At 40.5% G+C, this 44,092-nt stretch carries 34 protein-coding genes, 1 tRNA gene and 1 pseudogene; 17 read left to right on the plus strand and 19 right to left on the minus strand.

Features of this window, described 5'->3' with window-relative positions; all coding sequences use genetic code 11:
* Positions 1 to 156: 156 nt before the first annotated feature.
* The 4 genes from hisC (at position 157) to lnt (ending at position 6,095) form a co-directional block, all read left to right on the plus strand.
* A complete protein-coding gene (gene hisC, locus AC5JMK_RS20500; RefSeq protein WP_096677717.1) occupies positions 157 to 1,215 on the plus strand; it encodes a histidinol-phosphate transaminase in 1,059 nt (352 codons plus the stop codon).
* Positions 1,216 to 1,330: 115 nt separating this feature from the next.
* A tRNA-Arg gene (locus AC5JMK_RS20505) sits at positions 1,331 to 1,403 on the plus strand.
* A 479-nt stretch (positions 1,404 to 1,882) separates the two neighbouring features.
* Positions 1,883 to 4,474, plus strand: a complete 2,592-nt coding sequence (gene gyrA / locus AC5JMK_RS20510; protein WP_096677718.1) for a DNA topoisomerase (ATP-hydrolyzing) subunit A — start codon at positions 1,883 to 1,885, stop codon at positions 4,472 to 4,474.
* The gene (lnt, locus tag AC5JMK_RS20515) at positions 4,455 to 6,095 is read left to right on the plus strand and encodes an apolipoprotein N-acyltransferase (protein WP_495910910.1); all 1,641 of its coding nucleotides are present in this window, start codon (positions 4,455 to 4,457) and stop codon (positions 6,093 to 6,095) included. Before gyrA ends, lnt begins: the two co-directional genes overlap by 20 nt.
* Here lnt and AC5JMK_RS20520 read toward each other — a convergent pair.
* The 9 genes from AC5JMK_RS20520 to AC5JMK_RS20560 all read right to left on the minus strand — a co-directional run bounded on the left by AC5JMK_RS20520 (position 6,049) and on the right by AC5JMK_RS20560 (position 15,912).
* Complete coding sequence (locus AC5JMK_RS20520) at positions 6,049 to 6,630, minus strand: hypothetical protein (RefSeq protein ID WP_495910911.1); 582 nt, start codon at positions 6,628 to 6,630, stop codon at positions 6,049 to 6,051. The two genes, lnt and AC5JMK_RS20520, sit on opposite strands and share 47 nt — an antisense overlap.
* Positions 6,631 to 6,708: 78 nt before the next feature.
* Positions 6,709 to 8,328: a TrbI/VirB10 family protein gene (locus AC5JMK_RS20525; protein ID WP_495910912.1), complete on the minus strand. Its 1,620-nt coding sequence runs from the start codon at positions 8,326 to 8,328 to the stop codon at positions 6,709 to 6,711.
* A gap of 18 nt (positions 8,329 to 8,346) precedes the next feature.
* Positions 8,347 to 9,024: a hypothetical protein gene (locus tag AC5JMK_RS20530; protein WP_096677722.1), complete on the minus strand. Its 678-nt coding sequence runs from the start codon at positions 9,022 to 9,024 to the stop codon at positions 8,347 to 8,349.
* Between the two features lie 206 nt (positions 9,025 to 9,230).
* Entirely contained in the window at positions 9,231 to 10,058 is an 828-nt protein-coding gene (locus AC5JMK_RS20535) for a hypothetical protein (RefSeq protein WP_495910913.1), read from the minus strand.
* Positions 10,058 to 11,122: a hypothetical protein gene (locus tag AC5JMK_RS20540; RefSeq protein ID WP_096677724.1), complete on the minus strand. Its 1,065-nt coding sequence runs from the start codon at positions 11,120 to 11,122 to the stop codon at positions 10,058 to 10,060. The genes AC5JMK_RS20535 and AC5JMK_RS20540 overlap by 1 nt, the downstream gene beginning before the upstream one ends.
* Positions 11,123 to 11,197: 75 nt before the next feature.
* Positions 11,198 to 11,992, minus strand: coding sequence for a hypothetical protein (locus AC5JMK_RS20545; protein WP_495910914.1), 795 nt, complete (start codon positions 11,990 to 11,992; stop codon positions 11,198 to 11,200).
* Positions 11,993 to 12,167: 175 nt separating this feature from the next.
* On the minus strand, positions 12,168 to 14,912 hold the full coding sequence (locus AC5JMK_RS20550) for a putative type IV secretion/conjugal transfer ATPase (protein WP_495910915.1): 2,745 nt from the start codon (positions 14,910 to 14,912) through the stop codon (positions 12,168 to 12,170).
* Positions 14,866 to 15,237 carry a hypothetical protein gene (locus AC5JMK_RS20555; RefSeq protein ID WP_096677727.1) on the minus strand — a complete coding sequence of 124 codons (372 nt, stop codon included), beginning with the start codon at positions 15,235 to 15,237 and terminating at the stop codon, positions 14,866 to 14,868. The genes AC5JMK_RS20550 and AC5JMK_RS20555 overlap by 47 nt, the downstream gene beginning before the upstream one ends.
* A gap of 45 nt (positions 15,238 to 15,282) precedes the next feature.
* On the minus strand, positions 15,283 to 15,912 hold the full coding sequence (locus tag AC5JMK_RS20560) for a hypothetical protein (RefSeq protein WP_096677728.1): 630 nt from the start codon (positions 15,910 to 15,912) through the stop codon (positions 15,283 to 15,285).
* Positions 15,913 to 16,616: 704 nt separating this feature from the next.
* Here AC5JMK_RS20560 and AC5JMK_RS20565 point away from each other — a divergent pair.
* The 5 genes from AC5JMK_RS20565 to AC5JMK_RS20585 all read left to right on the plus strand — a co-directional run bounded on the left by AC5JMK_RS20565 (position 16,617) and on the right by AC5JMK_RS20585 (position 22,098).
* Positions 16,617 to 18,056, plus strand: a complete 1,440-nt coding sequence (locus AC5JMK_RS20565) for an alkaline phosphatase PhoX (protein WP_495910916.1) — start codon at positions 16,617 to 16,619, stop codon at positions 18,054 to 18,056.
* 72 nt (positions 18,057 to 18,128) lie between these two features.
* Positions 18,129 to 19,706 carry an alkaline phosphatase D family protein gene (locus AC5JMK_RS20570; protein WP_495910917.1) on the plus strand — a complete coding sequence of 526 codons (1,578 nt, stop codon included), beginning with the start codon at positions 18,129 to 18,131 and terminating at the stop codon, positions 19,704 to 19,706.
* Between the two features lie 27 nt (positions 19,707 to 19,733).
* Positions 19,734 to 19,877: a hypothetical protein gene (locus tag AC5JMK_RS20575; RefSeq protein ID WP_495910918.1), complete on the plus strand. Its 144-nt coding sequence runs from the start codon at positions 19,734 to 19,736 to the stop codon at positions 19,875 to 19,877.
* Positions 19,878 to 19,942: 65 nt separating this feature from the next.
* Entirely contained in the window at positions 19,943 to 20,827 is an 885-nt protein-coding gene (locus tag AC5JMK_RS20580; protein ID WP_096677730.1) for a carbohydrate ABC transporter permease, read from the plus strand.
* A 188-nt stretch (positions 20,828 to 21,015) separates the two neighbouring features.
* Positions 21,016 to 22,098, plus strand: coding sequence for an ABC transporter ATP-binding protein (locus AC5JMK_RS20585; protein ID WP_096677731.1), 1,083 nt, complete (start codon positions 21,016 to 21,018; stop codon positions 22,096 to 22,098).
* 10 nt (positions 22,099 to 22,108) lie between these two features.
* Here AC5JMK_RS20585 and AC5JMK_RS20590 read toward each other — a convergent pair.
* Positions 22,109 to 22,318: pseudogene (locus AC5JMK_RS20590) on the minus strand (IS982 family transposase); the annotation flags it as partial.
* A 269-nt stretch (positions 22,319 to 22,587) separates the two neighbouring features.
* Here AC5JMK_RS20590 and AC5JMK_RS20595 point away from each other — a divergent pair.
* The 3 genes from AC5JMK_RS20595 to AC5JMK_RS20605 all read left to right on the plus strand — a co-directional run bounded on the left by AC5JMK_RS20595 (position 22,588) and on the right by AC5JMK_RS20605 (position 25,387).
* Positions 22,588 to 24,621, plus strand: coding sequence for an FAD-dependent oxidoreductase (locus tag AC5JMK_RS20595; protein WP_495910919.1), 2,034 nt, complete (start codon positions 22,588 to 22,590; stop codon positions 24,619 to 24,621).
* 110 nt (positions 24,622 to 24,731) lie between these two features.
* Complete coding sequence (gene clpS / locus AC5JMK_RS20600) at positions 24,732 to 25,058, plus strand: ATP-dependent Clp protease adapter ClpS (RefSeq protein ID WP_017313269.1); 327 nt, start codon at positions 24,732 to 24,734, stop codon at positions 25,056 to 25,058.
* A gap of 5 nt (positions 25,059 to 25,063) precedes the next feature.
* Positions 25,064 to 25,387: a DUF2103 domain-containing protein gene (locus tag AC5JMK_RS20605; RefSeq protein ID WP_096677734.1), complete on the plus strand. Its 324-nt coding sequence runs from the start codon at positions 25,064 to 25,066 to the stop codon at positions 25,385 to 25,387.
* Positions 25,388 to 25,917: 530 nt separating this feature from the next.
* Here AC5JMK_RS20605 and AC5JMK_RS20610 read toward each other — a convergent pair.
* Positions 25,918 to 26,637 carry a class I SAM-dependent methyltransferase gene (locus AC5JMK_RS20610; protein WP_495910920.1) on the minus strand — a complete coding sequence of 240 codons (720 nt, stop codon included), beginning with the start codon at positions 26,635 to 26,637 and terminating at the stop codon, positions 25,918 to 25,920.
* Positions 26,638 to 26,878: 241 nt separating this feature from the next.
* Entirely contained in the window at positions 26,879 to 29,602 is a 2,724-nt protein-coding gene (locus AC5JMK_RS20615) for an MGH1-like glycoside hydrolase domain-containing protein (RefSeq protein WP_096677736.1), read from the minus strand.
* 265 nt (positions 29,603 to 29,867) lie between these two features.
* Between AC5JMK_RS20615 and AC5JMK_RS20620 the strand changes: the two genes are divergently transcribed.
* On the plus strand, positions 29,868 to 30,596 hold the full coding sequence (locus AC5JMK_RS20620; protein ID WP_495910921.1) for a vanadium-dependent haloperoxidase: 729 nt from the start codon (positions 29,868 to 29,870) through the stop codon (positions 30,594 to 30,596).
* A 24-nt stretch (positions 30,597 to 30,620) separates the two neighbouring features.
* Here the strand turns inward: AC5JMK_RS20620 and AC5JMK_RS20625 are convergent, their stop codons facing one another.
* From AC5JMK_RS20625 to AC5JMK_RS20640, 4 genes are all read right to left on the minus strand, one after another.
* On the minus strand, positions 30,621 to 30,989 hold the full coding sequence (locus AC5JMK_RS20625) for a DUF1622 domain-containing protein (RefSeq protein ID WP_096677738.1): 369 nt from the start codon (positions 30,987 to 30,989) through the stop codon (positions 30,621 to 30,623).
* Positions 30,990 to 31,037: 48 nt separating this feature from the next.
* A complete protein-coding gene (locus AC5JMK_RS20630; RefSeq protein WP_096677739.1) occupies positions 31,038 to 31,721 on the minus strand; it encodes a DevA family ABC transporter ATP-binding protein in 684 nt (227 codons plus the stop codon).
* Positions 31,722 to 31,927: 206 nt separating this feature from the next.
* Positions 31,928 to 33,109 (minus strand): ABC transporter permease DevC, encoded by a 1,182-nt coding sequence (gene devC, locus AC5JMK_RS20635; protein ID WP_495910922.1) that lies wholly within the window; start codon positions 33,107 to 33,109, stop codon positions 31,928 to 31,930.
* A gap of 96 nt (positions 33,110 to 33,205) precedes the next feature.
* Entirely contained in the window at positions 33,206 to 34,540 is a 1,335-nt protein-coding gene (locus tag AC5JMK_RS20640) for an ABC exporter membrane fusion protein (RefSeq protein ID WP_495910923.1), read from the minus strand.
* Positions 34,541 to 35,081: 541 nt separating this feature from the next.
* Here AC5JMK_RS20640 and AC5JMK_RS20645 point away from each other — a divergent pair.
* The 3 genes from AC5JMK_RS20645 to AC5JMK_RS20655 all read left to right on the plus strand — a co-directional run bounded on the left by AC5JMK_RS20645 (position 35,082) and on the right by AC5JMK_RS20655 (position 37,993).
* A complete protein-coding gene (locus tag AC5JMK_RS20645) occupies positions 35,082 to 35,705 on the plus strand; it encodes a TetR/AcrR family transcriptional regulator (RefSeq protein WP_096677742.1) in 624 nt (207 codons plus the stop codon).
* Positions 35,706 to 35,892: 187 nt separating this feature from the next.
* Positions 35,893 to 37,464: an alkaline phosphatase D family protein gene (locus AC5JMK_RS20650; RefSeq protein ID WP_096677743.1), complete on the plus strand. Its 1,572-nt coding sequence runs from the start codon at positions 35,893 to 35,895 to the stop codon at positions 37,462 to 37,464.
* Between the two features lie 268 nt (positions 37,465 to 37,732).
* Complete coding sequence (locus AC5JMK_RS20655) at positions 37,733 to 37,993, plus strand: MoaD/ThiS family protein (RefSeq protein ID WP_096677744.1); 261 nt, start codon at positions 37,733 to 37,735, stop codon at positions 37,991 to 37,993.
* On the opposite strand, the gene AC5JMK_RS20660 is transcribed toward AC5JMK_RS20655, so the two are convergent.
* Positions 37,994 to 38,356: a phage holin family protein gene (locus AC5JMK_RS20660; RefSeq protein WP_096677745.1), complete on the minus strand. Its 363-nt coding sequence runs from the start codon at positions 38,354 to 38,356 to the stop codon at positions 37,994 to 37,996. It abuts the gene before it with no gap.
* Positions 38,357 to 39,051: 695 nt separating this feature from the next.
* Entirely contained in the window at positions 39,052 to 40,512 is a 1,461-nt protein-coding gene (locus AC5JMK_RS20665; protein WP_495910924.1) for a glycoside hydrolase family 13 protein, read from the minus strand.
* Positions 40,513 to 41,484: 972 nt separating this feature from the next.
* Here AC5JMK_RS20665 and AC5JMK_RS20670 point away from each other — a divergent pair.
* Positions 41,485 to 42,891: an AAA-like domain-containing protein gene (locus AC5JMK_RS20670; protein ID WP_495910925.1), complete on the plus strand. Its 1,407-nt coding sequence runs from the start codon at positions 41,485 to 41,487 to the stop codon at positions 42,889 to 42,891.
* Between the two features lie 238 nt (positions 42,892 to 43,129).
* Here the strand turns inward: AC5JMK_RS20670 and AC5JMK_RS20675 are convergent, their stop codons facing one another.
* On the minus strand, positions 43,130 to 43,855 hold the full coding sequence (locus tag AC5JMK_RS20675; RefSeq protein ID WP_096679224.1) for a DUF4079 domain-containing protein: 726 nt from the start codon (positions 43,853 to 43,855) through the stop codon (positions 43,130 to 43,132).
* Positions 43,856 to 44,092: the final 237 nt, after the last annotated feature.

Here is a 44,092-nt window from a genome sequence, read left to right on the forward strand (position 1 = left end):
AAAAATTGGTAAATATGACACTATACCATAAAACTTTTTTGCAAGAGGTCTAATAAAGCGATACTCTGTAGGAGTGGCTAGCGCGATCGCGTAGCGTTCTGTGGAAAATCGTATACACATGATAATCATGCTGGTAATCTGCAAACTTTTAACTTCATGAGTTACTTCCGTCCTGCTATTGATGCGATGACTGGTTACGTTCCCGGAGAACAGCCGAAACTGGGAACTAAAATTATTAAACTCAATACTAATGAAAATCCTTATCCGCCGTCACCAAATGCACTTAATATCCTCAGAACCTTAGATGGCGAATGGTTACGGCGTTATCCTGATCCTTTTGCGCGTGAATTTTGTGCAGCTGTAAGTGAAGCTTTGGATGTACCCGCCGATTGGATTATTGTCGGTAACGGTAGTGATGATGTGTTGAATGTGTTGATGCGTGCTTGTGCGGAAGGACGCGATCGCAAAGTTGTTTACCCTATGCCAACTTACGTTTTATATCGTACCCTAGCAGCCATGCAACCTGCGGAAGTTGTGGAAATTCCCTATCCCCAAGATTTTAGACTGCCGATTGATGATCTGGTTGCTGCTAAGGGCGCGATTACGTTTATTGCTTCTCCCAACAGTCCTTCTGGTCATTGTGTACCGTTGGATGATTTACGTACTTTAGCAGGGCAAGTTTCAGGAATTGTGGCGATCGATGAAGCGTATGTTGATTTCGCTGAATATTCTGCCTTACCGTTGGTGCAGGAATTTGAGAATGTGATTGTGTTGCGTACTTTATCCAAAGGCTACTCTTTGGCAGGTTTACGGATGGGTTTTGGTATTGCCAATCCCAATTTACTGACAGGGTTGTTTAAAGTCAAAGATAGTTACAACATTGATGCGATCGCTACTATGCTTGGTGCAGCAGCAATGCGTGATCAAGCTTATAAAAACAATTGTGCCGAGAAAGTTAAAATATCACGAGCAAAGCTGAGTGTTGAGTTGAAGAACTTGGGTTTCAATGTTCTTGATTCACAAGCAAACTTCGTCCTTGCTACACCAGAACAAAGCAATGCAGAACAACTTTATTTAGGATTGAAGGAACGAGGTATTTTAGTACGCTACTTCAAGCAACCAGGATTAGACAATAAACTGCGGATTTCAGTTGGTACAGATGAACAAAATCAAATATTAATTGAAGCTTTAGTTAGCTTGATCAATTCCCAGTGATTACCTGAAACAGTGCGATCGCATTATATGCTGAGTGTAAATTGCACTGAGCATTGTAATATAGCTTTTTTATGGTAGTATTAGTCTGTTGTATGTGCGTAATTGAGCAGTACAAGGGCGTGTAGCTCAGTGGATAGAGCGTCAGATTCCGGTTCTGTAGGTCGGGGGTTCGAATCCCTCCACGCTCGTTTGTGAAGTACCCTAACCTGCTTCGCCGAGATAGGGGCATTCCGCCAAATTAGGGTAAAATCTCAATCAACAAATGATGGCTCTGACCTTGATCAACAAAAATTGGTAAGAGCCTAGCTTTTTACAGCAGTTTTCAAGTAAATGAGGTACATCTCTGATTGAGTGAAAAACTTTCTTATAATTTATGACCGAATAGTCTGTACCTCATAAACCTGCAATACGCTGTATGTGATTAACTTTCTGAGCAATCAAAATTACCTGTGCTTTAACAACAGCCATAAATGACCAACTAACTACAAAATATTTGTCCTTGCTCCTTGAATCTTGAGCGACGCTAGGTCTTGCTTAACAGCCAGAAATAGACAATTTGTGCTAAAATTGTAACAAATTATGGCAATTATTCCAGCTTAGTTTGTAATAATTTTGCTTATTTTCGCTTTAATCGCTAAAACTAGCCATTATTGGAGTTTTTTAGGTTATGACAACCTCTCAGGAGAGGATTATCCCTACAGATCTGCGAAACGAAATGTCCAGGTCTTACCTGGAGTATGCCATGAGCGTCATTGTTGGACGGGCGCTACCAGATGCCAGGGATGGTCTGAAACCTGTCCATCGGCGTATCCTCTACGCTATGCATGAGTTGGGGTTGACCTCAGACCGTCCCTTCCGTAAATGTGCGCGTGTTGTGGGGGAAGTTTTGGGTAAATATCACCCCCACGGCGACACAGCAGTGTATGACGCCTTAGTGCGGATGGCACAGGATTTTTCCATGCGATCGCCTTTAATTGCAGGGCATGGTAATTTTGGCTCTGTAGATAACGACCCTCCGGCGGCCATGCGTTACACCGAATGCCGCTTGCAAGCTTTGACTAGCGATGCTCTGCTGCAAGATATCGAATCAGAAACCGTAGATTTTGCCGATAACTTCGACGGTTCCCAGCAAGAACCGACTGTGTTACCCGCACGATTACCACAGTTGTTATTGAATGGTTCTTCGGGGATCGCTGTTGGGATGGCAACCAACATCCCGCCTCATAATTTGGGTGAGTTGATTGATGGGTTAGTAGCAGTGATTCAGAACCCAGAAATAACTGATACCCAAGTAATGCAGTATATCCACGGACCTGACTTTCCGACAGGCGCTCACATTCTTGGTACTGCGGCGATCAAAGAAGCTTACACCACTGGACGCGGTTCTATAACCATGCGCGGTGTAGCAAATATTGAAACCATCGAAATGCGAGGACGCCCAGAAAGGGAAGCAATTATCGTCACCGAGTTACCCTATCAAACCAACAAAGCTGCATTAATTGAGAAAATTGCCGAGTTGGTAAACGACAAGCGCATCGAGGGAATTGCTGACATCCGAGATGAAAGCGATCGCGATGGGATGCGAATTGTCATCGAACTCAAGCGCGACGCCTATCCCCGTGTAGTTCTGAACAACCTCTACAAGCAAACGCCCCTGCAAGCTAATTTCGGGGCCAATATGTTGGCGTTGGTCAACGGTGAACCCCAAATCCTCACCATCAAGCAGTTTCTACAAGTATTTCTGGATTTTCGGATCGAAGCGATCACCAGACGCACCCAATACGAACTACGGAAAGCTGAAGAACGTGACCATATCTTGCAAGGGTTATTAATTGCCCTATCTCACCTCGATGCAATTATTGCCTTAATTCGCCACGCTGCTGATACACCAACAGCCAAAGGAGAGTTAATCACAACTTACGGACTATCAGAAGCGCAAGCAGATGCAATCTTACAAATGCAATTGCGGCGATTAACAGCCCTAGAAGCAGATAAAATCCGCCAAGAACATGAAGCATTACAAGCTCAAATTGCCGACTTGCAAGATATTTTGGCAAAGCGTGAACGGATACTGCAAATTATCGAAACCGAAATCCAGTATCTCAAAACTAAATTTGCTACACCTCGGCGGACGTTAATTACTCACGGCGAAGGCGACTTAGAAGACATAGACCTAATCGCCAACGAAAAAGCGATCATTTTAATTACCGAGCAAGGTTATATCAAACGGATGCCCGTTAACACCTTTGAAGCACAAAACCGTGCCACCAGAGGTAAAGCGGCTGCCAAAGTCAAAGAAGATGATGGCGTCGAGCATTTCTTGACCTGTTGTGACCACGATAGTCTGTTATTCTTTAGCGATCGCGGTGTGGTTTACTGCCTTAAAGCCTACCAAATTCCCGTAAGTTCCCGTACCAGTCGCGGTACAGCAATTGTGCAGATGTTGCCAATTCCCAAAGAAGAAAAAATTACCTCCATCGTACCCGTCAGCGAGTTTACCAGCGATGAGTATTTGGTCATGCTCACCAAAGGTGGCAACATCAAGAAAACCGTATTGGAAGCGTTTAGTCATATTCGTGCCAACGGCTTAATTGCCATTTCCCTAGAAGAAGGCGATCAACTACGCTGGGTACGACGGGCAAAAGTCGAAGACAGCGTGATCATTGGTTCCCGTCAAGGTATGGCCATTCACTTCCGTTGTAACCATGAACAACTGCGTCCTCTCGGTCGTGCTACTCGTGGTGTGAAATCCATGAAACTCAAGGCTAAAGATGAACTGGTAGGAATGGATATTCTACCCGCAGCCGTTCTAGATAATTTGACTCCTGTCTCAGAAGCAGAAATCGAAGCAATCGAAGAAATCGAAACCGAAGAAATCGAAACCGAAGAAACCCCAGAAGTACCAGGTAACGGTCATGACGGACCGTGGGTACTGATAATTACAATTGGAGGTTACGGTAAACGCGTACCCGTTGCCCAATTCCGCTTGCAAAATCGGGCTGGTCAAGGTTTAATGGCAACCAAATTCAAAAACCGTAAAATCAAAGACCAACTAGCCAACTTACACATTGTCAATAACGACGATGAAATTATGATGGTTACAAGTCGCGGTATTATCATCAGACAGGCAGTGAATGCAATTTCCGTCCAATCCCGTTCTGCCACAGGAGTACGCGTACAACGTCTAGACGAAGATGATGTGATTACAGGAGTAGCGATCGTTCCCCCCGATACTGGTGATGCGACAGAACCAGAGTAAGAAAGGACACGGGAACAAACAGACACGGGGACGAGGAGAAATATTTACTCTCAGCCTCCGTGGATCTGTGCTTCTGCGTTTCGCGATCGCCGCCTTTAGCGGTATTTTGATGGGGCTGACCGTCGCCCCCATCAATGCTTGGTTTTTAGCATGGTTCGCCTTAGCACCTCTATGGGTGTTAGTAGTTAATTCTGCAAAACCAAAAATCCCACTTCTGTCCATCTCTCTAGCTTGGGGTATTGGTTATCACGGTTTCGCCCTATCTTGGATCACAGGAATTCACCCCATGACTTGGATGGGGGTTCCTTGGCTAGCAAGTTTGGGAATAGCTGTTTTTTGTTGGGTATTCATCACTCTCTGGGGTGCTGCATCTGTGGCGGTGTGGGCAACAGGGATGAGAATTATTTGTTATTCTATCCCACAACCCTACGTTCGTGTTCTCATTGGTACTGCCTTATGGTGTGGTGTCGAGACAATATTGAGTTGGGGAGCATTATTTTGGAGTTCTATTTCTTACACACAAAGTCCGTATAATCTCGCAATTTTACATCTTGGTCAACTTTCCGGTCCCTATGCCGTAACAGCAGCGATAGTCGCTGTGAATGGTCTGATTGCAGAAGCTTTTATTAATTGCGATACACGCGAAGCGCCTTGGCGGTTCGTGAATAAATATCTAATTACTGCCACAGGATTATTAACCACCCTACACCTGATTGGTTTTGTCTTATACACCCGTCCCCTGATTCAACCACCAACCGCAGCCCTGAAGATCGGAATTATTCAAGGTAACATTCCTAACCAAATTAAGCTTTATCCAGAAGGCCTGCGTCGCGCTTTAGAAGGCTACACTACTGGGTATCTAACCTTAGCAAATCAAAAAGTAGACGCAGTACTAACGCCAGAAGGAGCCTTACCTTTCTTTGAGCAAAATATCATGCGTAGTTCCTTAGTGGCGGCGGTGCGATCGCAAGGAGTGGTAGCTTGGATTGGCGGTTTTGGACAAAAGGGAAAAAGTTATACAAATAGCTTACTAACTGTCACAAAAGATGGTAAACTCTTTAGCCATTACGACAAGGTGAAGTTAGTACCTATTGGTGAGTATGTCCCATTTGAAGAACTTTTAGGCAGTATTATTAGTCGTTTGTCACCACTGGATGAACACCAAGTTCCTGGTTCACCAAATCAAATCTTTAATACGCCTTTTGGTCGTGCGATCGCAAGTATTTGTTACGAATCTGCTTTTCCCGAAGTATTTCGCTATCAAGCTCAAGCAGGCGGACAGTTTATCCTCAGCTCATCTAATGATGCTCATTACAGTGCATCAATGCCAGCACAGCATCATGCCCAGGATATCATGCGGGCAATTGAAACTGATAGATGGGCAGTACGGGCGACGAATACAGGATATTCAGCTTTTGTAGATCCTCATGGGAGAACAAAATGGATATCTGGACATAATACTTACGAAATTCACGCTGAAACTATTTATCGCCGCCAGACACAGAGTTTATATGTGCGTTGGGGTGATTGGTTAACGCCGTTATTATTAGTATCAGCTGGGGGAATATGGCTGATTAATTTTTTGATTGTCCAACTCTCACGCAAGCAGGAGTTGAACTAGCAGTAGGGGGATCAGGGTAAATTGCTAAAGTATGATATTGGGGAGCGCCAGTATCATAAACAATTTCAAAGGTGTATAACTTATTTTTTCCACCTCCTTCAGTAACTACTGTTAGGAGTGTTTTATCGGCGTTAGGTAGACCAGGAATATTTATTTTTTCAATTCGTCTGAGTTGAATTACATGTGCTGCGGAGTTTTTACAATCTCCGGCGTTGTTATTACGATCTGGACCAAACTGCATACACATTGGCCCATCAAAATCCATTGTCACTTGGGATGGGTCGTTTAACCAAACTTTTTTAATTGTTTCTCCAGCTGGAATAAAACTTAAATTTGTCCCTTGCTGAAACCAGACGTTGACAGTAGGTGTTGCTCCCCCTAAACCTTGTGCTTGACAAGAAAACATGGAACGGAGAACAGCATTATTTGCCAAAGCACGACCTGCTACCACAATGATTGCAACAGAAAAAATTAGGGAAGCTAGATTATAAGAATTTTTTGGGGGTTTGAATTGCAGGTTAATGTGATGTTTCATCTCATGTCCACTTGAACACTCATACTATCCGTTGAGGTCGATAATTGATAATTGGTAATGACAAATGACAAATGACAATTAAAGCTGAATGGTTTGATTAATATATATTTCTATTTCTTTTCCTGCTGGTAAAAACCAAATATTAGTGCGTTGCATTGCTTGAGAAATCGCTTGTTGATTACGCTGAGTAATTTGGGGAACTACTGTTTTCACACCACCTTCGAGAATCCCAGCCAAGAGATTGCGTCGGGGATTATTGTTGCTAACAATAGTACCTGTAGTTGTGGTAGTAACTTGCGATTCTGTACGATTAAATAACTCTGCGGCTTTCCCAACGCCTCCCAATACAAATTGTTGAGCATCAATCATGGTGGTGGATGTTCCTTTTTTATATTGGTTAGCAATTAAAGGTTTTCCAGCCGAGGCACGAATTAAGATAGCGTTTTGTGGTAGATTTTGCTCTGTCAGGTTGCCATTGTTTTCTTTAACTAATTTGATTACATCTAACTGCACCAAACCCTGCTCAGAAATAGAACTAACTTGAGTCAACAACTCAGTTTTTTCTGGTAATACAACCTCACCATCTATAGATTTTAATGGTTCTTTTAAACGAACTACAAATACATTTTGAGGACTGTTATCTTTCTTATTATTATTGTTAGTCGCTCTACTAGTTTCTCCAAATACAGCAGTAGCTAATACGGCTTTGACACTAGTTCCTACTCTTACAGAGTTTGGACTATTTGGTTGTGCTTGACTAACAACAGAACTTGGTGGTTCTGGGGTATTATCCTGGGATTGAGAGTTGGTCGTTTGTGGCGGAACTTTGGTATTTTGTACAGGTACAGGAGTTGGACGATTTACATTGGTGTTATTAGGTGTAGCAACAGCTAATACTTGACCATAGCTACCCAATTTCGATAATCTGGACCATTCCTGCAATGGATCTGGTGTGGGTTGGGGAGTAAATTGAACTGTTGGTTGAGTTTCTGGTGTGGGAACTACAGGTAGCGGGGAAGTAGGGTTTGGTGGAGTTTGGGGTACTGTAACAATCCGCGTTACTACCTTTGGTGGCATGTACACTGTTTTTGTAGGTGTAGGTGTTTTTTGCAAAGCAATTTTGGGTCTGTTATTTCTGGAATTTTCCTCTTGAGAAGTTGGTTGTCGTGATGTGACTTTTTGAGTTCTTAGTTGTTGCTGTGCTAATTTTACAGCTTGCGCTTGTTCAGCTAAGGCTAATTTTGTTTTTAGAGTCTCTAATTCTCCTTCTAGTTGTTGCAAGCGCGTTTCAGTGCTTGTTTGCGGCGTTTTTGGTGAGACTATATTAGTTTTTCTAGGTTTTTGATTGCTAGTATTCATCATCTGTGATAAAAAAGCACCAGCCACTAAAACTAAAGCAAAAGTGGTAGTCCCTACCAAGGCTAATTTAGCAAAAGGATTTGATGAGAAGGGCTGCTTAGTGGAAATTTCTGGTGCTGGGGAAGGTGAAGGTGAAGATGATTGTGGTAAGTTGAGTGCATTTTCTTCTGCTTCTGTTTCTGTTTGTGTTTCAATGGTTGGAGACTCTTGTTCAAAGCCAACCAATTTCGCCATTTGCAGTTCCCAATCAGATAATCCTAATTCTGGTTGGTAATTCTCATTGATCGGAGTATCTATATTTTCTGGATGAGTTTCTGAAGGAATAGAATATCGAGTCATAATAAAGCTTTTGTTTAATCAGGAGCAGTTTTTATCTTTGATGTCACATATATTGTAGATTTCTAGTCTAGCTTCACCGATGCGGTAAGCTGCTATATGCCAGGAAAGTGGTAGATCCGGTAATGTCACTTTTTGATTATCTATGGCTTGGATTAAGATTTGTTTATTAAATGCGATCGCTTTCCCTAATCTATCAGAATTGCTAAATATTAATTGATTCCCTTGCAACTCTACTTTCCACTTGCCATTAGCAATTTTTACAGGTTGAGAAATTCTTTGAATAATCAAAACACTTTCAGCACCGCGATTTTCAAATTGGTTGACTGTATTTGTATTAAGAATCTCGGATTGAAATTTTTGCTTGACGTCATTCGTTAAAAGTTCTGAACTAATTTCCCATATACTTTCCGGTGGTTGCTGTTTAGACCAGGTTAGCATTAAGGTCATTGTTTCACCGACGAAACGCCGGATTGTGTCTGGATATCGTTCTAAATTTTGTGTGGGATCTGCTGTAATAGCACGACCATCAGCGAGTTGCACTAAACTTTGAGGAGTTAATTGCTTACTTAGCTGCTGCAACATAGAACCGTGGAACATTAGTACGAGCAATGCAAAAATATTTAAACCAAAAGTTCCAACAGCAAACAATGGTAATATACTACTTTTTCTTTTATTTTCTTGTTTAAGTAACTGCATGAGTTAATTCTATTAAATTACATTTAAGAAGATGTTTTAAAAATCTTCCTAGAGATTGTAAAACGTTTTATAATTCCCTAAATCCCCCTTACAAAAGAGGAATTTGATGGGGGTTTTGAGGATGAATAAGTGCCTAAGTTCACAGTCAATCACTTTTCAAACAACCTCTAACATGAATTAAATTCTGACCAAAGTCTAATTATTTTTTATTCCCTCACAAAGCTATCTGATTTTGTTTCAATTCCACACTGCTTTAATTGCTCCTGAGTTAAAGTATTATATTGATCCAACAGACATAAATTACGGATTTCATAAATTTCTAATTTTTCTGCTCGCGTACTATAAATTGCTTTTTGCAAAACGCTGGTAGTATCATCTAGCGGATAAGGAAAATAATCGACTGCTTGCACAAGTAAATCTTTATTGAAGGGGATAATTATTTTTCTTCCATCCGATTTTTTGGTTTGGATCAAGTCAGCGACTAAACCAACTCGCCACTTACCAGGTTTAATTTTTTGAGGAGGGTAAACCCGCTTAATAACTATTTGTGCGTTTATTGCTTGGCTAGAATTATTAGTGAAAACTTCTGGTGGGGTCATCGCTGCGATTTCACTTAAAAAACCTTTGCGAAAATCTTCTGAGATCGCAAAGCTAGCAATCCAACTACTAGTACTAACTTTTTTGCTATTCCCTTCAGATGTTGGTATAAGTATGCCTAAATCTGGTTTGGGTTTGGTTACTTCTTCAATATTTTGTGGTGGAAGTTTACCAGACCAATTAAAAATTGAGGTCATGGTTTTACTGACAAATTGGCGAATTGCTTCTGGATCTCTTTCCAAGTCATCAGTAACAGTTATCGCTTGACCATCTCTTAATTGTACGAAGGAGGCTGGTTTTCTCAGACTAAGTTGACGAATTTTTAAACCTTGGAATGCTAATAAAAATAAAGCCAACAACTGCAATCCGAAAGTTGCGATCGCAAATGTAGTCAAAAGATTAATTGTTCGCTGCTTTTTCTCTAATAGGCGTACCATTATATCCTCTCTTTTGCCAACGCAGCTGTATTACTAATTGCATTAAATACCGCAAATCCCCCCGCACCAGCTAAAAGCAAAGATACTATTGGTGCTAAAAGTCCCAAAAAAATCATGAACCACATTAAATCAGGATCAGCAGTTGCATCTTCACCAGGGCCATTAACAATCACTGTGGCAGTTAAAATTGCAATTATAGTGAAGGAAATTTTGGCAATTCCCAACGATAAAAATCCAGTCATCCAAGCAAAAATTGGTTTACCAGCAACAGGTAGCAAAGAACCTCCCACAGCTAATGGACCCAGGGTAGCTACCAGCAACATCGTAGCTTCGATTAAATTTTGAAAAGCATATTGCAAGGAAATGAGAAAGTTTTTGATACTAGTTTGGACTGTGGAACCTAACAGAGAATTAAATGCATTTTCCGATACGCTACTGCTGCTATATGCAATTTGATTAATTTTAGTTTCTAATCTACTAATCCAAACTTTATCACCATATAAATCTCTATATGTATCCCAAAGAATCTGAGTTTTGTCTTTGGCTCTCACAAAACATTGAATCTGTTGTTCACCTGTTAATGACTGGCAAGGACGCAGCATAGAACCAGCGACTTCTTCAGCAACACCCATATTCAATGCTTGCTGGTAATTTTTATTAGCATCTGCTGTGGTGATTACTTGCTGATTCACTGTATTAATAAAATTTCTCATTCCCAGTGTGAGATTTGATAATACACTACCACTTCCTGTATTGGTTAGCAGTATTACTACTATAAAAGGCCAAATCAAAGCAGAAATTGGACGGGAATATTCACTATAAATTACATCTCGAAGCCATTGTATCATGAAAAACAATAGGGTGCCGACGGCGAAAAATACACCCAGATTTGTTAATGCTCCATATAAATTTTCACTAGTATTATTTTGTAATAAATCTAGCCATTGATTATCCCAACTTTCCGAAATTGTTTTAGCAGTCGTGAAACCACTATTGAGAATATCGGGGATATCAGGGATATTAGATTGAGCAAGATAAAAGTGGGAGAAAATAACAATGTTCATTTTTTTACTTTTAATTCATCTCTATTAGATGAAATCAAAATTATTCTCTTACCAATAACAAATAACGCAATTCACTCATTGTTCAAACGCTCTTCCAAATAAATCTACTTGAGAAGTATTTCGTAAAAGTCTAGATGCTTCAGTGGAATTATCTACTCTGCGGGCGCGATTATTTTCTTCTACTTGCTGGGAGATGTTAGTTAGGTTTAAATTAGAGTATTGTAGAAATTGGTTAGTTTGTATTGTTTGTGATAAATTTTCACCTGATATTTTTAAGTCTTCGCGCTGAATTCTAATACCTTGCTGTTGTAAAATACCTTGATTGGCTCCAAGAATTGCTAATATTTTATTAATAGGATCTTTGGCATCTTCAGGAATTAAAGCTGTAGCTTGATCTAGTAAGTCCTGGCTTTCTTGATCAGTCTCTTCAGAAGATTTGGCAATTTCTTCCAAAGTTCTTTCAGTCTCTTCTAATTTTGTTTTTAATCTCAGTTGTCCATTTGTACCCAATAGTCCAGATGCTGCACCACGGGTAATTAAGCGATTAATTTCATTGCTAACTAAATTCGCTCTCACAGTGGAATTATTATCAAATTTATCGCCGGAAGTATAATACCAAATTGTGCCATCACGAATGATTTCTCCGGCGGCGTTGGGGTTGGGTATGTTTAATTCTCCAGTGGAACTATCAATAGCACTTTGAGTCTCAGATTCTAATGGTTGTAATGTTTCGGTGAGATTATTTCTGAGATAGTTTTGTAAATCTGTGGCGTAGGATTGAAAATCTGTCCAAACTTGACCAATATCTGCCATTGCTGGTAGGATAATTAAGAATGACAGAGGAATAGACAAAAAGATTATTTTTTTCATAGTTTCTACCTAAAAAATGGTGTGCTGATCAAGAATTTTGAGTGCGTCTAATAGAGTTTTACTGATTACGAACACAGATGCACACTGATGAACACAGATGAATTTATATTTGCATTTAAGTTTGTAGTAAGGTTTAGATTTTTTCAGGCTAAAGCCTTTACTACAAACAAGCTATTTAACCGCGTAGTGATGCTACTAGTTGACGTGCAAATACAGAAACTGCTTGATATTTATCTTCGTGTGTTTGCATCGCTTTTTGACGTGCGGATTGTTCTTGGGGATTGTTAGCTACTACTGCTAATTGTTCGTAACCTGGATAGTAGCGACAGAATGTATAAATTCCGTTATCATCTAATAACCATTGGCTATAAACTCCTTCTTTGCGAGGGAAAAAGCTTTCAGTTGCATTGCGGGCAATGACTTCACGGGGATATTTGAGTATACTGGTGAAACTATCAACGGCTACTGGCTGAATTCGTCCAACTAATCGTGTAGTTAAGTTTTGTAAGATTTTTGATGATGCTTTAGATTTGGCAATGGTATCGGGGTCTTGGGCTGATAGTATGACTCTAATTCCAGCTTTGGCACCGTTGGCACAAATTCTTCCTACTAAGTCAGAAATTTGGTCGAATTCAAACAGAATTGGTGCTTCATCAATAAAGAATATAGAAGCAGGACTACTTAAAGCGCGGCGCAATGCTGCGGAATAAGCGCTTAAAGATAGGACTGCTGCGTCTTCATTGTCTGCGAGATTTCGCAAAGCAAAAACCAAAAGTTGTGCGTCGGTGGGAAAACTAGAAGGTGCGGAAATAGCTTTTCCTACCCGACTAGAGAGCCAAAATCGCAAGCGCAACTGAATTTGATTTAAGGCGTCTTCAACTCTACCTGCGATCGATTCTAGTTGTAAATGTTCTGGAGAACAAAAATACAGAAAATCCCTTAATGTTGGGGTTTTTTGCCAAGCTAAACTCCCAAATCCACCAGCGATCGCTTCTTGATATCGTTCTTTAATACCTTCATCAGTAAAGAAGGCTCCTAAAGCTAAGTTTAAAAGCGATCGCACTGTTTGCGATAATAGCTGACTTTCGGTTGATGATCCCAAAACCATTGTCATCAAGGCTGATTCGAGGAAGGCGATATAATCTAACATGCGATCGCGCTGTTGTTCTGGATTCAACAAGCGTAGATCCGGCTGTTCAAATAAGTTATTTGATTGTTTGGAAATATCAAAATACGCTCCATTCCTCTCCATAAAATGTGTATAGTCGGTGAATGTAGACGTACCATCAGGTTTGGGAAAATCTAATGCGACTACAGGAATTTTATAGGCTAATGCTTGAGTTAAAATTCCTGACACTAATACTGATTTCCCAGCACGGGTGGTGGCAAAAAGTGCTAAATTTTTATGTTGGTTGAATAAATCCAGATGGACTGGTGTTCCACCTTCCTCGGCGATTAATTCAAAACCTTGGCGATCGCCTGCTTTAGTTAATACTAAAGGCATTAATCCTGGTACTTCACTTGTTAAATATAACTGACGTCGGTTAAAAGGTCTTGCCAATAAACTTTCCCAGACTATCGGTAGAGTTTGCAACCAGATTTTCCAAGAGTATTCTGTTTCTCTAATTACCCGTGCTGGACGCTGAAAACAGTTTTCGATATATCTTGTCGCTTCATCTAATCTCTCTACACTCGGACGATGCACCAATATAGCTATACCTGCGTAAATAGGTACTGCTCCCTCATACAATTGTTCTTGGGCTGCTACTGATTTTCTTAACTTTAATTGGGCGCTAACATCAATAGTTCTACTTTTTTCCTGTGCTAACAAAGCCGTCATATTTGACTGCTTGAGTACTCGTTGCAGTGTAGTTTTGACTATAGCTGGATTCGCTGCACTTAACTGACAAAAAATCTCTGTGTCTATGACATTTTCTCTAGCTAGCAGTTCCCAAAGATAACGTAACTGAGCAGTTTTACTTGGCCAACCACCGGGTTTTTCAATAAAAGTCATGACGCCAATATATTTATTATTAACGTGAACCCAACGGCGATCGGCAGAAGGAACATCAGACTCAATTAGCAAAGTTGTACTGTGGATATTCTCAATCAGTAATTTGGTACTAGCTAAATCTGAATAAGCTTGTTCATGTAATCCGTTTTCATCTAAAGTTAATAATTGCGGAATTTCTATTGGTTGAGTGTCATTAAATCTTCTCCAAGCTTCTCCCCATAATTCTTCTGTATTTAGAGGTTTAATATCTAACCCCATTTTATTAGATAATATTTGTTCCCAACGACAAAAACCATTTTTATAGGCGTTAGTAATAATTGTTTCCAGGCGTTGATTTTCTACTTCTGCTAAATCACCTTTAAATTTCAACCACCAAGTTTCGCCTTTAGCTAATAATTTTTCTATCCAGTCATCTGTATTTGTAGAATCTGGCTCAATCGTATAAGTAACGTAAATTCGCAAAAACTTTGGCTTGCGAATTCCAGAACGCGTGAGTTCTTGAATCCTTGCTCTTTCGGAAAGCAATAAATATTTAATATCTGGTGATGGAGTTTTTTTGACTAAAGATGCTAACTCTTGTTGTCGCTGTTTATCTGAGCCAAAAGACCCTAAATGCAAGGTCATTTTCTCACCTTCGGGAATATCTTTTAACCCAGCTTCAATATTATTGAGAATAGTATTGATCTGTTCTGATCTTAACGTCGTATGAATTCCTTGACAGTCAAAACCAAAAACAAAACAAAACCGATCTTTTTGGTTTCCTTTCGCCAAAATATAAGCACCGATATCGCGTCCTTCAAGTGAGACACGTAGCATTGTTGCTAGATGTAAAGCGTCTTCAAAGGGCGTGAATCGTGCTTCACTTGTGCCGACGCCGATGCTTTGTTTTCCGATTTTTTGCTTCATGGTTAATTTCCAATAAGCTTTGATAACGAGCAAAGCCTCTAGTCCAAGTGGGAACACCAATAAATTTACTTAAGAAACGCCAACTCCTACCACCAGTTAAGATCCACCAAGTCGCCATTCCCCACCCAATAATTAGCAATGTCCACAACCATTTTTGAAACTCATCTTTGAAGAAACCACCAAAAATTCCATTAATGATGAAGTAGGATACTAAGGCTATTACCGTCCAAGGTAGAACTTGATCAGCAGGAATGGGACCGAGTGAAGGTTGAGCGCCTAAAATTTGATTTACTGGTCGAAATTCTTTATCTGGTTCTTGAGACATGACGAATTTCTCAGCGATTTTTCATCTTAATTTGAGATGAATTAATTATTGTTGATTATTACTATTGGAGTCACCAATGACAAAGGCAGTAAGGACATCAGCGATAGTAACTGCTACAACAACTAATAAAGGAGTTCTAGCAACACTTTGCCAGTCTTCATCTTTACGAACTGCATTAATCACACCAATCAAAGAAACAGCTATATATAGCAAGTAAAGAGCGCGTAGCACATTAAATACTAAACTAACTGCTGCTTGAGTATTGTTGCCTGTATCTGCACCTTGTGTGAGAGTATTTTTAAAGAAATCTTCTGCTTTTTTAAAAAATTGTGCTTGTGCTGGTTCTGCGAAATAGTCTAACCAGAACAAACTGAAAATTAAAGCGACCCCTAATATTTGCAGCAAGATAATGTATCGCTTTGGTAGATTTACCTCGTGTCCAATTTTATGAATGATAACTGCGACGAAACTACCAAAAACTAAACAAAAAAGTAGAATAGGACTTTTGAGACTTATAACACTTAAAAATACAGCGCAAGCAATTATAAATGGAACAGATTCTAATAATTTAATCCGCCATAATTCCAAAATACTAATCAGTTTATAGGGTATAACTGCTGCCTTTTTATCAAAAAGTCTCAAAAACTTTCTCTGATGAGAAATTTGCCTAGACATTCGTAAATTTCCTTTTTGTGCATTACAACTAAGTTCTTGTCTTCGATATCACAATTTAACATAAATCAACATTTAAATTAAAATTTTCTCAAATTCAAAGTAAAGTATTATACATTTTATTTTAATATTGGCTGAATAAACACAATTTATTTAATGAATTTTTGAAAATAGACTCAGAACTATTATGGTTCCACAAAATATTTTTCTAATTTAGTAATTAATCACCTGAACTTAGCATTTGGGAAGTTTAACAGACTTTGTGCAGGAGTTGAGCAAAGGATAGTTTTTCCTTTCCTTTTTGCTGTATAGCATGTCTGAGTATGCAAAAATCAGGTGTTAAGTACACAAACAAAATTAATTACATAAGCTGTTCAGCATTTAAATCGAGCGAGCAATCTCGACACAGTAAGCAGTATAGCTCTCAAAAATCCTAGTTTAAATGCACATCAGCTTATTCTTTCTGCTGTTCCTCGTTAAGAGTTCCCTAACCTCCACTTGTAGCTTTAATTTTGCCTAACCACTTAGGATTGTGGATTAAATAACCTATGGTCTTCTTTGTATTGTCGCTGATTAACATTTATTAAAATCATGTAAATTCTCGAAATGTAAAAATAATTGCTTATTTAACGAGCGCTTCACTTGAATTTAACCGCCACTTGATAGATTTCACCTCAAAAGAGTGAAATTGCAAGGATTAAGAGCAAGTGTCTTTCTCACGACGTAAGTTTATATCTCTGGCTGGTGTAACTGCTGCTAGTGTAACAGTGGTTTCTCCGCTAGAAGCTTTCTATGCTAGAGTTGCCCGTGGTCAAACCAGAAGAGGTATTGGTTATGGCGCGCTTAAACCCAAGTTACCTGTGAACTACACAGAACTAACTAGTACTGTCATTGGTGATCTTAGTCGTATTCCTCTGTTGGAACTTCCACCAGGCTTTAATTACACCGCGATCTCAATTGTCGGTCAGACTATGAGTGATGGTAATCCCGTTCCAGGTGATCATGATGGCATGGCAACTTTTGTTGGCCCTAGAGGTACCACTATCCTGATTCGGAACCATGAATTAGACGCGAATGAGAATGAATTTGGTAATACTAGTGGAGTCATTGCACCACCACAGAAGAAGTATGACCAAATTAATGCAGGTGGTACTACTACTCTTGTAGTTGGGCCAGCGCGTCGATTGATTAGAGATTATGCTTCTTTAGCTGGCACAATTCGTAACTGTGCTGGAGGCCCAACACCTTGGGGAACCTGGATCAGTTGCGAAGAAACCTTCAACAGGGGTGATGTGGGTGTTGTGCGTCATGGTTACAACTTTGAAGTTCCTGCTAATGTGGAGATCGGTTTGGCAGATCCCATACCTCTCAAAGCCATGGGACGTTTTAGTCATGAAGCTGTAGCTGTAGATCCAAAAACTGGTTACATTTACGAAACAGAAGATCGTGGAGATAGCTGCTTTTACCGTTTTGTTCCAAGTGTAGGTAAAGTAAATGCACCTGGACAATTAGCCCAAGGTGGTAAGCTTTATGCTTTAAAAGTTGTAGATAAGCCCACCCTCAACACCACAAATAATCCCAATAATGGTGGTTCTATCGGTTTAGTTTCCGTTGGTGTACCACTCAAAGTAGAGTGGGTTCCCATTGATAATCCTGATCCTGATGTCGAGAACAAAGCACAGGGATTAGGAGTCCGCTACGAAGCCCAGTCTAAAGGCGCGGCAATTTTCTACCGGGGTGAAGGTGCCTGGTATGCTAAGGGTTTAATTTATTTCACTGCAACTCAAGGTGGCCCACCTGCTGTGGATAGTACGGTAGGTAATGGTCAGGTTTGGGCTTATGATCCTGCGGCAGAAACAATTACATTACTTGTTGAGGCTGAACCGAGTGGTGAACTACTTGATGAGCCTGACAATATTACTGTAGCTCCCTTTGGAGATCTCTTCCTCTGCGAAGATGGCGGTGGTGAACAATTTGTTGTTGGTGTTGATACTAAGGGAGAACTTTACCAGTTTGCGCGTAATGCCTACAACGAAAGCGAGTTTGCTGGAGCATGTTTTTCTCCTGATGGTCAGACGTTGTTTGTCAACATGCAAAGTCCTGGTATCACGTATTGCATTTGGGGACCTTGGTTACGTAAAGGTTAAATAGTTTATACAGCTATTCCCTGTTCCCTTGAAAAAGTTTGGGCGATCGCATACTTATCTACTTGTTAAAAAATGAAAACTCGACTCAGTCGGCGTTTGTTTTTGGCTCTTAGTACGATCAGTGCCAGTCTAGTTATAGGGTCTAAATGGCTGAAACCAGCTCTGGCAACATTTGCTACTGAGCAAGACGATACGGTTCAATCAGGAGATGTAACTGACACTAGTGTGATCATCTGGGCGCGTAACCATGCTGAAACCAATGCTCGGCTTTTGGTTGAAATATATACATCGCGTCGGTTCCGAAGATTAGTATTAGTACAGACTGTGAAAGGGCCAGAAGTGGGTGCGAACACAGACTACACTGGCAAAGTTGATATTTCACGGTTGCGTCCTCACCAAACTTATTACTATCGGGTGCTTTGGGAAGATAGTCAGAACAAAACCCAAAAAGGTGGAGTAGGTATTTTTCACACCGCACCCACTCCTGTTCAAACCCGTCCAGTCCGGTTTGTCTGGTTAGCAGATTTAGCTGGTCAAGGCTGGGGTCGTAACCCCGACTTAGAGATCACTACTGCTGAAGGTGATGTCATTAAGGGAGGATACGTCGCCTTTGAGGTGATGCGTAAGTTTGAGCCAGATTTTGCTGTATTTGTTGGCGACACTATCTACGCTGACAACGAGATTCCCACCCAAAAAGACATCCCTGTCGAAGTTGGGGGCGGAACTTGGGTGAATAATCCAACCAAAGATTTTAAAGCAGTCTCTTTGGAAGAATTTCGGGAAAACTGGAAGTATAACCTGGGAGACGAAAAATTCCGACGTTTTTTGGCACAAACTCCTGTTTATGTCCAATGGGATGACCACGAAGCCGTCAACAACTGGTATCCAGGCGAAATTTTAACAGAAGCACCTTATAATGGACTGTCTGCTGATGTTCTCGCCCAGAGAGCCAAGCAAGCATTGTTTGAATATAATCCCATTCGCGGTGAGAAGATTTACCGCAAGTATCAATATGGTAAGCATCTAGAACTGTTTTTGTTGGATGAGCGCTCTTATAGAGGACCGAATCCTGAAAACAACAATCCTAATGGGATTGAGATGCTGGGACAGGAACAATTTGCATGGTTGAAAAAAAGTTTAAAGGCTTCCCAAGCAACTTGGAAAGTCATTTCATCAGATGATCCCTTTTCTCTCGTCACAGGCGGAACAAGCGATCGCGATGCTTGGGGTCAAGGTTCACTAGAAGTTTTGGGTAGAGAAGTCCAATTGAGCCAATTGCTGCAATTTATCAAAAATGAGGGGATCAAGAATGTCGTTGTAATTACGGCAGATGTACACTACGCAGCAGCAATTTCCTATGAACCGGAACGGGCTGTCTTTAAAGACTTTAATCCTTTCTGGGAGTTTGTCGTTGGCCCAATTCACGCAGGCGCTTTTGGTCAAAATGAACTCGATCCTAGTTTTGGCCCTAAATATGAATACGTAAGAGCGCCGCAAACTGAAACATCTCAACTTCCCCAAAATTTACCACCGCCAAATCTCCATTCCTTTGGCTTGGCAGAGGTGAATTCTCAAGGTCAACTAATAGCACGTATTCACGATATTACTGGTAAGGTTTTGTACGAAAAGGTACTCGAACCCCAGAATTAATCAAAAGGAAGAGTCGGAATCACAATTGTGATTTTAGACGAATTAGACTCTACCTCACTCAAAAGCCTCTACCTCGTCACTGAGAGAATCTATCGATTTTCTCAGTTTTTCTGTTTTGATACACGTTCTGGATTGGTGGCGATCGCACAATTTTGGATTTTAGCATATTGATGATCTCACAAATCTTTAGCTGAAATTTTATAAGATGAGTATTAACTCCTGACTCTTGACCTTTTATGACTGCTATTCGTGAAGAATTTACTACCAATCCCCAAAACAAAGCTAAGGCAAATAATTCAGGAAAACGCATTTTACTTTGGGTGGCGATCGCTTCAGTGATGATTTTCTGTTTATCACCGATTATGTGGCAACTTGTTACCTCTTTTAAGGTAAATCAGGATATTTCCCAGGTGCCTACAGTTTATTTTCCTACACGATTAACACTGGATCATTATATTAATTTATTTAGTCGTCGCCCATTTTGGCGTTACATATTAAACAGTGCATTTGTATCTTTTGTTTCTACAGCCTTCGCTTTAGCAATTGGTGCGCCTGCTGCCTATGCCTTGGCACGGTTACGCCCTCGTGGTAATCAATTGATCTTGGCAAGTATTTTAATCGTGACTTTATTTCCTGGTATTTTATTATTCCAGGGATTGTTAGAAATAGTACAAGGTTTGCATTTGGGTAATAATTATCTAGCACTAATTATTCCTTATACAGCCATTAATTTACCGTTAACTATTTTGGTGTTACGTAGCTTTTTCTTACAATTGCCAAAAGATTTAGAAGATTCTGCCAAAATAGATGGATATAATACCTGGCAAATGCTCATCCAAATTTTATTACCTATGACCATTCCAGCTTTAGTAACAACTGGAATCCTGACGTTTATTTTTGCTTGGAATGAGTTTATTTTTGCCTTGACCTTCATCACTCGTGAAGACATGAAAACCATTCCTGTAGCAGCAGCCCAACTTAGCGGGGCGTCAACATTTGAAATTCCTTACGGCCCAATTGCTGCTGCTACCGTGGTTGGTACATTACCTTTGGTGTTACTAGTTTTATTTTTCCAACGCAAGATTGTTCAAGGTTTAACGGCTGGCGCAGTCAAAGGTTAATGGGGATCGGGGATCGAGGACAACTAATTCAGTTATCAGTGATTCAGTTATCAAATTAAACTGATCACTGTTAACCGATTCATGCCTGATCCTCAATTCCTGACCCCCAATCCCCGTACTCTATGAGAAGCCGCTAACGCGTCTACGCGTAAGCGTCTCCGTAAGGAGAATCCCCAATCCCTAGTATCATGGCAACCCTAGAATTAAAAAATCTAAATAAGACCTACTCACCTAAAGTTGTTCCAGTTAAAGATATCAGTTTAATCGTAGATGACAATGAATTTCTCACTTTGCTGGGGCCTAGTGGCTGTGGTAAGTCTACAACCTTGAGAATGATCGCGGGATTGGAAGAAGTGACTCGCGGTAACATTATTCTTGGGGGAGAAGATATTACCCTGAAGCGTCCAGGCGATCGCAATATGGCGATGGTATTTCAAAGCTATGCCCTTTATCCTCACATGACGGTGTACGAGAACCTCGCCTCTGGACTAAAACTAAAAAAAGTTCCCCGTGCTGAAATTAAGCAGCGACTCGCCGATGTCTCAGCAATTCTAGGCTTAGAAGAATTATTGCAGCGTAAACCTGGCCAATTATCTGGAGGACAAAGACAACGAGTTGCAGTCGGTCGAGCATTGGTACGTCACGCTCAGGTATATTTATTAGATGAACCCTTGAGTAACTTAGATGCACTTTTGAGAGAACGAGTCCGTGCTGATATCAAGCAAATATTTGCTGCCCAAAAAGTACCAGTAGTCTATGTCACCCATGATCAAACAGAAGCGATGACGCTTTCAACTAAAGTTGCAGTCCTCAATAACGGCTATGTGCAGCAACTAGATCCACCTGCACGCATATATAACCATCCAGCAAATTTATTTGTAGCTGGTTTTGTCGGTAGTCCACAGATGAATTTGCTTACTCTACCTTGTCAAGAAGGTTATGCAATGCTGGGTGAGTTTAAAATTTCCTTACCTGATATTCCCACAGTTCCACCGCAAATAGTCTTGGGAATTCGTCCAGAACACATCCGCATTGCCCAAGAAGGAGATACAAATATTATTAAAGGTCGTGTATTTTTAGTAGAAAACCTGGGAATGCACAATTTGGTGAGTGTTAGCGTTGCTGCTCAATCAAAATCTCTGACAGTGCGCGCTTTGTTACCCCCAGATCAAAATATAAGTGACGAAGAGATAACATTAGCATTGCCAAATGAAAATATTCATTGGTTTGATGTAGAGTCGGGAGACGCGCTGGTTAAAAGAGGTGAGTGAGAATTAGGGATCGTGATTTTTCTAACATGGTCGGTATGAGTTTATGGTCTTTCATATAGCTACAAGCCCTAGTATGATTACCATCAAAAAACATTGCCGCAATTATTGCCGTTGTAATAATCTCTGCATCGCTCATCTGTATGCGGCAGTCTTCTTGGTGGGCGATCGCCTTCAATAGGTCGTCGATGATAGCATATATGGCAATTGTTTCATTTAACATATAACCCTCCTAATTTCTCTCTGGAGGGGATTTTATTATGAAGAGTCGCCCTACACGCCAGCGCGAAGCGCTGGCGTAAAGTAACTAGCAACTTGGGTTATTACGCTAACGGTGAGTATCTGTCATCAAGAACTGATAAAGTACGTAGCGAAAGTAAAATCGCGGCTTGTCATCATTCAACCTGTTTTAACGGGTTTCTGCTTTGAGCCTGAATTTTGATTCTAGGCTAACAAGCCGTGATCGAGGAGTTGAGCGGAATCGAATTTAACATGAAACGTAAACACCCAGTATCTTGTCACCACACCTCTTTAATTAGTCTGACTCTCATTTCTAGTTTGATTGCACCTTATCCTGTAACTGCCATACCACTCAAAACACCTGACAAAACAGTAAACTGTGACATGCTTGTTGTCGGTGGTGGACTTTCTGGTGCTGCGACTGCTTACGAAGGTTTACTAGCTGGGAGAACGGTTTGTCTGACAGAAATAACCGATTGGCTGGGAGGACAAATTTCGGCTCAAGGAACTTCGGCACTTGACGAACGACCAACCCAACGCGCAAAGTTATACTACTCTCGTGGTTACTTAGAACTGCGAAAACGAATTGAACGTAAATACGGCAAACTCAACCCTGGTAATTGCTGGGTGAGTGATTCCTGTTTTATGCCCAAAGATGGACATCAAATTTTGAGTTCCATGCTCAAAGATGCAGCAAAACAGGGAAAAGGTAAGTTGCAATGGTTCCCAAATACAGTCATTAAGGAATTAAATATTAGTGCTGACGGGAAAATCATTAATAATGCGATCGCCATCCAACATCAACCAGCACCTAATGCTCCCCCACTTAATACCTTTACCTTATCTCAAAGCATCGAAGACGCCTACACCTATCAAAACTCTTCTCGCTTTACCAAAACTATTATTCGCCTTGCTCCTAAACAAGCACAAAAAGGCAATATCCCTAACTGGTATATAGTAGATGCCAGTGAAACTGGAGAAATAATCGGTCTTGCTGACGTTCCCTATCGTCTAGGTATCGATGCACGTTCGTATCTAGAGCCATCATCTTCTAGTGCAACTAACGATCCCTACTGCACTCAAGGCTTTACTTACACCTTTGCAATGGAGGCAACCAAGCAATCGCAACCGCAAACCATGCCTCCATTCTACATGCAGTATTCCCCCTATTACAGTTATGAATTGTCACGACTGGCAAGCTTTCCTTTAGTATTTACCTACCGCCGCATTTCGAGTTCCAAAAAAGGCGAAGAAACAAAATTTGGTGGTATAACTTTTACGGCTCCGACGACCGGGGACATCTCCATGCAAAACTGGACTTGGGGAAATGACTACCGTCCTGGAACCGCCAAAGACAATCTGATTTACACTCGCGATCAACTCAAAGCTACCGGACAGCTCAAACCAGGTGCTTGGATGGGTGGACTGCGGGTAGAAACCTTGCGTAAAGGTGAGGAAAATGCTCTTGGTTATTATTACTGGTTAACAGCAGGGACTACAGATTCCCAATTAGGAAATGGCGTCAAGAAACAACAGACAAACAATCGCTTTCTTTCCGGGTTAAATTCCCCAATGGGAACAGCACACGGTTTATCAAAATATCCCTATATGCGTGAAGGAAGACGGATTATTGGTCGTCCTAGTTGGGGTGCGCCTCAAGGCTTTAGTATTTGGGAAGTTGATATTTCTCGCCGCAAGTACGATGACCCCTATTATCGGGAAGTGCTTTCACCTGCTGAATATCGTCGTTTACAAGCAACTCTAGCCGGTTTGGAAGCTTTATCAGTTCTTTCAGGTCAAAAGCGTCCAGAAAACGTGGCGCGACGCACTCGTTCTACGGTTTTCCCTGATGGAGTCGGTATTGGACACTATGCGATCGACTTCCATCCTTGTATGGTTAAAAGTCCACCAGAAGCACCCGGAAATCAAGAACGTCCAGGGGAAAGACGTGGTGCAGGCCAAGCTTACCCTTTCCAAATAGCTCTGCGAGCAATGATTCCGCAAAAAATTGATAATTTACTAGTAGGGGGTAAAAGTATCGCTACCAGTCACATTGCAGCAGCAGCCTACCGCGTACACTCCTTTGAATGGTCTGCTGGCGCTGCGGTGGGAACTACAGTCGCTTTCGCTTTGAAAAACAACATTGCACCCTACCAATTAGTAGATGATTTGCCCAAGCCAGAACCGCAATTATTAAAATTGCAACAATTACTTAAGAAAAACGGCAACCCCACCGCTTTCCCCGATACCTCAATTTTCAATCAAAATTGGGAAGATTGGAAGTAATCATTGGTCATTGGTCATTTGTTTAAAGCAAAGGACAAATGACTAGTGACTATGGACTAAACTATTAATTGTAGTGTAGTTTTGTAAAGACCTGTTGGTTAATTAATTTTATGATTACCAGACTTTCAGCAGCTGTTTACGGGATGGCAGCGACACCAACTATAGCTCCTGAACGGTCCACTCAAGTCACCCGTAAGACCTATCCAAATTACAAAGTCATTGTTTTAAATGATGATTTTAATACTTTTCAGCACGTTGCTGAGTGCTTGGTCAAATATATTCCGGGAATGACTGGCGATCGCGCTTGGGATCTCACCAATCAAGTACACTACGAGGGTCAAGCCATTGTCTGGACTGGGCCGCAAGAACCAGCTGAACTTTATCATCAGCAATTACGTCGAGCTGGTTTAACAATGGCTCCTCTGGAAGCAGCGTAAAATTTATGACTAAACCCACCCCAGACTCCCGTAAAGCAACACCTGTTAAAGATGGCAGATTAGTTTGGAATCACTCAACTCATATTCCTGGACTTATTCCCATCCTCGAACGTCTGTGCAAACTAGATGGAATTCAAACCATCACACCAGGACAAATTGGACGTGTAAAAGGTCACAGCCCAAAGTTGCAATTGCGGGTATCTGTACCCATTCGCGGTGGATTTAAATTAATTGCGCGTCACGGTAAAACTGTACAAGAAGTATTTATTTTAACTACTCTCCCACAGCAAGAACTCGAAGAAGCGATCGCAATCACAATGCAAAAGTAGTCATTGGTCATTGGTCAATGGATCAATGGATCAATATTGTTCGGTTAAGAATTTTTCGTCATCATTTACGCATGTAGAGACGTTGCAGTGCAACGTCTCTACAAGGGATTTTGGGCTTATCTGAACCGTATTGAGATTTAAACCTCAACATTCAAACTTTAAGGCTTAATGTTCAAGCCCACATTCCGCACCCACAACTGTCACACCCCAAAGAAACGGATCTATTTAGTACATAAGAACTAATGATTGAGAGAATTGACTAGAATTCATTAAAGGTAAATAGGAATTATTATAATTAACTTCGATATAGTAGTAAACATTTTAGAACAACAAGCTGATGAAGTGTTAAAAGCTGCTACTGCTGATATTCAACAGCAAGCCGAAGAAGCTTTTGTTAAAGTGGCAAGATTTGAACAGGATTTTTGGCAAATGGTTTTTAATGCAAATTAAGTTGTTTGTCATTTGCTATTTGTCATTGGTTATAGTTGGTTTGATTTTCAATCACTTACTTAATTCAATATTCAAAGTTTTCATCGTTGCTTTTCAAATATCATTAAATGTTGCTGCGGTAATAAGTTTTTAGTTTCACACCACGTTAAACCAACTGCTTGCATTTCTTTTTTCACCTGTTTTTGAGTCATTTTATGCAAGCCTTTAATCATAATAAAAGGATTTTCACTCCGGTATTCAACTAACACCACTCTACCGCCTGGTTTTAATGCTTTTACAATTGCTTGCATCACTTCTTGTGGATATTCAAATTCGTGATATGCATCTACCATCAAGGCTAAATCAATACTTGCATTTGGTAAGTTGGGATTGGTGAGAGTTGCTAATATTGATTCAACGTTGGTAACATTTAGGTCTTGCTTGAAAAAGCTAATAATATCTAGCATTTCTGGCTGAATATCTACAGCTAGGACTTTTCCTTGTGGTACTTTGGGAGCGATGCGAAAACTCAAGTAACCAGTACCCGCACCAATATCTGCTACTACGTCTGTAGATTTGAGGCTAAGAGCGTCTACTATTTTACTTGGCTTTTCTTCTGTTTCGCGGCTGGGACGTTCTAGCCAAGCTGCACCAGTATGTCCCATGACTTTAGCTATTTCTCTACCCATGTAGTATTTACCAATACCATCTCGATTATGAGTTTTTCGTTGTTCGTAAACAGGAGAAGAGTTTGTAGCTGCAATAGTTGGCTTGATTGGGTCAAGTAAGCAACCTAGGATAATTACTGTTATAACCAGCATTAATGCAATAAAATTATATTTTTTGTGATAATGCATAGGTGATGAATTCCACTCTGTCAAGCTAGTTTTGAGTGTTTGTAGTAAGCACCAAGCGTGCTTAAAAATTCAGGACATCACAAAGGTAGCGATCGCTCTTTGTTACTGTTGTATTAGTCTGCACCAACGCGCAACCATAGCCTAATAGTATCAGGACTCACGCAACTGGCACATGCGATCGCTAAAACTTAGTACATGCGCATTATTAGAACTGACGTAACTGGTCTAGAGCGATCGCTCCAGTTTTCTTCTCTATTTGAATCTCTTGATTTTGTCTTTTATACTCACCAAATTGCTGAATCAGTTTGGCGACTAAACCAGTCCATCCAGTTTGATGGCTCGCCCCAATTCCGGCTCCATTATCACCATGAAAATATTCATAAAACAGAATCAAATCTCGCCAATGAGGGTCAGTTTGAAACTTTTCAGTTCCACCATAAACAGGTCGTTGACCAGAGGAATTTCTTAAGAAAATTCGGATGAGTCGTTGCGATAGTTCAGATGCAACTTCCCAAAGTGTCAACATTTGACCGGAACCTGTAGGACATTCAACTTTGAAATCGTCTCCCAAATAGTAATGAAATTTTTGCAGAGATTCAATGAGAAGGAAATTCACTGGAAACCAAACAGGTCCGCGCCAGTTAGAATTACCACCGAACAAACCATTACTAGATTCAGCAGGTTCGTAATCCACTCGAAATTGTGAGCCGTTGACATCAAAAATGTAGGGATGTTCAGCATGAAATCGGGAAACAGCTCTTATCCCATAGTCTCCAAAAAACTCACTCTCATCCAACATTTTTTGCAGAATTTGCCGCAATTTATCTCTAGAAACAATCGCTAATAATCTCCTAGCACCTATACCTTTTGTTTCCATACAAGCTACATTTTGACGTAAGTCAGGACGATTTTTAATAAACCATTCTAATCTCTGCTTAAAGCCTGGAAGCAAATTTAATATCTCTGGCTCAATCGTTTCAATTGCAAACAGAGGAATTAGACCTACCATTGATCGGACTTTCAAGGTAATCTGTCGCTCCGGCAAATGTAATATATCATAATAAAATCCATCTTCTTCATTCCACAAGCTATTTTCATCTTCGCCAATATGATTCATTGCATCAGCAATATAAAGGAAATGCTCAAAAAATTTGGTAGCAATGTCTTCATAAACTGGGTTGCTTGTTGCTAGTTCTAAAGCTATTGCTAGCATATTCAAGCAATACATTCCCATCCAACTTGTACCATCAGATTGATCAATATGTCCCCCTGTGGGTAAAGAAGCACTGCGATCAAATACACCAATATTATCTAAACCGAGAAATCCCCCTTGAAAGACGTTATTTCCTTCAGCATCTTTGCGATTTACCCACCAGGTAAAATTTAGCAATAATTTCTGAAAAACCCGCTCTAAAAATTGTCTATCTGCCCGTCCATAAATTTTTTGTTCAATCTTGTAGACACGCCAAGTTGCCCAAGCATGAACAGGAGGATTGACATCACTAAATTTCCATTCATAAGCTGGGATCTGCCCATTAGGATGCATATACCATTCCCGTGTTAAAACATCCAATTGATTCTTAGCAAAATCCGGATCAAGCATCGCCAAAGGAATGCAATGAAATGCTAAATCCCATGCAGCAAACCAGGGATATTCCCATTTATCAGGCATTGAAATAATATCTTCATTATTGAGGTGAAACCATTCACTATTTCTGCCATATTTACGTTCTGTTGGTGGAGTCAGTATAGCAGAATCTCCCTTCAGCCATTTTTCCACATCGTAATAATAAAACTGTTTAGTCCATAGCATTCCGGCAAAGGCTTGGCGCTGTACCCGAAGCATATCTTCGCTGAGTGAAAAAGGAGTAAGGCGTTGATAAAATTCATCTGCTTCTTGGTGGCGTCTAGTAAATATTTCATCAAATTCTTGACTAAAAGGTTCAGTTAAATTATTTGTATTGCTCAATCGTAATCGAATAATTTTGGTTTCACCTGCATTTATAGTTAACAAATAGTGTGCTGCTGCTTTTGTACCGATTTTATCTGGATTAACTGCCTCTTTTCGACCATTGACAATGTAGTCGTTAATGCCATCTTTTACATAAGCATGAGTACTGGGAACTCCAAACAATTTGTCAGAATTTGTCTCATTTTCTATGAATAAAAACTCCGTTTCTCCCTCACAGTACATCCATCTTCTACCTAAAGATTGATGAAAAGCTTCGATAACCTTCACGGAATTGCCTAAATTTGTTTCTTGAAGTTTAGGTTTAGTTTCTTCTTGATTCCAAGACCAAGTATTCCTAAACCAAAGGGTAGGTAATAAATGCAGTGTCTTGACTTCTGACCCTCGGTTAATAACTTGAATTTGAATCAAAATATCTTCAACTGAATTTTTAGCATATTCAACGAACACATCAAAGTAGCGATTTTCATCGAATACGCCTGTATCTAATAATTCAAATTCTGGTTCTTGACGACTACGATTTATATTTTCTGCAACTAGCTGAGAGTAAGGAAATGCTTTGTGGGGATATTTATAAAGCATTTTCATATAGGAATGGGTGGGCGTATTGTCAAGATAAAAGTAATATTCTTTAACATCTTCCCCATGATTTCCTTCACTTCCTGTTAGACCAAAAAATCTTTCTTTGAGAATTGGGTCTTCTCCATTCCAGAGAGTGAGAGCAAAACAAAGCCGTTGATGCTCATCGGAAATTCCTGCTATCCCATCTTCACCCCAGCGATAGACACGAGAACGAGCTTGCTCATGGGTGAAATAGTCCCAAGCAGTACCGTTGGGACTGTAGTCTTCTCGCACCGTTCCCCATTGGCGATCGCTTAAATATGGCCCCCACTTCCGCCATTTTGCTTGATGATTGCGGGCTGCTTCTAATCTGATTTCTTCCTGAGTTGGAGTTGTCATAACACGCACCACCTTTTGCTTTTCAGTCGCTAATTTAAGTTAATTGATTTGCTATCTGAAGTATCGCGTTTTCACCCTAAATAATGCTGAGTTTTTGATGAAAATTTTCTAGTAAAAGCGCTAAAGCAAAATGCAGCATAGACTCAGGAAAAACTCATCTTTTGGTATTGCACATCGCCCGTCTTAAACGTAATACCTCTGCTTTCCACACTTATATTGAGCGATTAGTTATGACGGAGTTGCGGAATTAGGGACACCGCCGCGTTTGTACAATCAAATTGTTCGCCGGGTGGCGATCGCCAAGAAAAACACACCAGCCAAAAATGCTAGCTTGTTTGCTTTAGTAAACGCAGCTATGGCTGATGCTGGCATCTTAGCATGGGAGCAAAAATACTTTCACGATTTCTGGAGACCCGTAGTTGGTATCCGTGAACACGATCAATCTATGGGACCGGAACCAACAGAAGCTGACAACAACATCTCCGACAATTGTGATCCCCTATGGCTACCACTTGGTGCGCCAAACACAAACTCTAGAAAAAAGAACTTTACACCGAACTTTCCAGCCTATCCATCGGGACACGCCACATTTGGTGCTGCTGCGTTGCATATGACGCGACTATTTTATAAAGAAGTTAAGGTTGGAGATAAAAACCCCGACAATTTATTCAATGGACTTGATTTTATCTCTGAAGAATTCAACGGGATTAGCACAGACAACAAAGGCACAGTCAGACCAAGACATCGCCGCAACTTCCCTAAAGGATTATGGCAAATGATTATCGAAAACGGGCGAAGCCGCCTCTATCTGGGTGTTCACTGGATTTTTGATGCTTTTGCAGTCAAAGAGGATGGTACCCCTGATCTGACAAGAACAGACAAAGACGGAAATCCTTTTGGAGGAGTACCACTCGGTATTAATATTGCCGAAGATATTTATCAGGCTGGTGGAGGTAAGGGACCGAAAAAGTCAACTGTATCTCCAAACTCCTAAGCCAAAATGCGACAGAAGCTTGCTTCATTTTTCCAAGCCAAATGCGTTCCCTGTTTTTTTCTTTGTTGCTTGCTCGATTTCTTTGCTCAAAAAATAATTAAGAATAGTTCGTAAAGCAATAATCGCAGCTAGTTTACCAATTTCATCCCACGTTGGGGCGATCGCACTACGCAAAATATCAGCTGCTAATGCAAATTCCAGCGATAGAGTTAGGGATTTACCAAGTGATAGTCGAATTCGCTCTTTGCTATCATCCATGTTTTTGCGGTAGGGAAAATAGAGCATTATGGTTTTAACTGTGGCTTCCAAAGCAGCAAAACCAATGATAATACCAGTTACAAAATCAATTCCTGTTGCTAGCCAGGTAATTAAATTAGTGATTATAGCTTCCATAATGCTTTATTCACTCACTGATACTCTGTTCCCCTTTAACTCCATAAATTACGCAGCCACAGGGGTATTTGCTAGCCTACCATCTTCCATATAAACAATGCGATCGGCTATGTCTAAAATCCGGTTGTCGTGAGTTACTAAAAGAATAGTACAACCCTGCTCTTTTGCTAGCTTCTGCATCAAATTAACTACATCTCGACCAGATTTACTATCTAACGCCGCCGTCGGTTCATCCGCAAGGACAATTTTTGGATGACTTACCAAAGCACGAGCGATCGCCACCCGTTGTTTTTGTCCTCCCGATAAATCATCTGGGTAATAATTTAGACGTTCTTCCAACCCTACCATCTCCAACATTTCGGTAGCGCGGGTATACATTTGTTTTAGAGAAAGTTCATGGTGCAGTTCTAACCCCATCTTGACGTTCTGCACAGCTGTTAAACTACCGTGCAGGTTATGCGCTTGGAAAATATAACCATTACTACGTCGTGCTAGTGTCAGTTGTTTGTCATTTGCACCGCACAGTTCTCTTCCCAAAACCTGCAAACTTCCTTCTTGAGCAGAACGCAATCCACCAACCAAGGTTAGTAAAGTTGTTTTCCCTGAACCAGAAGGGCCTGTCATGAGAATAATTTCGCCAGCGTTAATTTCTAGATTGATATCAAATAACGCTTGTTTGCGAAGTTGTCCTTTACCGAAATAGTGATTGAGATTTTTAACAGAAATAACCATATTTAGTTAGTGGTTACTAAATTAAGTAAATCGGCACAAATAAAGCTAACTCGTTGAGGTCGTCATTTGTTATACTCTGCCTTGAAGCCGAAGAAGGCGCGTCTATGTCATTGGTCATTAGTAAGGGTTTTAGGCTTGTTTACTTTTCGTAACATGGTTAGGTTTATTCCCGCCAACTTACTTAATAACAAACGACAAATGACTATTTAAAACATATCTGCGGGATCAGCAGCTAAGACTTTGCGAGTGGCGATCGCGCCCGAAATCATACACATAAATATTGTCATAATTAGTACTTGAAATGCTCGTGCTAAGGTCATGTATAGTGGCAAATTTGTCGCACTCCGCGTCAGAGCGTAGAGTCCTGTAGATATAGCAAATCCAGGTATAAAGCCTAATAGTGCCATAATAATGGCTTCTTCAAATACCACGCTCAGTAAGTAGCGGCTTTGATAACCCATAGCTCTGAAAGTGGCGTATTCTTTCATATGGGCATTGACATCGGTGGAAAGGACTTGATAGACAATAATTACACCGACTATAAATCCCATTGACACACCCAAGCTGAAGATAAACCCGATTGCAGTATTGGTTTGCCAATAATATTCCTCAAATTTGACAAATTCTTCTTTAGTTAAAACTTTGACATCTTGTTCATTTCCCAGATATTTTTGTAAAGCTATTGCTACTTGTTGCGGATCGTAGCCTGGTTGAACTTGAATTAATCCTAAGTTGACACTCCCGGCTTCTCGTCTGGGAAACATCCGCAAAAAGTTCTGATCACTAGTAATTAAACTGCCATCAGCGATAAAAGAAGCCCCGACTTTAAATAAACCGCTTACGGTAATTGTGCGGCGTTCGATTTCAGTAGTGACTGTTTTACCTTGATCAATTTGAGCGATTACTTCTTGATAATCTCCCCTTGCACCTCGATCAAATAACACGGTATCGGGTAGTTTAATTTTATCCAGTTGGCTATTGACTTCTGGTAAATTAAATGCTGGTACATCTGGATTAAAGCCAATCACCAAAACCATTGTCTCTTTACGAGTTTGGGGATTTTTCCAAGAGATGGTGTTGATGTACATTGGTTCTGCTGACTTTACCCCTGGTACGTCCATTGTTTGGAATAATCGCCGCCGGGTAAATGTGGATAAGTTGGCAATATTACGCGCTTGGGGATTAATTAAAACAATGTCTGCCTCTAAGCTGTTATGCATTCTGGTATTACTACTATATAAGGCAGTTTGGAAGCCTGTTTGCATGAACATCAACAAATCAGCAAAGGCAATACCAGATAATGCGACTAAAAAACGGCTTTTATGGCGGTTGAGTTGTAGCCATCCCAAAGGTGTACGTCGCTGTAATTGTTGAATAAATCCAATCATAATGGTTTTTAAGGATTGGGGAATTGGAATTGGAATTGGAATTGGAAATTGGGGATTGGGGAAGGTAGGGGTCCCCTCTGGGGAACTCGGGGCCCCCTACCTTCCCCAATCCCCTTTCCCCGATCCCTGATCCCCAATCACCGCCTTCACTTGCAAGTTGCTGAATTTAGCTGCTTTTTGGCTAGAGGCTTTGTCTAACTGCACGTGAACTTCTACGACTCTGGCGTCGATGTTGCTGGAGGGATCGCTGTTGATGACGTTTTGTCGCTGGATTTGCCAACCAATTCTTTCTACAGTTGCGTATAATTCACCAGAAATAGAATCACTGTCTAAGCGGACTTTTTGCCCAGGATGCACTTTACTAATATCACTTTGGTAAACTTCTACTACTGCATACATTTGGCCAGTTTGCCCAATTTCGGCGATCCCGTCATCAGATACTAATTCACCAGGACGGGTGTATATTTTGAAAACTTGACCATCTTGGGGCGATCGCACATAAGCTTGTTTTAAGTTGGCTTCTGCTCTTTTGACTGATGCTACGGCTTTATTAACTTCAGCTTGGGCTGCTGCGATATCTGTAGGACGCACTTCGGCGATCCGATTGAGGGTTGCTTTACCTGATTCGATTTGTTTTTGTCCAGATGCTTGGATGCGTGCGAGGTTCGCTTTTGCTTCTGCTATTTGTTCTTGTAAAGATTCTTCAATACGCTTGAGATTTGCTTTTGCTTCTGCTATTTGCTGTTGGGCTGTTTGCAAAGTTAAACGCTTGCTATCTTGGGAAGATGCCGAAATTGCCCCTTCTTGATACAGACTTTGATAACGTTGGTATTCGGCTTGAGCATTATCTAGTTGTGCTTGCAACTGCGCGATTGTTGCTTTTTGTGCTTCTGTTTGTGTGTTTTTTTCTGCCTCTAGACGAGCAATGGTAGCTTGTTGAGCTGTGATTTGTGTTTCTCTTTCTACTTGCAGGCGATCAATCTCTGCTGACTGTGCTGCTATTTCACCTTGCTTTGCGCCTGCTTTGACTTGCAGTAGATTAGCTTCGGCTACTTGCACTGCTTCTTTGGCTTCTTCTAAGGCGGCTGCTAGGCGATCGCGACTGTCTAAAATTGCGACTACTTGCCCTGTTTTGACTGTATCTCCCTCTTTCACCAACAATTGCTCTACCCGACTTCCTTCTGTGGAAGCAGGCGCAGATAGTTTAATTACTTCTCCTTTTGGCTCTAGCCTACCCAAGGCTGTAACTGTTTTTACTTCTGGTATTTGCGCTAGCTGTTGTTGGGCTTTCTGTTGTTCAGCACTCCGGGATTGCTGGATTGCATAAAAACTGATGCTACCTACAGCTAATGTTGCAATTGCTGCGATCGCAATTGAAGGACGAAAAATTGATGGTGGGAGGAAAGAACCCTCTTTGAAGTTTTGTAGCATTGATATCCTCAAAACTAAACTGTTTAGTTTTATGATATTACTAAACTAAACCGAACAGTTTAGTTTTGCAAGTACTATAATAGAAAAAACTAAACTGTATAGTTTAGTCAAATTCCTTGCAGTTTCTTAACAAACACGGCATAGCCTAGATTAGGGAAAAGATTAAGGGTTAAAGGGGAAAGAAAATTTTCATTGCTGATAATCCTGACTTATCCAGAAATCTATTGTTATGTCCGTGTTTCTCTTTTTGAATGTCACTATTTATAGATTTATAGACAATATGTATGGAAAAAATAGGGTATGAGCTGTTGAGGGTGTAAAGATAGAAGGGAGAAAGGTAAAGGCATAAAGGTTAATAACTTGATATTTGTCCCTTTAATCATTGCTATTTCAACCCATATGGTCGTGTGATAAATCACACAACGAGAGCCTGAAAATCTGTTCCCCAATCCCCGATCCCTATTTTCAAACCAGGAGCCACAACGGGGAAATTTCAAAGCCCACATTCCCAAATTGGTACATAGCAGGAATCAGCAAAAAAATGGTACGTGCAAAAGTAAATGAAATGGAGCGTGAGACTTCAGTTGAGAAAGTAGAACAAATTCTTCAAGGAGCAATGCAAGAGTTTCTGATGCATGGCTTCGCTGGTACAAGCATGGATAGAGTTGCATCAGCAGCAGGTGTTTCTAAAGCTACTGTTTACAGCCATTTTGCAGATAAAGAAACATTGTTTAAAGCAATGACTGAGCGGCTAGCTCACAAAAAATATCAGTCGATTTTTGGTAGCGAACCTTTGGAAGGGGAGCCATTGCAAGTTTTGCACCAGATAGGAACTAGAGCTTTAGAGCAGATGAGTACTGACCAAGAACATTGTGCATTTATGCGTGTGTTAATTGGAGAATCTGGCCGTTTTCCAGAATTAGCTCAAGTTTGTGTTAGTTCTATGATCAAACCATCTCTAGAAACTCTCACTCAATATTTAATGTCTTATCCAGAACTGAAAATACGAGATCCAGAGGCAATAGCTAGAATTTTAGTTGGATCTTTAGTACACTTTCATATTACGCAGGAAGTACTGCATGGAGAAAACATTATACCTATGAAAGGCGATCGCATCATTGATACCATCATTGAGTTGATTCAGAAATCCGGTCAATCCACTTGAGTTCTGCTTTTACTATCATTATAAGCTACTCACAAAGAAGGTTTAATGGTTTTCGCAGATGTCTAATTAATATCTATAGCAACTTTAACATTACCTTAAACCCCATTTGGTTATAGATTGGTATGTTCGTTTTGCATGGTTGAATTACCTAGAAACGAATTGATTCATACTACTAATGGGGAGCAATATGAAACTGATGGATGGCGATCGCTTGTTACCAATCCGGTGCAAACGACGGGATTTTCTGTTAGGTGCAGGATTCTTAACTGGATTGGCGGTCGCTAGCCAATGGCGTCCGGTGATAGCACAACTTAAATTTTCTAGCTATCCATTCAGTCTTGGTGTTGCCTCTGGTGATCCATTACCAAATAGTGTAGTGTTATGGACACGTCTAGCGATCGATCCACTCAATGGCGGTGGAATGCGACCAGAAAACATTGTAGTGCGGTGGTCGGTTGCCCTTGATGAAAACATGACCAAGATTGTACGAAATGGGCAAACCTTGGCAACTCCTGAATTAGCACACTCGGTACACGTTGATGTACGTGGATTAGAGCCTGAGCGTTGGTATTGGTATCAATTTAGAGTGGGTAATGAAGTTAGCCCGATTGGACGAACACGCACAGCGCCAGCATTGAATACTTCTATCTCACAACTTAAGTTTGCTTTTGCCTCTTGCCAAGATTGGCAAAATGGCTATTACACAGCTTACAAGCACATGGCGGATGAAGAACTCGATCTAGTGGTGCATTTGGGTGACTATATTTATGAGTATGGAGCAGAACCTGATAAACCACGCCAGCATATTGGTTCTGAAATTGTCACTTTAGAAGACTACCGCAACCGTCACGCCCAGTACAAAACCGACCGAAATCTGCAAGCAGTTCATGCTAGGTTTCCTTGGATTGTTACGTGGGACGATCATGAAGTGGAAAATAACTATGCTGGTTTGATACCAGAAGAAAATCAAAGTCAGGAAGCATTTATAACTCGGCGGGCTTATGCCTATCAAGCTTACTACGAACATATGCCGTTACGCCGCTTTTCCCTACCTAATGGACCCGACATGCAGCTTTATCGGCGGTTTACCTTTGGTGATCTAGCTGAATTTAATGTCTTAGATACCCGTCAGTATCGCACTGTTCAACCTTGTAATGACGGACTCAAGCCCCGTTGCGCTCAAGCTTTTGATCGAGAAGCTACAATGACAGGCAAAGAACAAGAGCAATGGCTGCTAAAAGGTTTAGATCAATCCTCAGCACGCTGGAATGTGATTGCTCAACAAGTTATCTTTGCTGAATACGATTTTGATCCCCGTCCAGATTCAGGAGTATTCAACATGGATCAGTGGGATGGTTACGTAGCTGCACGGAATCGCATTTTAAATTTTTTGGCTCAACGTCAACCTTCTAACCCAGTGGTGATTACTGGAGATATTCATTCTAGTTGGGTATATGACCTCAAAATGGACTTCAAAAATCCCGATTCAGCCACAGTCGGGACTGAGTTCGTGGGAACCTCAATCACATCAGATTTTTCCACCGATTTCATCCCTCCGATCAAAGCTGCTTTAGGTGACAATCCCCACACTAAATTTTTTGATGGTGCTTATCGAGGCTATGTGCGTTGCAACCTCACACGCGATCGCTGGCAAAGTGATTACCGCGTTGTATCAACAATTACTGATGAAAATGCCTCTGTCAGTACCTTAGCTTCGTTTGTAGTTGAAAACGGTAAACCAGGCGCACAAAAAATTTAACTGTCATTGGGAACAAAAGCTTTAACAGAATCAACAAACGCTGACACGAAAATCACAAATGGGTTCATCAATATAACATTTGGGTTCCTCAAAATCATTATTGTGTTACGAAAAGTAAACAAGCCTAAAAGCCTTACCAATGATCAATGACCAATGACAAATGACAAATGACGACCTCAACTAGTTAGCTTTATTTGTGCGGACTACTTTCTTCAAAATTAGCGATAATGTGAAGATATGTTGAAAAGGCTGCTTTGATTAGGCTTTTATGTCTGAACCTGCAATTAAAATTACAGTCAAGTTATTCGCTGCTTACCAAGAAGCTTATGGAGTACCAGAACTAGTACTGGAGTTTCCGAAAAATACACCAGTTGTTGCAGTATGCGATCGCCTAATTACCGAACATCCAGAACTGAGTCAGTGGCGAGATGTCACCAGATTTGGAGTTAACTTGATATTTGTTGAACCCGATACTATCTTGCAAGAGGGTGATGAGGTGGTATTAATTCCTCCAGTGAGTGGTGGTTAACTACACTGCCACCACACCAACTTGGCGCAAAATAAAGAACAGGATGGAGTTGATAATGCTCAGAGCGATCGCTCCTATAATGGCGCTAGCAATTCCCCAACGCAGTCGAAATCCTTCTACTAGCCAAGCTGCTAAACCAAATACAATAATGCTGCCGATCAAAGGAATTAACCCTAAACTGATAACGGCGCTAGTGGTTCTAAACCAAGTAGGGAAAAGACTCCAGAAGCCATTAAAAGCACCGATAATTGCTCCTGAAATCAGAGCAATCCAGGGACTGTCTATCTCAACACCTGTAGGTAGCTTTGAGATAATTAACAAACTAATTGCAATTACTACAACAGAAATGATAAAACCAGCCATTGATACACCTCAGTATAAAATTGGGATTATCAACTGTAGACTTCGTAGCGTTAGTTAAGCAAAAGGATAAAAGTCATCCTCTAACAGGATTTTGGATTTTGGATTGACCCCCTAGCCCCCATTCCCACAATTTGGGGGAATGGGAGAGGGACTTGTACCATCAAGGAATGATTGATTATGAGCGATCGCCATTAGCACAGAAATTATTTTTTCACCTTTATAGTATTGTTTCAAGGGCAAATAAGCTAGTTAAGTAAATTAATTTATTTTTTGTATTCAGAGTTTTTGTTTTCTCTCTAGGATTTATAAATTATTCGTGAACACCAAGATCATCGATTTATTCAATAAATCAATGATCTGGCCTCTTAATTTTCAATTCCGCAGCGATCGCTATTGCTCTTAACTAGCACATTTTATAACCCTTATATAGCAAAGCTTTTAGCCTTCCATCGAGAAATGTGCTAGTTTCGTTCGTTGCGGGAGCGGAAAAAGCGCCCTTGAGCGCTCATATCTTGTACCTACCCCATATCCCGCCAGAGAATAAATTTCTTTGGCTGCAATAGCAATTTAAATTAAGGATTTGTAGTAAGAATGCGCGTGCTTAAAAAATAAGGACTTAAGTCCTTACTACAAACTTAAACTTGACACAGTACTAGTTGCTAGGTAAGTTTGAAAAATTGGGATGCTCGTTTCAGCTAACCCATACCCAAAATACAACCACTGCGAGGAGGAACATTTAAGATTAATTGTTTCGTTTCTCCCTGATTGTGCCACTCAATCTCAGCATTACCATATAAAAGTTTGTTGGGTTGGCTATGCAAGTTAATATCTATATTCGCATTTGCCGATGCAGTACCAGAATTGATTGCTACTATGATTTCCTTCTGATTTAAACTACGGGCAAATACGTAAATTTGACCAAAAGCATGTAAAACTTGGTAATTTCCTATACGCAAGCAGGGATAAGCATGGCGGAGGGTAATTAATTGGCGGTGCGTGTCGAGAATTTCTCGATTCCAATCTGCTTCAAGAGGAAAACCACGCCGAGAATCGGGATCAAGACGACCTGGTAAACCCACTTCATCACCATAATAGATACTACTAGCACCAGGAAAAGTCAGTAATAGTAGAGTCGCTAATTTGACGCTGGGAATATCTCCTCCAGCAATAGAAATCAACCTAGCAGTATCGTGACTTGCTAGCAAGTTTAATTGAGTGAGTTGAATTTCCCAAGGGTAAAGTTGCAGCAGTTTCTGGATTTTGGTAGCGTATTCAGCTGCAAATAACGGTGGATACGGATGATAGGAACGATCTTGTACTTGTTCGATATCGACGCGATCGCCTGCGGTAAATGCAATTGTTGGTGCAGCAAATAAATAATTCATCACGCCGTCGAACTGTGTACCATCCAACCATTCGCGAGAATCTCCCCAAACTTCGCCCACAATGTAAGCTTCTGGATTAATTGCTTTGACGCGATCGCGAAACTCTTGCCAAAAACCAGGAGTTTTAATTTCAAACGGTACATCTAACCGCCAACCATCAATGCCAAATTTAATCCAATATTCGGCAATTTCCATGATGTACTCACGTACTTCTGGGTTGTTGTGGTTAAATACTGGTAGCGCCCGATTGTCAGCCCAACTTACATAGTTAGCACTAAATTCGCCGTTGTAGGGAGAAAGAGGCCAGCCCTCAATTTTAAACCAATCCACCCAAGGAGAATAGGGGCCATTTTCCAAAATATCGTGAAAAAAGAAAAAACCACGACTGGAATGATTAAACACTCCATCTAAAACTATTTTGATATTGCGAGCATGGGCTGCATCTAGCAATTCTTTAAAAGCCGGATTACCGCCCAACATCGGATCAACTTGATAATAATCGTGGGTATGATAACGGTGATTACTTGCAGATTGGAAAATCGGTGTAAAGTAAATAGCATTAATTCCCAAATCTTGGATGTAATCTAACTGTTCTAATACACCCCACAAATCTCCTCCTTTATAACCTTGGAGTGTAGGTATAGCATCCCAATCTTCCCAACTCGCATTACGTAACAAGCGCTTGCGTGGTTGCTTGCTTCTGGCAAAGCGATCAGGAAAAATTTGATAGAAAACAGCATGTTTAACCCAGTCTGGTGTGCAAATATCCATGTGTTGCCCTCTTTGTTTCGTTCCCATCGCGATCGTTGCAGATACTGGGTTAATTGTGTCTCACACCTGTGGTAGAAAAATTTTAAACAGGATATGAGATGTCTAAGTCGTCTACATATTTTGTCTACTCAACAAGTTGTCGTTAGATCACAACAAGCTGTAGTAATAACACGATAATTTGACACATATACTCAGAAACTTTCGCACGAAGAATGATCGCACTTCTGTATTTATAAGCGTTGTTATTTGCAGAACATAGATCTCCGACTTTTTGTAAAAGTCGGAGATCTGAGATACATAAATACTATTGATTTGATCAGGGAAATCTAAGGAAATAGTTAAGATATTTAACAGACGGTTATTGTACAAATAAATAAAAATCATTGTGCAAGTAATATTTATATCAATAAATTAGCCAAAGTTACCTATAGATGCTTAACTAAGTATATACTAATCAAATCGTATATATAAGGAAGACTAAGGGTAAATTGCTCTCAAGGAGTTAAAAAAAATATTTATTTACGTAAAAATTTATACTTTTATTTTCTAAAATTTTTTTGATTAAACTCATTTAGACTTAAAAAGATTAAATTTAAACTGTTAATAGATGGCTAATAGAGTTACAATAAACTGGTATAAACCAGTTTTTTTCCCAAGAATAAAAATAATGCAAATCTTAAATTTTGAACAAAATCATCTATTGCGAGATCACACAGCACATTCAGCAACTACTTCTATTCGTGGCATTGTAAAACAACTTGGCGCTTTTTTGACCACGGTCATATATATCACTTTAACCTGTGCGATTTTATATAAGTACTCCTCCACGTAGACTGTGCTGGTATAACTGCGAGTGTAAGATAATTTTGTGTTTGTTATTGAAATTCCCTTGTTGACAAAAGGCTTCAAAAACCAAGGCTAGAGATTTTTTACTATCAAAAATTAGCAAGTATAGGATTGTCTAGTTAGCGCATGGAAAGATCTAAAGCTACACGCAGACGGGGAGTTATGCTAACCTCCGCAGGAATGAAGCGGCTGCAAGCAGCGATTTTAAGAGTGGAAAAAGCAGAGAATAATGGTAATCGCTTCAGTTTAGATCAGTTAAGCGATCGCATTAAAATTTCTACTAAAACGTTGACTCGGTTGTGGTCGTCGAATGCGAGTGTAGATCGCAAAACCCTCAAACTTTGCTTCAACGCCTTTTATTTGGAGTTACGTCGGGAAGATTACACCATCTTCAGTGAACCGAATTACACTGAAACTTTTCCAGGACTACTAACAAATTTAGACAAAAAAGGCATATATGCGTTTGAATTGCCATCGATTAAAGAACTATATGGACATTCTGAATATAGTTGGTCATATCCAGATGGTCCAGTTCCCCTAGATTCTCCCCTATACATTGAACGTCCACCACTTGAGAAACTAGCTTATCAGGAAATTACCCAACCAGGGTGTGTAATCAGGATTCGCTCTCCCAAAAATATGGGTAAAAGCTCTCTGGTGCTGCGGTTGCTTGCTTTCGCACAAAAGCAGCGATATCACACAGTCAAATTAGATTGCCATCAAATCGATTCGCTGTGCATGATTGACTTAAACCACTTTTTCCGTTTTTTTTGCTGGCGTGTAGCAAAAGAATTAGGTATTAATCCAAATATAGATACTTACTGGGACGAAGAAATGGGTAGAAAACTAAGTTGTAGTTTCTACTTTAAGAACTATTTGCTAAAACAAATCAAACGTCCTGTGGTTCTGGTATTAGAGCAAGCAGATCGCTTTTTTGAACATGCAGAACTAGCCCAAGAGTTTTTCACTTTGTTGCGTTCATGGCAAGAGGAAGGACGAAGAGATCCCATCTGGCAAAAACTGAGAATAGTAGTAGTCTACTCTACAGAAGTATGTGTCTCTTTGGATATCAACAGTTCTCCATTTAATATTGGATTACCCTTACGTTTGCCAGAATTTACTGCTGAACAGGTAAAAGAGTTAGCGATAAGACACGGGCTAGACTGGAGTTATGGTGAGGAAGTGACCCGATTGATGTCACTGATAGGAGGACATCCAGCCTTAGTTCGGATTTCTCTGTATAATCTTTGCTCTCAAAAAATTACTCTGGAACAGCTTATACAGGAAGCGATCGCCAACGGTGGTATATACCGCCATCATTTATGGCAACATTGGGCAACCCTACGAGAGCAACCTAGTCTGATGGAGACATATACTAATATTTTGGCGCTTAGGCAAAGTACTTATGTTGATCCTATTGAGATTTATAAGCTTGATAGCTTAGGAATGATTTCCTACGAAGGCGATCGCATCAAACCAAGTTGCGAACTTTACCGCGCCTACTTTGAAAAGCAACTCTCTGCAATTAGTTGATCAATTTTTCTTATTCTTGGTCAATGATAACTCAGATTCTGTTTATTTCTACGGATAATTAGGATTAGTTATCCAGCGAAAAATATCGTAGAGATGTTGCATTGCAACGTCTCTACACGTCTTAATACACACAACATCTTATGAAATACCAGGTTGGTGGAAGTCTGCAAGGTAACGATCCCAATTAGTTAGCTTTATTTGTGCCGATCTACTTATTTCGACCTGCGGAATGTGGGTTTTAAGGCAAATTCGGAGCTTGGATTGTGCAATCTCTTGTATCACACTTATGCTCGTAAAGCTGCTGAATATAATGTTCTTGCCAAGTGAGGGGAACTTCTAACAAAGACTGAGTTCCTGTGATTCCTTGCCCCATAAATATTAGGAGGGCAATACAATTTAAAATAATATGAACCTTACGCCAAAAATTGCTTTTATCCTTATAGATTTCTGGCAAAATTGCTAAAGAAAAAATCATCAAGAAAGCAGCAGTTATCCCATAGTAATAGTGGGAGATGTACCACTGGTCAGTTTTACGATAGATACCATCCTGAGAACCTAGCACCACTAAACCGATTCCCGTTAATGTAGCAAATATTGCACGCCAGTTTCGTTCCTTTGCTTTATAGAGTAGAACTATCGAACCAATAGTAGCAGCAAATAATAGTACGATAAAGATAACTTGGAAGCGTGCTTTCGTCCAAATCTGATTGTCTAAAATATTACCAAATATATCATTAGCTAGAGCTAGTATAACAATACCCACTACTGCTCCCGTTAGCCAGCGACCTAACTGAACATGTTCCTGTCCTGCAACTGGGGGAATTTTACTCTTACCCGTTGCTTTAGTTTCAAGTCGGCGCTGACGAGTTTGTAAAGCGCGATTGAGGACGATACCAATTAAAGGGAAAACCACAATTACAGCGATCGCTGGATGCAACAGCAAAATCGCATCTCTGAATTCCATAGCAAACCTCTGTTGTGAAAATAGGGATTGGGGATTTGGGGATTGGGAATAGATTTGTTGGTGGTTAGTGGTTGTTAATTGGTTGTTCACCACTTCTCCACCACCTGAAATTATTTAACTTCGTTAGGTGCAAACGCAGTTATTTTACCTTTCTTAACTGCAACTATCACGTCATAGGTTGCACAATAGACATCTCCGACAACTATCAAAGCCTTTATGTGACTAGCTCTTAGGGTG

The sequence above is a fragment of the Pelatocladus sp. genome (assembly GCF_059505505.1).

Bases quoted from the DNA above. Each gene is read 5' to 3' on its own strand.
- AC5JMK_RS20555 (WP_096677727.1), bottom strand. From the start codon at position 15,237: ATGTCTCAAGAACCAGATAAAGAATTTCGACCAGTAAATCAAATTTTA.
- AC5JMK_RS20610 (WP_495910920.1), bottom strand. From the start codon at position 26,637: ATGCTGGTTATAACAGTAATTATCCTAGGTTGCTTACTTGACCCAATC.
- AC5JMK_RS20580 (WP_096677730.1), top strand. From the start codon at position 19,943: ATGACTGCTATTCGTGAAGAATTTACTACCAATCCCCAAAACAAAGCT.
- AC5JMK_RS20585 (WP_096677731.1), top strand. From the start codon at position 21,016: ATGGCAACCCTAGAATTAAAAAATCTAAATAAGACCTACTCACCTAAA.
- AC5JMK_RS20660 (WP_096677745.1), bottom strand. From the start codon at position 38,356: ATGGCTGGTTTTATCATTTCTGTTGTAGTAATTGCAATTAGTTTGTTA.
- AC5JMK_RS20625 (WP_096677738.1), bottom strand. From the start codon at position 30,989: ATGGAAGCTATAATCACTAATTTAATTACCTGGCTAGCAACAGGAATT.
- devC (WP_495910922.1), bottom strand. From the start codon at position 33,109: ATGATTGGATTTATTCAACAATTACAGCGACGTACACCTTTGGGATGG.
- lnt (WP_495910910.1), top strand. From the start codon at position 4,455: ATGCGACAGAACCAGAGTAAGAAAGGACACGGGAACAAACAGACACGG.
- AC5JMK_RS20615 (WP_096677736.1), bottom strand. From the start codon at position 29,602: ATGACAACTCCAACTCAGGAAGAAATCAGATTAGAAGCAGCCCGCAAT.
- AC5JMK_RS20560 (WP_096677728.1), bottom strand. From the start codon at position 15,912: ATGTCTAGGCAAATTTCTCATCAGAGAAAGTTTTTGAGACTTTTTGAT.
- AC5JMK_RS20605 (WP_096677734.1), top strand. From the start codon at position 25,064: ATGACTAAACCCACCCCAGACTCCCGTAAAGCAACACCTGTTAAAGAT.
- AC5JMK_RS20545 (WP_495910914.1), bottom strand. From the start codon at position 11,992: ATGAAAAAAATAATCTTTTTGTCTATTCCTCTGTCATTCTTAATTATC.
- AC5JMK_RS20595 (WP_495910919.1), top strand. From the start codon at position 22,588: ATGAAACGTAAACACCCAGTATCTTGTCACCACACCTCTTTAATTAGT.
- clpS (WP_017313269.1), top strand. From the start codon at position 24,732: ATGATTACCAGACTTTCAGCAGCTGTTTACGGGATGGCAGCGACACCA.
- AC5JMK_RS20670 (WP_495910925.1), top strand. From the start codon at position 41,485: ATGGAAAGATCTAAAGCTACACGCAGACGGGGAGTTATGCTAACCTCC.
- AC5JMK_RS20675 (WP_096679224.1), bottom strand. From the start codon at position 43,855: ATGGAATTCAGAGATGCGATTTTGCTGTTGCATCCAGCGATCGCTGTA.
- AC5JMK_RS20525 (WP_495910912.1), bottom strand. From the start codon at position 8,328: ATGACTCGATATTCTATTCCTTCAGAAACTCATCCAGAAAATATAGAT.
- AC5JMK_RS20650 (WP_096677743.1), top strand. From the start codon at position 35,893: ATGAAACTGATGGATGGCGATCGCTTGTTACCAATCCGGTGCAAACGA.
- AC5JMK_RS20530 (WP_096677722.1), bottom strand. From the start codon at position 9,024: ATGCAGTTACTTAAACAAGAAAATAAAAGAAAAAGTAGTATATTACCA.
- AC5JMK_RS20520 (WP_495910911.1), bottom strand. From the start codon at position 6,630: ATGAAACATCACATTAACCTGCAATTCAAACCCCCAAAAAATTCTTAT.
- AC5JMK_RS20570 (WP_495910917.1), top strand. From the start codon at position 18,129: ATGAAAACTCGACTCAGTCGGCGTTTGTTTTTGGCTCTTAGTACGATC.
- AC5JMK_RS20665 (WP_495910924.1), bottom strand. From the start codon at position 40,512: ATGGATATTTGCACACCAGACTGGGTTAAACATGCTGTTTTCTATCAA.
- AC5JMK_RS20540 (WP_096677724.1), bottom strand. From the start codon at position 11,122: ATGAACATTGTTATTTTCTCCCACTTTTATCTTGCTCAATCTAATATC.
- AC5JMK_RS20550 (WP_495910915.1), bottom strand. From the start codon at position 14,912: ATGAAGCAAAAAATCGGAAAACAAAGCATCGGCGTCGGCACAAGTGAA.
- AC5JMK_RS20640 (WP_495910923.1), bottom strand. From the start codon at position 34,540: ATGCTACAAAACTTCAAAGAGGGTTCTTTCCTCCCACCATCAATTTTT.
- gyrA (WP_096677718.1), top strand. From the start codon at position 1,883: ATGACAACCTCTCAGGAGAGGATTATCCCTACAGATCTGCGAAACGAA.
- AC5JMK_RS20630 (WP_096677739.1), bottom strand. From the start codon at position 31,721: ATGGTTATTTCTGTTAAAAATCTCAATCACTATTTCGGTAAAGGACAA.
- AC5JMK_RS20535 (WP_495910913.1), bottom strand. From the start codon at position 10,058: ATGGTACGCCTATTAGAGAAAAAGCAGCGAACAATTAATCTTTTGACT.
- hisC (WP_096677717.1), top strand. From the start codon at position 157: ATGAGTTACTTCCGTCCTGCTATTGATGCGATGACTGGTTACGTTCCC.
- AC5JMK_RS20655 (WP_096677744.1), top strand. From the start codon at position 37,733: ATGTCTGAACCTGCAATTAAAATTACAGTCAAGTTATTCGCTGCTTAC.
- AC5JMK_RS20645 (WP_096677742.1), top strand. From the start codon at position 35,082: ATGGTACGTGCAAAAGTAAATGAAATGGAGCGTGAGACTTCAGTTGAG.